Origin of the sequence: Streptomyces hokutonensis (genome assembly GCF_042751305.1) — a bacterium.
Lineage (GTDB): Bacteria > Actinomycetota > Actinomycetes > Streptomycetales > Streptomycetaceae > Streptomyces > Streptomyces hokutonensis_A.
In genome coordinates this window covers 56,447-112,718 of the sequence record NZ_JBHYWD010000019.1, presented here as the reverse complement: position 1 = coordinate 112,718, position 56,272 = coordinate 56,447, and the positions used below count along the sequence as shown (strand labels likewise).

Annotated in this window: 49 protein-coding genes and 4 pseudogenes (2 of these 53 cut by a window edge); 21 read left to right on the top strand and 32 right to left on the bottom strand. The window is 71.0% G+C overall.

The window, feature by feature from the left end; translation table 11 throughout:
- The 4 genes in view from ACFXC1_RS37560 to ACFXC1_RS37545 are tightly spaced (at most 20 nt apart) and all read right to left on the bottom strand, a layout consistent with a single transcriptional unit that may run on beyond the window.
- Nucleotides 1-358: the 5' portion of a MaoC family dehydratase gene (locus tag ACFXC1_RS37560; protein ID WP_381251487.1), read on the bottom strand. The gene continues 98 nt to the left of window position 1, outside the view; only the first 358 of its 456 coding nucleotides appear in the window; it begins with the start codon at nt 356-358; its stop codon lies off the left edge, out of view.
- A 14-nt stretch (nt 359-372) separates the two neighbouring features.
- Nucleotides 373-2,067 carry an acyl-CoA synthetase gene (locus tag ACFXC1_RS37555; protein WP_381251485.1) on the bottom strand — a complete coding sequence of 565 codons (1,695 nt, stop codon included), beginning with the start codon at nt 2,065-2,067 and terminating at the stop codon, nt 373-375.
- Between the two features lie 11 nt (nt 2,068-2,078).
- Nucleotides 2,079-2,948, bottom strand: coding sequence for an amidohydrolase family protein (locus tag ACFXC1_RS37550; protein ID WP_381251588.1), 870 nt, complete (start codon nt 2,946-2,948; stop codon nt 2,079-2,081).
- A 20-nt stretch (nt 2,949-2,968) separates the two neighbouring features.
- On the bottom strand, nt 2,969-3,886 hold the full coding sequence (locus ACFXC1_RS37545) for an SDR family NAD(P)-dependent oxidoreductase (protein ID WP_381251483.1): 918 nt from the start codon (nt 3,884-3,886) through the stop codon (nt 2,969-2,971).
- Nucleotides 3,887-4,117: 231 nt separating this feature from the next.
- Between ACFXC1_RS37545 and ACFXC1_RS37540 the strand changes: the two genes are divergently transcribed.
- Both ACFXC1_RS37540 and ACFXC1_RS37535 read left to right on the top strand, forming a co-directional pair.
- Complete coding sequence (locus ACFXC1_RS37540) at nt 4,118-4,543, top strand: MarR family winged helix-turn-helix transcriptional regulator (RefSeq protein WP_381251481.1); 426 nt, start codon at nt 4,118-4,120, stop codon at nt 4,541-4,543.
- 22 nt (nt 4,544-4,565) lie between these two features.
- A complete protein-coding gene (locus tag ACFXC1_RS37535; protein WP_381251479.1) occupies nt 4,566-5,372 on the top strand; it encodes an IclR family transcriptional regulator in 807 nt (268 codons plus the stop codon).
- A gap of 38 nt (nt 5,373-5,410) precedes the next feature.
- On the opposite strand, the gene ACFXC1_RS37530 is transcribed toward ACFXC1_RS37535, so the two are convergent.
- The gene (locus tag ACFXC1_RS37530; protein WP_381251478.1) at nt 5,411-5,596 is read right to left on the bottom strand and encodes a hypothetical protein; all 186 of its coding nucleotides are present in this window, start codon (nt 5,594-5,596) and stop codon (nt 5,411-5,413) included.
- Nucleotides 5,597-5,913: 317 nt separating this feature from the next.
- Nucleotides 5,914-6,336, bottom strand: a pseudogene (locus ACFXC1_RS37525) (FAD/NAD(P)-binding protein); the annotation flags it as partial.
- A 341-nt stretch (nt 6,337-6,677) separates the two neighbouring features.
- Between ACFXC1_RS37525 and ACFXC1_RS37520 the strand changes: the two are divergent.
- Nucleotides 6,678-7,922 carry a L,D-transpeptidase gene (locus tag ACFXC1_RS37520; RefSeq protein ID WP_381251476.1) on the top strand — a complete coding sequence of 415 codons (1,245 nt, stop codon included), beginning with the start codon at nt 6,678-6,680 and terminating at the stop codon, nt 7,920-7,922.
- A gap of 42 nt (nt 7,923-7,964) precedes the next feature.
- Here ACFXC1_RS37520 and ACFXC1_RS37515 read toward each other — a convergent pair whose 3' ends face one another.
- Nucleotides 7,965-8,156: a hypothetical protein gene (locus ACFXC1_RS37515; protein ID WP_381251474.1), complete on the bottom strand. Its 192-nt coding sequence runs from the start codon at nt 8,154-8,156 to the stop codon at nt 7,965-7,967.
- Nucleotides 8,157-8,471: 315 nt separating this feature from the next.
- Between ACFXC1_RS37515 and ACFXC1_RS37510 the strand changes: the two genes are divergently transcribed.
- Complete coding sequence (locus ACFXC1_RS37510) at nt 8,472-9,875, top strand: glycoside hydrolase family 16 protein (protein WP_381251472.1); 1,404 nt, start codon at nt 8,472-8,474, stop codon at nt 9,873-9,875.
- 69 nt (nt 9,876-9,944) lie between these two features.
- Here ACFXC1_RS37510 and ACFXC1_RS37505 read toward each other — a convergent pair whose 3' ends face one another.
- Complete coding sequence (locus ACFXC1_RS37505; RefSeq protein WP_381251471.1) at nt 9,945-10,844, bottom strand: helix-turn-helix domain-containing protein; 900 nt, start codon at nt 10,842-10,844, stop codon at nt 9,945-9,947.
- A 146-nt stretch (nt 10,845-10,990) separates the two neighbouring features.
- Between ACFXC1_RS37505 and tkt the strand changes: the two genes are divergently transcribed.
- The 9 genes from tkt to ACFXC1_RS37460 all read left to right on the top strand — a co-directional run bounded on the left by tkt (nt 10,991) and on the right by ACFXC1_RS37460 (nt 23,417).
- Nucleotides 10,991-13,066 carry a transketolase gene (tkt, locus tag ACFXC1_RS37500; protein ID WP_381251469.1) on the top strand — a complete coding sequence of 692 codons (2,076 nt, stop codon included), beginning with the start codon at nt 10,991-10,993 and terminating at the stop codon, nt 13,064-13,066.
- Between the two features lie 19 nt (nt 13,067-13,085).
- A complete protein-coding gene (gene tal / locus ACFXC1_RS37495) occupies nt 13,086-14,231 on the top strand; it encodes a transaldolase (RefSeq protein ID WP_381251467.1) in 1,146 nt (381 codons plus the stop codon).
- The gene (gene zwf / locus ACFXC1_RS37490; RefSeq protein WP_381251465.1) at nt 14,228-15,826 is read left to right on the top strand and encodes a glucose-6-phosphate dehydrogenase; all 1,599 of its coding nucleotides are present in this window, start codon (nt 14,228-14,230) and stop codon (nt 15,824-15,826) included. Before tal ends, zwf begins: the two co-directional genes overlap by 4 nt.
- Complete coding sequence (gene opcA, locus ACFXC1_RS37485) at nt 15,823-16,758, top strand: glucose-6-phosphate dehydrogenase assembly protein OpcA (RefSeq protein WP_381251463.1); 936 nt, start codon at nt 15,823-15,825, stop codon at nt 16,756-16,758. Before zwf ends, opcA begins: the two co-directional genes overlap by 4 nt.
- Nucleotides 16,751-18,409: a glucose-6-phosphate isomerase gene (gene pgi, locus ACFXC1_RS37480; protein ID WP_381251462.1), complete on the top strand. Its 1,659-nt coding sequence runs from the start codon at nt 16,751-16,753 to the stop codon at nt 18,407-18,409. Before opcA ends, pgi begins: the two co-directional genes overlap by 8 nt.
- 1 nt (nt 18,410) lies before the next feature.
- The gene (gnd, locus tag ACFXC1_RS37475; RefSeq protein ID WP_381251460.1) at nt 18,411-19,286 is read left to right on the top strand and encodes a phosphogluconate dehydrogenase (NAD(+)-dependent, decarboxylating); all 876 of its coding nucleotides are present in this window, start codon (nt 18,411-18,413) and stop codon (nt 19,284-19,286) included.
- A 7-nt stretch (nt 19,287-19,293) separates the two neighbouring features.
- Nucleotides 19,294-19,881: a histidine phosphatase family protein gene (locus ACFXC1_RS37470; protein ID WP_381251458.1), complete on the top strand. Its 588-nt coding sequence runs from the start codon at nt 19,294-19,296 to the stop codon at nt 19,879-19,881.
- Between the two features lie 97 nt (nt 19,882-19,978).
- Nucleotides 19,979-21,442, top strand: coding sequence for a membrane-associated oxidoreductase (locus tag ACFXC1_RS37465; protein ID WP_381251456.1), 1,464 nt, complete (start codon nt 19,979-19,981; stop codon nt 21,440-21,442).
- 208 nt (nt 21,443-21,650) lie between these two features.
- Nucleotides 21,651-23,417: a hypothetical protein gene (locus tag ACFXC1_RS37460; protein ID WP_381251454.1), complete on the top strand. Its 1,767-nt coding sequence runs from the start codon at nt 21,651-21,653 to the stop codon at nt 23,415-23,417.
- Here ACFXC1_RS37460 and ACFXC1_RS37455 read toward each other — a convergent pair.
- Entirely contained in the window at nt 23,414-25,498 is a 2,085-nt protein-coding gene (locus tag ACFXC1_RS37455) for a tetratricopeptide repeat protein (protein WP_381251452.1), read from the bottom strand. The two genes, ACFXC1_RS37460 and ACFXC1_RS37455, sit on opposite strands and share 4 nt — an antisense overlap.
- A 78-nt stretch (nt 25,499-25,576) precedes the next feature.
- Nucleotides 25,577-26,020: a PPOX class F420-dependent oxidoreductase gene (locus ACFXC1_RS37450; RefSeq protein WP_381251450.1), complete on the bottom strand. Its 444-nt coding sequence runs from the start codon at nt 26,018-26,020 to the stop codon at nt 25,577-25,579.
- 75 nt (nt 26,021-26,095) lie between these two features.
- Here ACFXC1_RS37450 and ACFXC1_RS37445 point away from each other — a divergent pair, with 75 nt between their 5' ends.
- The 3 genes and pseudogenes from ACFXC1_RS37445 to ACFXC1_RS37435 all read left to right on the top strand — a co-directional run bounded on the left by ACFXC1_RS37445 (nt 26,096) and on the right by ACFXC1_RS37435 (nt 29,334).
- Nucleotides 26,096-26,680, top strand: a complete 585-nt coding sequence (locus ACFXC1_RS37445) for a TetR/AcrR family transcriptional regulator (RefSeq protein ID WP_381251448.1) — start codon at nt 26,096-26,098, stop codon at nt 26,678-26,680.
- A pseudogene (locus ACFXC1_RS37440) lies at nt 26,677-28,039 on the top strand (MFS transporter). Before ACFXC1_RS37445 ends, ACFXC1_RS37440 begins: the two are co-directional and overlap by 4 nt.
- A gap of 65 nt (nt 28,040-28,104) precedes the next feature.
- A complete protein-coding gene (locus ACFXC1_RS37435; RefSeq protein ID WP_381251446.1) occupies nt 28,105-29,334 on the top strand; it encodes a serine hydrolase domain-containing protein in 1,230 nt (409 codons plus the stop codon).
- 15 nt (nt 29,335-29,349) lie between these two features.
- Here the strand turns inward: ACFXC1_RS37435 and ACFXC1_RS37430 are convergent, their stop codons facing one another.
- The 5 genes from ACFXC1_RS37430 to ribA are packed head-to-tail and all read right to left on the bottom strand — an operon-like array spanning nt 29,350 to nt 33,536.
- Complete coding sequence (locus ACFXC1_RS37430) at nt 29,350-30,504, bottom strand: saccharopine dehydrogenase family protein (RefSeq protein WP_381251444.1); 1,155 nt, start codon at nt 30,502-30,504, stop codon at nt 29,350-29,352.
- Complete coding sequence (locus tag ACFXC1_RS37425) at nt 30,497-31,564, bottom strand: saccharopine dehydrogenase (protein ID WP_381251442.1); 1,068 nt, start codon at nt 31,562-31,564, stop codon at nt 30,497-30,499. Before ACFXC1_RS37425 ends, ACFXC1_RS37430 begins: the two co-directional genes overlap by 8 nt.
- A complete protein-coding gene (locus tag ACFXC1_RS37420) occupies nt 31,561-32,706 on the bottom strand; it encodes an NAD(P)/FAD-dependent oxidoreductase (RefSeq protein ID WP_381251440.1) in 1,146 nt (381 codons plus the stop codon). The genes ACFXC1_RS37425 and ACFXC1_RS37420 overlap by 4 nt, the downstream gene beginning before the upstream one ends.
- Nucleotides 32,703-32,840: a hypothetical protein gene (locus ACFXC1_RS37415; protein ID WP_381251438.1), complete on the bottom strand. Its 138-nt coding sequence runs from the start codon at nt 32,838-32,840 to the stop codon at nt 32,703-32,705. The genes ACFXC1_RS37420 and ACFXC1_RS37415 overlap by 4 nt, the downstream gene beginning before the upstream one ends.
- Before the next feature lie 33 nt (nt 32,841-32,873).
- The gene (gene ribA, locus ACFXC1_RS37410; RefSeq protein ID WP_359609727.1) at nt 32,874-33,536 is read right to left on the bottom strand and encodes a GTP cyclohydrolase II; all 663 of its coding nucleotides are present in this window, start codon (nt 33,534-33,536) and stop codon (nt 32,874-32,876) included.
- Nucleotides 33,537-33,574: 38 nt separating this feature from the next.
- Here ribA and ACFXC1_RS37405 point away from each other — a divergent pair, with 38 nt between their 5' ends.
- A complete protein-coding gene (locus tag ACFXC1_RS37405) occupies nt 33,575-34,330 on the top strand; it encodes a creatininase family protein (protein WP_381251436.1) in 756 nt (251 codons plus the stop codon).
- A gap of 98 nt (nt 34,331-34,428) precedes the next feature.
- On the opposite strand, the pseudogene ACFXC1_RS37400 reads toward ACFXC1_RS37405, so the two are convergent.
- The 5 genes and pseudogenes from ACFXC1_RS37400 to ACFXC1_RS37380 form a co-directional block, all read right to left on the bottom strand.
- Nucleotides 34,429-35,544, bottom strand: a pseudogene (locus ACFXC1_RS37400) (lysylphosphatidylglycerol synthase transmembrane domain-containing protein); the annotation flags it as partial.
- A gap of 11 nt (nt 35,545-35,555) precedes the next feature.
- Nucleotides 35,556-36,632, bottom strand: a complete 1,077-nt coding sequence (locus ACFXC1_RS37395) for a trans-aconitate methyltransferase (RefSeq protein WP_381251434.1) — start codon at nt 36,630-36,632, stop codon at nt 35,556-35,558.
- Nucleotides 36,629-37,813: a glycosyltransferase family 4 protein gene (locus ACFXC1_RS37390; protein WP_381251432.1), complete on the bottom strand. Its 1,185-nt coding sequence runs from the start codon at nt 37,811-37,813 to the stop codon at nt 36,629-36,631. Before ACFXC1_RS37390 ends, ACFXC1_RS37395 begins: the two co-directional genes overlap by 4 nt.
- Nucleotides 37,810-38,208, bottom strand: a complete 399-nt coding sequence (locus ACFXC1_RS37385) for a 6-pyruvoyl trahydropterin synthase family protein (protein WP_019073017.1) — start codon at nt 38,206-38,208, stop codon at nt 37,810-37,812. The genes ACFXC1_RS37390 and ACFXC1_RS37385 overlap by 4 nt, the downstream gene beginning before the upstream one ends.
- Nucleotides 38,209-38,358: 150 nt before the next feature.
- The gene (locus ACFXC1_RS37380) at nt 38,359-39,339 is read right to left on the bottom strand and encodes a zinc-dependent alcohol dehydrogenase (RefSeq protein WP_381251430.1); all 981 of its coding nucleotides are present in this window, start codon (nt 39,337-39,339) and stop codon (nt 38,359-38,361) included.
- Between the two features lie 105 nt (nt 39,340-39,444).
- Between ACFXC1_RS37380 and ACFXC1_RS37375 the strand changes: the two genes are divergently transcribed.
- Nucleotides 39,445-40,215: a CDP-alcohol phosphatidyltransferase family protein gene (locus ACFXC1_RS37375; RefSeq protein ID WP_381251428.1), complete on the top strand. Its 771-nt coding sequence runs from the start codon at nt 39,445-39,447 to the stop codon at nt 40,213-40,215.
- A 96-nt stretch (nt 40,216-40,311) separates the two neighbouring features.
- On the opposite strand, the gene ACFXC1_RS37370 is transcribed toward ACFXC1_RS37375, so the two are convergent.
- The 6 genes from ACFXC1_RS37370 to ACFXC1_RS37345 all read right to left on the bottom strand — a co-directional run bounded on the left by ACFXC1_RS37370 (nt 40,312) and on the right by ACFXC1_RS37345 (nt 46,890).
- Nucleotides 40,312-41,052, bottom strand: a complete 741-nt coding sequence (locus ACFXC1_RS37370) for a YcnI family copper-binding membrane protein (RefSeq protein ID WP_381251426.1) — start codon at nt 41,050-41,052, stop codon at nt 40,312-40,314.
- A gap of 39 nt (nt 41,053-41,091) precedes the next feature.
- Nucleotides 41,092-41,688, bottom strand: coding sequence for a hypothetical protein (locus tag ACFXC1_RS37365; protein WP_381251424.1), 597 nt, complete (start codon nt 41,686-41,688; stop codon nt 41,092-41,094).
- Between the two features lie 146 nt (nt 41,689-41,834).
- The gene (locus ACFXC1_RS37360) at nt 41,835-43,064 is read right to left on the bottom strand and encodes an MDR family MFS transporter (RefSeq protein WP_381251422.1); all 1,230 of its coding nucleotides are present in this window, start codon (nt 43,062-43,064) and stop codon (nt 41,835-41,837) included.
- A complete protein-coding gene (locus ACFXC1_RS37355; protein WP_381251420.1) occupies nt 43,061-44,827 on the bottom strand; it encodes an ABC transporter permease subunit in 1,767 nt (588 codons plus the stop codon). Before ACFXC1_RS37355 ends, ACFXC1_RS37360 begins: the two co-directional genes overlap by 4 nt.
- 3 nt (nt 44,828-44,830) lie before the next feature.
- Entirely contained in the window at nt 44,831-46,357 is a 1,527-nt protein-coding gene (locus tag ACFXC1_RS37350; protein ID WP_381251418.1) for an ABC transporter substrate-binding protein, read from the bottom strand.
- Nucleotides 46,354-46,890 carry a GNAT family N-acetyltransferase gene (locus ACFXC1_RS37345; RefSeq protein ID WP_381251416.1) on the bottom strand — a complete coding sequence of 179 codons (537 nt, stop codon included), beginning with the start codon at nt 46,888-46,890 and terminating at the stop codon, nt 46,354-46,356. The genes ACFXC1_RS37350 and ACFXC1_RS37345 overlap by 4 nt, the downstream gene beginning before the upstream one ends.
- Nucleotides 46,891-47,026: 136 nt before the next feature.
- On the opposite strand from ACFXC1_RS37345, the gene ACFXC1_RS37340 reads away from it, so the two are divergent.
- A complete protein-coding gene (locus ACFXC1_RS37340; protein WP_381251414.1) occupies nt 47,027-47,974 on the top strand; it encodes an ATP-binding protein in 948 nt (315 codons plus the stop codon).
- A 45-nt stretch (nt 47,975-48,019) separates the two neighbouring features.
- Entirely contained in the window at nt 48,020-48,412 is a 393-nt protein-coding gene (locus ACFXC1_RS37335) for an SCO5389 family protein (RefSeq protein ID WP_381251412.1), read from the top strand.
- On the opposite strand, the gene ACFXC1_RS37330 is transcribed toward ACFXC1_RS37335, so the two are convergent.
- From ACFXC1_RS37330 to ACFXC1_RS37305, 6 genes and pseudogenes are all read right to left on the bottom strand, one after another.
- The gene (locus tag ACFXC1_RS37330) at nt 48,399-49,241 is read right to left on the bottom strand and encodes an alpha/beta fold hydrolase (protein ID WP_381251410.1); all 843 of its coding nucleotides are present in this window, start codon (nt 49,239-49,241) and stop codon (nt 48,399-48,401) included. The two genes, ACFXC1_RS37335 and ACFXC1_RS37330, sit on opposite strands and share 14 nt — an antisense overlap.
- A 125-nt stretch (nt 49,242-49,366) precedes the next feature.
- Nucleotides 49,367-50,008, bottom strand: a pseudogene (locus ACFXC1_RS37325) (glycoside hydrolase family 16 protein); the annotation flags it as partial.
- Between the two features lie 130 nt (nt 50,009-50,138).
- Nucleotides 50,139-51,497, bottom strand: coding sequence for a GH1 family beta-glucosidase (locus ACFXC1_RS37320; protein WP_381251408.1), 1,359 nt, complete (start codon nt 51,495-51,497; stop codon nt 50,139-50,141).
- A 38-nt stretch (nt 51,498-51,535) separates the two neighbouring features.
- Nucleotides 51,536-52,396, bottom strand: a complete 861-nt coding sequence (locus ACFXC1_RS37315; RefSeq protein WP_381251406.1) for a carbohydrate ABC transporter permease — start codon at nt 52,394-52,396, stop codon at nt 51,536-51,538.
- Complete coding sequence (locus ACFXC1_RS37310) at nt 52,389-53,384, bottom strand: carbohydrate ABC transporter permease (RefSeq protein WP_200716027.1); 996 nt, start codon at nt 53,382-53,384, stop codon at nt 52,389-52,391. The genes ACFXC1_RS37315 and ACFXC1_RS37310 overlap by 8 nt, the downstream gene beginning before the upstream one ends.
- 8 nt (nt 53,385-53,392) lie before the next feature.
- The gene (locus ACFXC1_RS37305; protein WP_381251404.1) at nt 53,393-54,709 is read right to left on the bottom strand and encodes an ABC transporter substrate-binding protein; all 1,317 of its coding nucleotides are present in this window, start codon (nt 54,707-54,709) and stop codon (nt 53,393-53,395) included.
- A 210-nt stretch (nt 54,710-54,919) separates the two neighbouring features.
- Here ACFXC1_RS37305 and ACFXC1_RS37300 point away from each other — a divergent pair, with 210 nt between their 5' ends.
- On the top strand, nt 54,920-56,272 hold the 5' portion of the coding sequence (locus tag ACFXC1_RS37300) for a coagulation factor 5/8 type domain-containing protein (protein ID WP_381251402.1). 414 nt of this gene lie beyond the right edge of the window; the window shows 1,353 of its 1,767 coding nt (coding positions 1-1,353); its start codon is at nt 54,920-54,922; its stop codon lies off the right edge, out of view.

The window sequence follows — 56,272 nt, the reverse complement described above, 5'->3', positions numbered from 1 at the left end:
GCACGTCTTCGACCGAGGAGAGCGTCGCGGCGAGCCGGATCCGTGAACCGACCTTGACCGGTGCGGGGAAGCGCACCTTGTTCAGGCCGTAGTTGACCTTCGTGGACACGCCCTCGACGTCCAGCAGTTCGGTGAAGAGCGGGATGAAGAGGGAGAGGGTCAGATAGCCGTGCGCGATGGGCGCGCCGAAGGGGCCCGCCGCGGCCTTCTCCGGGTCGACGTGGATCCACTGGTGGTCGCCCGTCGCGTCGGCGAAGGTGTCGATGCGTTCCTGGGTGACCTCGATCCACTCGCTGGTGCCGAGGTCGCTGCCCGCGAGCTTCTTGAGTTCGTCGAGGCCGTTGACTGTGATGCTCATATCGCGTTCCCTGCCTAGGAGTTGCCGCCGAAGCGCTTGCGCACCCGGGACTTGAGGAGCTTTCCGGAGGCGGTGCGCGGGAGTTCGTCCGCGACCACCACCGACTTGGGGATCTTGTACTTGGCCAGGCGGCCGGCCAGCGAGGCCAGTACCTCGTCGGGATCCAGCGAGGCGCCTTCGCGCGGCACGACGACCGCCCGCGGCACCTCGCCCCACTTGTCGTCCGCGATCCCGATGACCGCGCACTCGACGACGTCGGGATGGGTCAGGAGCAGGTCCTCGATCTCGGCGGGGTAGATGTTCTCCCCACCGGAGATGATCATGTCCTTCATACGGTCGACGATGTACACGTAGCCGTCGTCGTCGGTCCGGGCCGCGTCCCCGCTGCGGAACCAGCCGTCGGCGAAGACCGCGGCCGTCTCCTCGGGCAGCCCCCAGTAGCCGGGCATGACATGCGGGCCGCGCACCACGACCTCGCCGGTCTCGCCGACGCCGGTGGGCGTGAGGTCCGGCCGTACGACCCGTACGTCGCTGAAGAAGTGCGGCACGCCCGCCGAACCCGCCTTGCTCACCGCGTGTTCGGCGTCCAGGAACAGGGTTCCGGGCGAGGCCTCGGTCATGCCGTAGCCCTGGAGGAAGGTCAGTCCGCGCTCCTGGTAGGCGGCGATCAGCGGGGACGGGACCGGGGATCCGCCGCAGGTCAGGATGCGCAGCGAGGACAGGTCGGCGGCGGCCCAGCGGGGATGCCGGGCGATCTGGTCGAACATCGTCGGCACCCCGAACATGAAGGTGATCCGGTGCCGTTCGACCAGGTCGAAGGTGGCGTCCGGGTCGAAGGACTCGACCAGGACACAGGTGCCGCCCTTGAGCAGCACCGGCAGGGTGAGCATGTTGAGGCCGGCCGTGTGGAACAACGGGGCGGAGACCAGGGCGCGTTCGTCGGCGATCAGGTCGGTGTCGACGAGGACGTTGAGCGCGTTCCAGGTCAGGTTGCCGTGCGTGAGCATGGCGCCCTTGGGGCGGCCGGTCGTGCCCGAGGTGTACATGATGATGCAGGTGTCGTCGCCGGTGACCGGCTCGTCGATCGGCTCGGCGGACGCCGCTGCGAGCAACTCCTCGTATTCGGGGCCGACTTCGACGTAGATGCGTACGTCGGTGCTGCCCGGCAGTCCGGCGACGAGGGCGGTGTGCGTCGGGCCGTAGACGAGGATCTTGGCGCCGGAGTCGGCGAGTTGGTAGGCGATCTCGGGGGCGGTGAGGCGGGTGTTGAGGGGGACGAAGACCGCCCCGAGGATGCCGGCCGCGAACAGGGTCTCCAGGTAGGAGGGGTGGTTGGGGCCGAGGTAGGCGATGCGGTCGCCGCGGCGGACGCCCCGGGCGCGGAGGGCATGGGCGAGGCGGGTGGTTCGTGTATGCAGTGTGCTGTAGTCCATCGACGAGCTGCTGCCGACCGTCGACAATCCGCTGTTGACCGTCAATGGTCCGCTGTCGGCTGTCGACGAAATGTCGTGGCCGGACGACAGTCCTCCGGCGACCGTCGACGAACCGCCGGAGCCGGTCGGCGAACCACCGTGGCCCGCAGACGGTCCGCCGCCGACCGCAGACGATCGACCACCGACCGTAGACAGTCCGCCGTAGACCAAAGCCACGCGATGCGGGGTCTTGCGGGCCCGGCGTGCGGGCCATGAGCCCAGTCCCTCGTTGCGCATCCGGTGCCCCTTTACGTCAGCCCGAGCAGGCGGGCGGCGTTGTCCTTGAGGATCTTCGGTCTGACCTCGTCCTTGATGGGCAGCTTCTCGAAGTCGGCGAGCCAGCGGTCCGGGGTGAGGACGGGGTAGTCGGAGCCGAAGAGGACCTTGTCCTTGAGCAGCGTGTTCGCGTACTGGACGAGCTGCGGAGGGAAGTACTTCGGCGACCAGCCGGAGAGGTCGATGTGGACGCCGGGCTTGTGGGTGGCGACGGCGAGGGCCTCGTCCTGCCAGGGGAAGGACGGATGCGCCAGGATGATCTTGAGGTGGGGGAAGTCGGCGGCGACGTCGTCCACGTGAAGGGGGTTGGAGTACTTGAGGCGGATGCCGCCGCCTCCCGGTACCCCCGCGCCGATGCCCGTCTGGCCGGTGTGGAAGAGGGCGATGGTGCCCGTCTCCTCGATGACCTCGTACAGGTCGTAGGCCACGGCCCGGTCGTTGGGGAAGAAGCCCTGGATGTTGGGGTGGAACTTGAAGCCCTTGACGCCGTACTCCTCGACCAGCCGCCGCGCCTGCTTCACGCCCGCCCGGCCCCGGAACGGGTCGATGGACGCGAAGGGGATGAGGACGTCGGCGTTGGCGGCGGCGGCCTCGGCGACCTCCTCGTTCGGGACGGGTTCGGTGCCGGTCGCGGACTCGGCGTCGACCGTGAAGATCACGGCGGCCATCTTCCGCTCGCGGTAGTACGCGGCGGTCTCCTCCAGGGTCGGCTTCCGCTTGCCCTCGACCTTGAAGTAGGCGGAGGAGGCGTCGTGGAGGTCGTCGTCCAGCGAGGAGTGGCCCTTGGAGGACACCTCCGCGTGGGTGTGGACGTCGATGGCGACGAGGTCGCCGATGTCCATGGGGGCCTTGGGGGGTGCCATCACGCCTCCGGCAGCTTCGGTGCGGGGATGCCGACCGACTGGAGTTCGGCGCCGACCGAGGTGGGGAAGGCGACGGCCAGGCTGTCGGGGGTCCAGCCGCCGTCGGCGTAGGCCGTGCTGATCTCCTGCGGGTGGGACCAGAGTGCCACCTTGTCGCCGCCGATGCCGATGGCCTGGCCGGTGATGGAGCGCGCGGCCTCGGAGGCGAGGAAGGGGACGAGGGCGGCGCAGTCCTCGGGGGTGCCGAAGCCCTCACCCTTGCGGAGGAAGTCGGGCAGCGGATCGCCGTTCTTCATGGCCTCGATGTACGGGGCGAACGCGGGGATCGTCTCGGTCATCGCGGTCGCGGCGACCGGCACGATCGCGTTGACGGTGATGCCGGCGCGGCCCAGTTCCATCGACCAGGTGCGGGCGAAGGCGGCGATGCCGGCCTTGGCGGCGGAGTAGTTGGTCTGGCCGAAGTTGCCGCGCTGGCCGGCGGGCGAGCCGACCAGGATCAGGCTGCCGCCCTCGCCCTGTTCGCGCATCCGTACGGCGGCGGCGCGGGCGCAGGTGAAGGTGCCCTTGAGATGGGTGGTGATCACCGCGTCGAAGTCCTCGTCGGTCATCTTCCACAGCACCTTGTCGCGCAGGATGCCCGCGTTGGTGACCAGGACGTCGATCCGCCCGAACTCCTCGACCGCGCGGTTGACCAGCCGTTCCGCGGCCTCGGTCGTGCCGACCGGGACGACCTCGGCGACGGCGGTGCCGCCCGCCTCGGTGATCGACTTCACGGCCTGGTCGGCCACCGCCTCGTCGATGTCGTTGACGACCACGGACGCGCCGTGGGCGGCCAGGGCGTGCGCGTAGGCGAGACCGAGGCCCCGGCCACTGCCGGTGACGACGGCGACCTTGCCGGTCAGATCGATGCTGGGCACGAGCGAGTCCCTTCACAAGGCGATGCGGCTGCCAGCCCCACCGGAGTACGGCTGCGAGATCGAAGCTAAGAGCAATAATTGTTGACGTCAATAGTTGTTGCCGACGGACCAGGTGCGTCACACTGACCACGAACCACCGCACGCCCCACCCCGGGGCCTCGACCCAGGGAGCCCGCCATCGCCCGCCAGCAGCACGCCGCGAACCCCCCGATCGACGCGCACGAGCCGTGGATGCGCGGGCTGCACGCGGACACCGGTTACCTCCTGTACCGGCTGGGCCTGCGCTCCGGCCAGCTCTTCAACACGTTCCTCCAGGAGTCGGGCCTGCGCCTGCGCCACTACGCGCTGCTCCGCTTCCTGGCCACGTCCGAGGGCGCCCTCCAGCGCGAGCTGAGCACGCGGCTGGGCTACGACCCGAGCGCGATCGTCGGCCTGGTCGACGACCTGGAGAAGCTGGGATTCGCCGAGCGGCGCCCTTCCCCCGACGACCGGCGAAGCCGCATCGTGGTCCTGACGGAAAATGGCCGCGGCTTCCTGCGCGACACCGACGAGGCCGGCCTGCGGGTGACGAACGAACTGCTCGGCCCGCTGGACGCGGCCCAGCGGGAGACCCTGCACACGCTGCTGCAACAGGTCGCCGAGGACGGACTCGCCTGACGCCCGACAAGGAGGTACGGCGATGACCACCACCCGGCCGGAGACCAGCACCGGGTCCGCGCCCACCACCGGATCCGGGACGACCGCCCGCTCCGCTCCCGACCGGCTGCTCGCCGTGCTCGCCGCCTTCGACCACGAGCACACGGCCCTGTCGCTGTCCGACATCGCCCGCCGGGCCGGACTCACCCTGACCACCGCACACCGGCTCGCGGGCGCCCTCACCGAGTGGGGCGCGCTGGAGCGGGACGCGTCCGGCGTCTACCACGTGGGACTGCGGCTGTGGGAGATCGCGGCACTCGCGCCTCGCGGCCTCGCCCTGCGCCAACTTGCCCTGCCCTACCTGGAGGACCTGTACGAATCGACGCACGAGAACGTGCAGTTGGCGGTGCGGGACGGCACGGAGGTCGTCTACACCGAGTGGCTCTCGGGCCGTTCGGCGGTCGGCGTGCACATCCGGGTGGGCGCCCGCTGGCCGCTGCACGCCACGGGGGTGGGCCTCGCCCTGCTGGCCCACGACCAACCGGACCTCCAAGAGGCCTACTGCGCGGGCGAGTTGGCATCCTTCACGCCGTACACGATCACCGATCCGGTACGGCTGCGGCGGGTGCTGGCCGAAGTGCGGCGCGCCGGCGTGGCGGTGAGCGACCGTCAGGTCACGGACGACGCGCTGTCGGTGGCGGCTCCGGTGCGCGGGCCGGGCGGTGCGGTGGTGGCGGCCGTGTCGGTGGTGGTACCCCAAGTCGACGCCCAGGTACCGGTGTTGATCCCGGCGGTGCGGCTCGCGGCACGCGGGATCTCGCGGGCGCTGGGGTGGCGACCGGAGCCGTGACGGGGCCGGCGGTGGAGTGAACTCGGGTTCGGCGGGGGCTACTTGTTGTCGCCGGGCTTTCCTGCGTGGTCGCCTTCGCCCCGGGTGTCGTCCCCCGGTTTCGCTGAGGCGGTGGCGGTGGCAGTGACATTGGCTGCGGACGGCATGTGGTCGCCGCCGTCGCTGGACCTGTCGGTCGTCGCGCCGGGGGCGTTGAGCTGGAAGGCGAGGAGAAGGGCGGCCACGGCGAGGGTAGCGGTGGGCCAGGGGCGATGCGTCGTATGTGTGGCGTGCCGCTGCGGGAGGCGGCGTGCACGGTGCGTTCGGGGCGGTCGAGGGTGAGGGCGAGGTCGACGGCGGTGAGGCCGGTGCCGACGAGGAGGATGTCGGCGGTGTCCTCGCGTACGGCGTCCAACGCGCCTGGTGTCCAGGGCGAGTTGACGAAGCGGGGCGAGGCGCGCAGCGCCGGCGGGGCCCATGCTGCGGTGGGGGCGGCGAGGACGGTGGCGAGGACGGCGCTGTCTGCGGTGAGGAGTCCCCCGTCGGCGAGGTGGAGTTCCACCGGGCCCGTGGGGGTGCCGGTACAGCTCTCCGCGCGGGTTCGCAGGCGGCGTACGGAGACGGTGCCGTGGGAGCGGACGACGGCCTGGGCGAGGGCGTCGGCCAGGTATGCGCCGTAGCGGTAGCGGGTGGCGAAGTCGCCGCCGCCGACGGTGGGTTCGCCGTGGCGGCAGAGCCAGCGGGTGAAGTGGCCGGGGTCGTCGGGGTAGCAACTCATGCCCCCTGCGGGGACGTTGAGGCGGTGGCGCGGGTCGGGGGTGGCGTAGGCGGTGCCGCGGCCGGCCTCCGGGGCCGGGTCGACCAGCACCAGGTCGAGCGGGGTCCGGCGGCGGGTGGCGGTCTCGCAGAGTTGGACGGCGGTCAGGGTGCCTGCCGCGCCCGCTCCGACGATCGCCGTGGTGGGCCGCTTGCGGACTTCGGTCACGAATGCCTCCGGCGTGGTCTGCCGCGGAGCCGCCGAAGCGGAACTCCGCCTTCAGTTCCTTCCTCACTATTCCGACCGGATTGGTGGGGAAGCCATGGCGGGACGGGGATCTCACCGGATACTCAGGACGCCGGTCGGCGCGTTCAAACTCTGTTCACACTCGTGGAGCCTCCGACAACCGTGGTTTCAGGCCTTCTTTCAGGTTCTCTTCAGAGGAATCTCAGGTTGGGGCCCTGGGATTCAAAGATTCAACCCAGGGAAGTGACGCAGGATGCAACGGCACTGGTGATCTCGTCGCGTACGGCCAGGGGATGTGCGCGACATATGGAGGAAGGCCTGCCGTGGGCGTGTCGCACATATCCAACCGGTCCGAGAAGCCGTCGGAGAGGTGGTCCCGGCGTGGGATCCTCACCGTGCTCGGGGTGGTGCCGGCGGCCGTGCTGACCGGTTGCAGCGGATCGGCGGGCGCCGCGGAGAGCGCCTCGTCCGGCGGCGCGTCGGCGACGGCTTCGGTGAAGGCAGCGAAGACGCCGACCGTCACGGTCTCGCCTGCCGACGGTACGAAGAAGGCCGATTTCACAACCCCGGTCACGGTGACGGTGACCGACGGCACGTTCGCCACGGTGAAGGTGACCGGCAACGACGGCTCCACGCTCGCCGGGACCTTCAACGCCGCCAGGACGAAGTGGACGTCCACGAAGAACCCGTACTCGGGCACGAAGTACACGGTCGCCGCGCAAGCGCAGGGCGGCGCCGCGAAGACCGCGACCTTCACCACCAAGTCGCCCGGCGAGACCTTCGTCGGCTACTTCACCCCGGAGGCGAACTCCACCTCCGGCGTCGGCATGCCCGTGTCCATCAACTTCACGCACGCCGTCAAGGACCGGGCCGCCGTCCAGAAGGCGATCACGGTCACCGCCGAGCCCGCCGTCGAGGTCGTCGGCCACTGGTTCAGCGACACCCGTCTCGACTTCCGCCCCGAGACGTACTGGGCGGCCGACACGAAGATCACGCTCAGTCTGCGGCTGAAGGACGTCGAGGGCCAGGACGGTGTCTACGGTATCCAGTCCAAGGACGTCACGTTCGACATCGGACGCGAGCAGATCAGTACGGTCGACCTGTCCAGCAAGGAGATGGTGGTCAAGCGGGACGGCAAGACCCTCGCCACCTATCCGGTCAGCGGCGGCAACGCCCAGCACACCACCTGGTCCGGGATCATGGTGATCAGCGAGCGGTTCAAGCAGACCCGCATGGAGTCCTCGACGGTCGGGCTCGGCGACGAGTACGACATCTCCGACGTCCCGCACGCCCAGCGCCTGACCACCTCCGGCACCTTCGTGCACGGCAACTACTGGGCGTCCACAGCGGTGTTCGGCCACGAGAACACCAGCCACGGCTGCGTCGGCCTGCACGACGCCAAGGGGGCCAACGACAGTTCGGTGGCGGGCTACAAGTTCTACGACAGCTCGATGCTCGGCGACGTCGTCATCGTGAAGAACTCCGGCGAGAAGACGGTCGCGGCGGACAACGGCCTCAACGGCTGGAACCTTTCCTGGGCGGACTGGAAGGCGGGCAGCGCGGTCTGAGGCCGTGCCGCGGGTGAACACGCGCCCCGTGGGGGTGCGGCCTCAGCTGCCGCCGGAACGGATCCACGGCCACTTGGCGAAGCAGACCACCACAGGTGCGACGAGCATGGCCAGCATCCACAGGCCCACACTGGCCGGCGAGTAGACGTAGTACTGCCAGTGCTCGGGCAGGACCGCAGGCGCGAGCAGGAGCACGATCAGCGCGGTCCACGTGGCCAGCACCGATGCCGCCATGCGCACCGCCACCATCGTCGTCGACCCTCCCCGCTACCGCCCGGTTCCCGTGGTCGAACAATACGACGCGTGCCCCGTCCGCCCACGGCGCCCCTGATGACCCGCCCGTCGGAGAGGCCGCTCGGAAACCTCCTCTTTCACCCGCATTCATCGCCTTCATCACCTGAACTCCCGCACAGCGAAAGGACTTTCACGGCTTCACCTCTTGACGGCCGGAGTGGCGGAGAGCACATTGACCGCGCACCCGCTGCGTGAGAGCGCTCTCAGGCAGCAGGTGCGGCACCCGCACCCCCACTCCGTATCCGAGAGGCACCCATGAGTGAAACCTCCGGCACGCAGCGCAGACCCCGTCCCCTCCGGCGCGTTCTGATCGCCGCCCTCAGCACCCTCGGCCTCGCGATCGCCACCGCCACGGCCTTCACCCTGCCCGCGGACGCCTCCGCGCCCACGCCCCCCACGGGCTGGACGCAGGTCTTCCTCGACGACTTCAACGGCACCGCGGGCACCGGCGTCTCCACCACCAACTGGCAGTACGACACCGGGACTTCGTACCCGGGCGGCGCCGCCAACTGGGGCACCGGCGAGGTCGAGTCGATGACCTCCTCCACCAACAACGTGGCACTCGACGGCAACGGCAACCTGTTGATCACCCCGCGCCGGGACGCTTCCGGCAACTGGACCTCGGGCCGTATCGAGACCAACCGCACCGACTTCCAGCCGCCGGCCGGCGGGAAGCTGCGCGTCGAGGCCCGCATCCAGATGCCCAACGTCACGGGCTCGTCGGCGCTCGGCTACTGGCCCGCGTTCTGGATGCTGGGCGCGCCCTACCGGGGCAACTACCAGAACTGGCCCAGCGTGGGCGAGTTGGACATCATGGAGAACGTCCAGGGTCTCAACACCGACTGGGCGACCATGCACTGCGGCACCAGCCCGGGCGGCCCCTGCAACGAGACGACCGGCATCGGCGGCAACACCGCCTGCACCGGCACCACTTGCCAGGCCGGCTTCCACACCTACGCCATGGAGTGGGACCGGTCCACCAGCCCCGAGCAGATCCGCTTCTACCTCGACGGCGTCAACTTCCACACGGTCAACGCCAGTCAGGTCGACGCGACGACCTGGGCCAATGCGACGAACCACGGCTTCTTCATCATCCTGAACGTGGCGATGGGCGGCGGCTTCCCGGCGGCGTACGGCGGCGGCCCCACCAGCGCCACCGACCCCAACCACCCGATGACGGTGGACTACGTCCAGGTGCTCCAGTCCACGGGCAGTGGGAGCGGTACCACGACCCCACCGACCGGCAACCGGGACGCCTACGGCGCCATCCAGGCCGAGTCCTACGACAGCCAGTCCGGCACGATCGCCGAAACCACCACGGACACCGGCGGCGGCCAGGACCTCGGCTCGATAGCCAACGGCGACTGGGCACTCTACAAGGGCGTCAACTTCGGCTCCACGGCGGCCACCCAGTTCTACGGCCGGGTCGCGAGCGGCGCGGCGAGCGGGGTCAGCGGTCTGGTCCAGGTACGCCTGGACAGCCCGACCGCGACCCCGATCGGCAGCTTCGCGCTGGCCAACACCGGGGGCTGGCAGTCGTGGAAGACGGTGCCGGCCAACATCAGCTCGGTCACCGGCACCCATGACGTCTATCTGACGTTCAGCAGCGGGCAGTCGGCGGACTTCGTGAACGTGAACTGGTTCGACTTCGGGCATTGATCCCAACTCGCCACGGAGGCAAGGGGCTTCACGCGTGTGCGTGGGGCCCCTTTCGGTGTGCCCTCGCCCTCACCGCAACTCCGCCCGAAACCCCGCCGGCGTCACATCCGTGTGCTGCTGGAAGAACTTCGAGAAGTTCGCCGCGTCGGGGAAGCCAACTGCCGCCCCCACCCGCCCGATCGGCAGATCCGTGTGGGCCAACAGCCGTTTCGCCTCCAGGACGACCCGTTTGTCGATGAAGCCCTTCGGGGTCTCGCCGGTGGCGGCGCGGACCGCGCGGACGAGGGTGCGGCGGGAGTAGCCGAGGGCGTCGGCGTAGGCGCTGACGCTGTGGTTGGTGGCGAAGCCCTTCTCGACGGCGTCACGGAAGAGCGTGAACGTCGTGTCGGCCTGCTGCCGGGCCGCCTCCGCCGAGCTGGCCGCGAGATGCGCGAGCCGTAGCAGGAAGGCCGTCAGGGAGTGTCGTAGGACCGAGGTGTGCAGGCTCAGCGGGAGCGTGGTCGAGTCCTCGTACTCGCGTTGGAGTTGGCCCAACGAGGCACGGAGGGCCGCCAGACGGGGCTCGTCGGGGTGCAGGAGGGGCGGGAGGTCGTAGCGGTAGAGGCCGGTCGCCTCGACCGTGGCGCGGGGGAGGAAGCCGGGCTGCATGGTCAGGACCGTGCCTCGGTACTCGTCCATGCGTGAGAAGCGGTGGACCTGGCCGGGGCGGATCCACAGGATGTCGCCGGCCGCCGCCTCGTACCCGGCGAAGTCGATCATGTGGCGGACCGGGCCCTCGTCGAAGAGCATCACCACATGGAAGTCGATGCGGTGGACGCGGTGCAGGGGCGCGTCCGCGTGCCAGGTGCGCCCGGTGCCCATCGGGCCGACCTGCATGCCGACGCCGCAGACGCTCAGATCGACAGGGAAGGGAAACGTTCTGATCACGTCGCCGTCACCGGCTGCGCCTTGGATGGTTCTGTCCGCCATGTCCTTCTCGTGCCGCCTCAGTACGGGTTCCGGTGTCCCACTTTCACCACAGGCTGGCACACCGACACCTTCCCTCGTAAAAGTCAGACTTTTAGATTTGAAGGCGTCCGAGCAGTTCTACCGCTCTTACCGAGGACTTCTTGAAGATGAACGCGCACACACCTGACAGCTTCGAGTGGACCGATCTCGACCGTCGTGCCGTCGACACCGCCCGCGTTCTGGCCGCTGACGCGGTGCAGAAGGTCGGCAACGGGCACCCGGGCACGGCGATGAGCCTGGCCCCCGCCGCGTACACGATCTTTCAGAAGGTGATGCGTCACGACCCCGCGGATCCCGAGTGGACCGGTCGCGACCGCTTCGTCCTCTCCCCCGGCCACACCTCGCTGACGCTGTACACACAGCTGTATCTCGCCGGGTACGAGCTGGAGCTCGACGACCTGAAGGCGTTCCGGACGCACGGGTCGAAGACGCCTGGTCACCCCGAGTACGGGCACACGGCCGGTGTGGAGACCACGACCGGGCCGCTCGGACAGGGTGTCGCGAACGCTGTGGGCATGGCCATGGCCGCCCGCTACGAGCGCGGCCTGTTCGACCCCGAGGCCCCCGAGGGCGAGTCGCCCTTCGACCACACGGTCTGGGCGATCGTCTCCGACGGCGACCTGGAGGAGGGCATCTCCGCCGAGGCCTCCTCCCTCGCGGGACACCAGAAGCTCGGCAACCTCGTCTTCGTCTACGACGACAACCACATCTCCATCGAGGGCGACACCGCGACCGCCTTCTCCGAGGACGTGCTGAAGCGGTACGAGGCCTACGGCTGGCACACCCAGCGCATCGAGCCCGGCGCCGACGGCGACATCGACCCGCACGCGCTGTACACGGCGCTCAGGGCGGCGCAGGCCGAGACCGCGCGCCCCTCGATCATCGCCATGCGCACGATCATCGCCTGGCCCGCCCCCAACGCCCAGAACACCGAGGCCGCCCACGGCTCCGCGCTCGGCGCCGACGAGGTCGCCGCCACCAAGCGCGTCCTCGGCTTCGACCCCGAGCAGTCCTTCGAGGTCGCCGACGAGGTTCTCGCGCACAGCCGCCGGGCCCTGGACCGGGGCGCCGAGGCGCACTCCGCGTGGGACAAGCAGCTCGACAAGTGGCGCGGCGCCCAACCCGAGCGCGCGAAGCTCTTCGACCGGGTCCTCGCGGGTCAGCTCCCCGAGGACTGGGAGCAGTCCCTGCCGGTGTTCGAGGAGGGCTCCTCCGTCGCCACCCGCGCCGCGTCCGGCAAGGTCCTCCAGGCACTTGGAACGGTCCTGCCCGAGCTGTGGGGCGGCTCCGCCGACCTGGCCGGCTCGAACAACACCACCATCGACAAGACCTCGTCGTTCCTCCCGAAGGGCAACCCGCTTGCGGAGGCCGACCCGTACGGCCGTACGATCCACTTCGGTATCCGCGAGCACTCGATGGCGGCCGAGATGAACGGCATCGCCCTGCACGGCAACACCCGCGTCTACGGCGGCACCTTCCTGGTGTTCTCCGACTACATGCGCAACGCCGTCCGCCTCTCCGCACTGATGCAGCTCCCGGTGACGTACGTCTGGACGCACGACTCCATCGGTCTCGGCGAGGACGGCCCCACGCACCAGCCGGTCGAGCACCTGGCCTCGCTGCGCGCGATCCCGGGCCTGAACATCGTGCGCCCCGCCGACGCCAACGAGACCGCGATCGCCTGGGCCGAGATCCTCAAGCGGCACGCCACCAAGCCCGCCCCGCACGGCCTCGCGCTGACCCGTCAGGGTGTGCCGACGTACGCGCCCAACTCCGATGCGGCGCGCGGCGGTTACGTCCTCGAGGACTCCTCCACCGAGACCCCCGACGTCGTGCTGATCGCGACCGGTTCCGAGGTGCACCTCGCCGTCGAGGCGCGGGAGCAGCTGGAGGCCGAGGGCGTGGGCACGCGGGTGGTGTCGATGCCGTCCGTGGAGTGGTTCGAGGAGCAGTCGCGCGAGTACCGCGACAGCGTCCTTCCGCCGTCCGTGAAGGCCCGCGTTGCGGTCGAGGCCGGGATCGGTCTCACGTGGTACCGGTTCGTGGGTGACGCAGGACGCATCGTCTCCCTCGAACACTTCGGCGCCTCCGCCGATGCCAAGACCCTGTTCGCCGAGTTCGGTTTCACGGCCGAGAACGTCGCCGCGACAGCCAGGGAATCCCTTGCCGCCGCGCGCGGTTGATCCGATCGCCAGAAAGAAGATGATCACAGTGACCGAAGTGACCGCCACCGCGGGAACACTCAAGCGCCTGTCCGACGAGGGCGTCTCCATCTGGCTGGACGACCTGTCGCGCAAGCGGATCGAGTCCGGCAACCTCGCCGAACTCGTCGACACGAAGAACGTCGTCGGCGTCACCACCAACCCGTCCATCTTCCAGGCCGCCATCGGCTCCGGAGAGGGTTACGAGGAGCAGCTCGCCGACCTGGCCGTGCGCAAGGTGACGGTCGAGGAAGCCGTACGGATGATGACCACGGCCGACGTCCGCGCCGCCGCCGACATCCTTCGCCCGGTCCACGAGGCGACCGGCGGCCGGGACGGCCGGGTCTCCATCGAGGTCGACCCGCGCCTCGCCCACCACACGGCGGCGACCGTCGCCGAGGCCAAGCAGCTGTCCTGGCTGGTGGACCGTTCCAACGTGATGATCAAGATCCCGGCGACGAAGGCCGGTCTCCCGGCCATCACCGAGGTCATCGGCGAGGGCATCAGCGTCAACGTCACGCTGATCTTCTCCCTGGAGCGCTACCGCGAGGTCATGGACGCCTACCTGGCCGGCCTGGAGAAGGCCCGCGCCGCGGGCATCGACCTGTCGACCATCCACTCCGTGGCCTCCTTCTTCGTCTCGCGTGTCGACTCCGAGATCGACAAGCGCCTGACCGCGCTCGCCACGGACGAGGCCCTCGCCCTCAAGGGGAAGGCCGCCCTCGCCAACGCGCGGCTCGCCTACCAGGCCTACGAGGAGGTCTTCGCGGGTGACCGTTGGACCGCTCTCGCCGGTGCCGGCGCCAACAAGCAGCGCCCCCTGTGGGCCTCGACCGGTGTGAAGGACCCGTCCTACAAGGACACCCTGTACGTCGACGAGCTGGTCGCGCCCGGCACGGTCAACACCATGCCGGAGGCCACCCTCAACGCCACCGCCGACCACGGTGACATCCACGGCGACACGGTGACCGGCGGCTACGCGCAGGCGCGCGCCGACCTGGACGCCGTAGAACGCCTCGGGATCTCGTACGACGTCGTCGTCAAGCAGTTGGAGGACGAGGGCGTCGCCAAGTTCGAGGTGGCCTGGCAGGACCTGCTGGACGCCGTCGCGAAGTCGCTGAGCGGGAAGGGGGTCGACGGGGAATGAGCGCGGAACTTCCCACAACGGCAACGGCCGGGCAGGGACTCACCGTCGAGGACGTCGAGGACGCCCTCACCACCCACTGGGACAACCCGCTGCGCGACGAGCGCGACCGCCGGCTCCCCCGTATCGCGGGCCCGTCCGGGCTGGTCATCTTCGGTGTCACCGGTGACCTCTCCCGCAAGAAGCTCATGCCGGCCGTCTACGACCTGGCCAACCGGGGCATGCTGCCGCCGGGCTTCTCCCTCGTCGGGTTCGCCCGGCGGGACTGGGAGGACCAGGACTTCGCGCAGGTGGTGCACGACTCGGTCCGCGAGCACTCCCGGACGGAGTTCCGCGAGGAGGTCTGGCAGCAGCTCGCCGAGGGCATGCGGTTCATCCCGGGCGACTTCGACGACGACACCGCGTTCAAGCAACTGCGCGCGGCCGTCGACGAGTTGGACACCTCGCGCGGTACGAGCGGCAACTACGCGTTCTACCTCTCCGTACCGCCGAAGTTCTTCCCGAAGGTCGTCCAGCAGCTCAAGAAGCACGGTCTCGCGACGGCCGGCGAGGGTTCCTGGCGGCGGGCGGTCATCGAGAAGCCGTTCGGGCGCGATCTGAAGAGCGCGCGTGAGCTGAACAAGATCGTGCACGAGGTGTTCGACCCGGACCAGGTGTTCCGGATCGACCACTACCTCGGCAAGGAGACCGTCCAGAACATCCTGGCGCTGCGCTTCGCCAACCAGATGTACGAGCCCATCTGGAACCGGTCCTACGTCGACCACATCCAGATCACCATGGCCGAGGACATCGGCATCGGCGGGCGTGCCGGCTACTACGACGGCATCGGTTCGGCGCGTGACGTCATCCAGAACCACCTGCTCCAACTCATGGCGCTGACCGCCATGGAGGAGCCGATCGCCTTCGACGAGGAGGCGCTGCTCACCGAGAAGCTCAAGGTGCTCAAGTCGGTGCGGCTGCCGAAGGAGTTGGGCGAGCACACGGTGTTCGGGCAGTACGCGGAGGGCTGGCAGGGCGGCGAGAAGGTCGTCGGCTACCTCCAGGAGGACGGCATCGACCCGCAGTCGAAGACCGACACCTACGCGGCCGTCAAGTTGGAGGTGGACAACCGCCGTTGGGCGGGCATCCCCTTCTATCTGCGCACCGGCAAGCGGCTCGGGCGGCGCGTCACGGAGATCGCGGTCGTCTTCAAGCGCGCGCCGCACTCCCCCTTCGACTCCAGCGCCACCGAGGAGCTGGGCCAGAACGCGATCGTCATCCGCGTCCAGCCCGACGAGGGCATGACCGTCCGCTTCGGTTCGAAGGTGCCGGGCACCTCGATGGAGATCCGGGACGTGTCCATGGACTTCGCCTACGGCGAGTCGTTCACGGAGTCGAGCCCGGAGGCGTACGAGCGGCTCATCCTGGACGTACTGCTCGGCGACGCCAACCTGTTCCCGCGCCACCAGGAAGTGGAAGAGTCCTGGAAGATCCTCGACCCGATCGAGGAGTACTGGGCACAGAACGGCAAGCCCGCGCAGTACTCCTCGGGCAGTTGGGGTCCCGAGGAGGCGGACGAGATGCTCGCACGAGACGGACGGAGCTGGCGCAGGCCATGAAGATCGACCTGAGCGACACCACGGCAAGCAAGATCAACAAGGCGCTGGTGCAGGGTCGCCGCGACATCGGCACCCCTGCCGTGGGCATGGTCCTGACGATGGTCATCGTCACGGACGAGGAGAACGCCTACGACTCGATCAAGGCGGCCGAGGAGGCCTCGCACGAGCACCCCTCGCGCACCCTGGTCGTCATCAAGCGGCACGCCCGCACCCCGCGGGACCGTACCAACTCGCACCTCGACGCCGAGGTCCGGGTGGGCGCCGACGCGGGCACCGGCGAGACGGTCGTACTGCGGACCTACGGCGAGGTGTCCGACCACGCCGACTCCGTGGTGCTGCCGCTGCTGCTGCCGGACGCGCCGGTCGTCGTGTGGTGGCCGGTGGAGGCGCCCGAGGTCCCCTCGAAGGACCCGCTGGGCGCCCTGGCACAGCGCCGGATCACCGACCTGTACGCGGCGGAGAACCCCCTGGAGGCGCTGGACGCCCGCGCCCGTGCCTACGCGCCCGGCGACACCGACCTCGCCTGGACCCGCCTGACCCCGTGGCGCTCGATGCTGGCGGCGGCCCTCGACCAGGCCAAGGCCAGGATCACCTCGGGTGCCGTGGAGGCCGAGGCCGACAACCCGGCCGCGGAGCTGCTGGCGCGCTGGCTGGAGGCCCGGCTGAAGGTGAAGATCGACCGTGTGGTCACCGCCGGACCGGTCGTCACCGCCGTACGCCTGGGTACCGCCGCCGGCGAGGTCGTCATCGACCGCCCCGACGGGCCGCTGGCCACGCTGTCCCTGCCCGGGCAGCCCTCCCGCACCCTCGCGCTGAAGGTCCGCACCACCTCCGAACTCATCGCCGAGGAGCTGCGGCGCCTCGACGCCGACGAGATGTACGCCATCGCCCTGCGGGCCGAGGGCACCAAGGAGACCCCTTCTCATGTCTGACTCCCCCAAGCTCGTGCGGCGGCCCGAGTGGGTCGCACTGGAGGACCACCGCGCGGGTCAACTGCACCCGCAGTTGCGTGAGTTGTTCGAGGCGGACCCGGAGCGCGCGGAGCGGTACGTGGTCACCGTCGGCGATCTGCGCATCGACTACTCCAAGCACCTGATCACGGACGAGACCCTCGCCCTCCTCCAGGAACTCGCCACCGCCACCGGCGTGTTCGACCTGCGGGACGCCATGTTCCGCGGCGAGAAGATCAACGTCACCGAGGACCGCGCGGTCCTGCACACCGCGCTGCGCGCCCCGCGCGACGCGGTGATCGAGGTCGACGGCGAGAACGTCGTCCCCGCCGTGCACGCCGTGCTCGACAAGATGGCGAACTTCGCCGAGCGCGTCCGCTCCGGCGAGTGGACCGGCCACACCGGCCGCCGTATCCGCAATGTCGTCAACATCGGCATCGGCGGCTCGGACCTCGGTCCGGCCATGGCGTACGAGGCCCTCCGCGCCTTCACCGACCGCGAGTTGACGGTCCGCTTCGTGTCGAACGTGGACGGCGCCGACCTGCACGAGGCCACCCGCGACCTCGACCCGGCCGAGACGCTGTTCATCGTCGCCTCCAAGACCTTCACGACGATCGAGACGATCACCAACGCAACATCCGCCCGGACGTGGCTCCTTGAGGGTCTCGGCGGTGACGACAAGGCGGTCGCGAAGCACTTCGTGGCGCTGTCGACCAACGCCGGGAAGGTGTCGGACTTCGGCATCGACACGGACAACATGTTCGAGTTCTGGGACTGGGTCGGCGGGCGCTACTCGTACGACTCGGCCATCGGGCTGTCGCTGATGATCGCCATCGGTCCCGACCGCTTCCGCGAGATGCTCGACGGTTTCCACCTCGTCGACGAGCACTTCCGCACCGCGCCCGCCGAGTCCAACGCACCTTTGCTGCTTGGCCTGTTGGGCGTCTGGTACGGCAACTTCTTCGACGCGCAGTCGCACGCGGTGCTGCCGTACTCGCACTATCTCTCCAAGTTCACCGCCTACTTGCAGCAGCTGGACATGGAGTCCAACGGCAAGTCGGTCGACCGGGACGGGAACCCGGTGGAGTGGGGCACCGGGCCGGTGGTGTGGGGCACACCCGGCACCAACGGGCAGCACGCCTACTACCAACTCATCCACCAGGGCACCAAGTTGATCCCGGCGGACTTCATCGGCTTCGTCAACCCGGTCGCCGAGCTGAGCGACGGCCTCAAGGCACAGCACGACCTCCTGATGGCCAACTTCTTCGCGCAGACACAGGCGTTGGCGTTCGGCAAGACGCCCGACGAGGTGCGCGCGGAGGGTGTGGCGGAGGAACTGGTCCCGCACAAGACGTTCAAGGGCAACCACCCCACGACCACCATCCTGGCCCGCGAGCTGACCCCCTCCGTGCTCGGACAGCTCATCGCGCTCTACGAGCACAAGGTGTTCGTGCAGGGCGCCATCTGGAACATCGACTCCTTCGACCAGTGGGGCGTCGAACTGGGCAAGGTCCTCGCCAAGCGCGTCGAACCCGCCCTGACCGAAGGCGCGGACGTGCCCGGTCTCGACTCCTCCACCGCCGCTCTCGTGGCCACCTACCGGACGCTCCGCGATTCCCAGGAAGTGAACTGACATGCAGCTCGGACTGATCGGCCTCGGCAAGATGGGCGGCAACATGCGCGAGCGCATCCGCCGCGCGGGCCACACCGTCATCGGCTACGACCGCAATCCCGAGATCTCCGACGTGAGCGACCTGGCCGAACTGGTCGCCAAGCTCGAAGCGCCGCGCACGGTCTGGGTGATGGTCCCGGCCGGCGCCCCGACCCAGTCGGTCGTCGACGAGCTGGGCGGGCTGCTCCAGCCCGGTGACACGGTGGTCGACGGCGGCAACTCCCGTTGGACGGACGACGAGAAGCACGCCGAGGAGCTGGGCGCCAAGGGCATCGGTTTCGTCGACGCGGGTGTCTCCGGTGGGGTGTGGGGCCTGAAGAACGGCTACGCGCTGATGGTCGGCGGCGATGCCGAGAACATCGCCAAGGTGCAGCCGGTCTTCGACGCGCTCAAGCCCGAGGGCGAGTTCGGCTTCGTGCACGCCGGCAAGGTCGGCGCCGGGCACTTCTCCAAGATGGTCCACAACGGCATCGAGTACGCCATGATGCAGGCCTATGCCGAAGGCTGGGAGCTCCTGGAGAAGGTCCACTCGGTGACGGATGTGCGCGAGGTGTTCCGGTCCTGGCAGGAGGGCACGGTCATCCGTTCCTGGCTCCTCGACCTCGCCGTCAACGCCCTTGACAGCGACGAGCACCTGGACAAGCTCAAGGGCTACGCGGAGGACTCCGGCGAGGGCCGCTGGACCGTGGAAGCGGCCATCGACAACGCCGTGCCGCTGCCCGCGATCACCGCTTCCCTCTTCGCCCGGTTCGCCTCCCGCCAGGAGGACTCGCCGCAGATGAAGATGGTCGCGGCCCTGCGCAACCAGTTCGGCGGCCACGCCGTCGAGACCAAGTAGGCGCGCCGTGGGGGATCTTCTGCTGGTCCGCCACGGTGAGACGGAGTGGAGCGTGTCGGGACAGCACACCAGCTGGACCGACCTGCCCCTCACCCGGCACGGCGAGGAAGAGGCCAAGACCCTCGCCCCGCTCCTGGCCGGCCGGACCTTCGCACTCGCCCTGACCAGCCCGTTGGACCGGGCCATACGCACCGCCGAACTCGCGGGCATCACCGGGGCCGTACCCGACCCCGACCTGCACGAGTGGGACTACGGCGGCTACGAGGGCGTCACCACCGTCGACATCCACCGCACCCGCCCCGACTGGTACCTGTGGACCGACGGCGTGCCGCCGGGCCCCGCCGGACACCCGGGCGAGTCCCCGGACGAGATCGGCGCACGCGCCGACCAGGTGCTGAAGCGGGTGGACTCCGCGCTCGTCGACGGTGACGTGGTCCTGGTGGCGCACGCCCACTTCCTGCGCGTCCTCACGGCACGCAGGCTGGGCCTGCCGGCGGCGGACGGCCGGCTGTTCCAGCTGGCCACCGGCACCGTCAGCCGCCTCTCCACCGAGCACGACCGCCCCGTCATCGCCGAGTGGAACACCCGGCCGTAACGGCACAACTCCCCGGCCCGGACCACGCGTTGAAGCGCGGTCCGGGCCGCGCTCGTCCCCTGTGCCCACGACAGCCGCCGGGCTAGAGTCGCCCTCGATGGAGATCAACGATCTGACACCGGCCGAGGAACAGGTGTGGCGGGCCTTCCCGCTGGGCGAGTCCGTGGACTTCCGTACGGCGGAGGACGAGGACATCGCCCTCGGCGGCGACTGGGGGCCCGAACGAACCGTGCGCGCCGCGGTGTTGCGGGCGCTGCTGCTCAACGGGCCGCAGGAAGCAGGGGAGATACCGTCCCTCAGCCTGGCGGGCGCCCGGATCACCGGTCGGCTCGACCTGCAGTACGCGACGGTCGACCACCCCGTGCGGCTGCGCTACTGCCACTTCGACGAGGTGCCCCGCTGCTACGCCGCCCGGTTGCGCGAACTCAACCTCGGCGACTCCTTCCTGCCCGGGCTGACGGCGCACGCGATGCGGGTGGACGGCGTGCTGCGGCTGACCCGGGCCAGGTTCCGGGGTGTGGTGCGGCTCGCGGAGGTCAAGGTCGCCGGGAGTCTCTTCATGGAGGGCTCGGAGATCATCGTCCCGGACGCCGAGGAGCCGGTCCTCCAGCTCAACCAGGCCTCGGTCGGCGACGACCTCCGGGCCGCCGGACTGCGCACCCAGGGGCAGATCCGGCTCAGCGGCGCGAGTGTCGCCGGGTCGGTCAACCTCAACACCGCGCAGCTCTCCCACCCCGGACACTCCGCCATCGACGCCGAGGTGCTGGTCGTCGCCGGCAACATCCTGTTCCGGTACGCCAACGTCGAGGGCTGGGTCGGACTGCGCGGTGCCCGGATCGCGGGCCGGCTCGACCTGTCGTACAGCACCCTGTCGAACCCCGGCAGCTCCGCGCTGCTGGCCAGCAGCGCCAGCATCGGGGAACTCTGGCTGCGGGAGAGCCCGCCCGTCGAGGGCGGTGTGGTGCTGAGCAGTGCCCAGATCGACGTCCTGCTGCTGGAGCCGCAGGTGGTGCCGGGCCGGGTCCACCTGAACAGTCTCGTCTACACCTCACTCATCCCCCACGAGCCCGCCGAGCGCCGCCTGACCATGCTGGAGCAGGACGGCGACGGCTATGTCCCGCACGCCTACGAGCAGTTGGCCCTCGCCTACCGCCGCACCGGCGACGACTACGCCGCCCGCAGCGTCCAGCTCGCCAAGCAGCGCCGGCTGCGCGGCACCCTCCCGCGCTACGGCCGGATCTGGGGCTACGTCCAGGACGTCACCGTCGGCTACGGCTTCCGCCCGCTGCGCGCCTTCGCCTGGCTGCTGTCGCTGCTGGCCATAGGCTCGATCGCCTACGGCCTGCATCACCCGGCCGCCCTCAAGCCGTCCGAGGCCCCGCACTTCAACCCGGTGTTCTACACCCTCGACCTGCTGCTGCCGGTGATCTCCTTCGGCCAGGAGGAGGCGTTCGCGCCGACCGGCTGGTACCAGTACCTCGGCTACGCCCTCATCGTCACCGGCTGGATCCTGGCCACGACGGTCGTCACCGGTGTGACCCGGACGGTCAGCCGCCAGTGAGGCGCCGAGCCGTTCACCCATGACGTTCCGGGACATTCGTCCCCCGGCGAGGACGTGGTACGACGCCAACCGGGGTAGGACGGTGAAGAGGCCGGCGACACCGGCCTCCGCGCGCCCGCGCCGCCCGCAGGGGCCCCCGCGTGTACCGGCCGATTTCAGGGGCGGCCGGTGCATGCGGGCCCGGGGCTGACTATCGTTGCCCGATCACATGCGCGAAAGGTGGTCGAGGGGCGTGGCGGGGGCCGAGTGGATACGGGTGCCGGTCGGCGACGACGCCGTGCGGTGGGCCACGCGGGGGCGCAGCCGCAGGGTGCTGTTCGTCGTGCACAACGTGACCTCCGCGACCCGGCTCCTCGACATACTGCCTCTCTTCCACGACGACTTCCGGGTCCAGCTGCTCGTCACGTGCACGGGATCGTCCGCGTTCCGGGCGGGGGTCGCCGAGTTGCTCGCGGAAACGGGGGTGCCGGTGCTGCCCTGGGAACAGGCGACGGCAACACCGGTCGACTTGGCCGTCTCCGCGAGCTTCGGCGGTCAACTCCGGTCACTTTCAGGCGTATTGGCCGTGATGTCCCATGGTGTCGGATACACTAAGAGGCTGGGGACACCCAACACCCAACACCCAACACCCGGCAGCGAGGTGGCGGAGGTCGAGGTTCCGGTGTTCGGGCTGTCGCCCGAGTGGTTGCTCGACGAAACCGGACGGCCCGTCGCCGACGCGCTGGTGCTGTCGCACCCGGAGCAGATGAAGCGGCTGCGTGCCGTATGCCCCGAGGCCGCGCCCACGGCCGTACTGGCCGGTGATCCCTGCTGGGACCGCATGCTCGCGGCGCGCGCCCACCGGGAGCGCTACCGTCGGGCGCTCGGCGTCGGCCGGGCACAGCGCCTCGTGGTCCTCAACTCCACCTGGAACCCGGAGTCCCTGTTCGGCGACGGCCCGGCCTCCGGCGACGACGTACTGCCGTCCCTGCTCCCCCGCTTGACCTCCGAACTCCCCGTCGACGAGTACCGTCTCGCCGCCGTCCTGCACCCCAACATCTGGTACGGCCACGGCCCGGGCCAGATCCGCGCCTGGCTGGACCGGTCCCGCCGCGCCGGACTCACCCTGATCGACCCGCTGCACGGCTGGCGCCAGGCGCTGCTCGCCGCCGACGCCGTCATCGGCGACCACGGCTCGGTGACCTACTACGCCGCCGCGCTCGGCACCCCCGTACTCCTCGGCGCCGCACCCCTCGCGGGCCTCGCCCCCGACGCCCCGGTGCACGCCTTCGTCCGTACGGCACCCCGCCTGGACCCCGCGCTACCGCTGCGCCCCCAACTGACCCAACTCATAGACAGCCACCGCCCGTTGCCCACCCCGGCCGCCTTCACCAGCTCCGTACCCGGCGAGTCGGCCACCCGCCTCCGGCGCCTCTTCTACGGCATGATCGGCATCCCCGAACCGGACGCGCCCGCGCTGCTCGAACCGCTCCCGCTCCCGCCGTTCGAACCCGCCGCGCACACGGTCCCGTTGCGGGTGCTCACCCGGCTGCTGGGCAGCGCCGAGGTCTCGGTCGTCCGGTACGCGGGCCCGCATCCGGCGCCCGACGGCACCGGCGAGTCCCACACGGCGGTGCACGAGGACACCCGCGAGCAGGACCAACTCTCCCTGGCCGACGTGGTGTTCAGGCACGGCGCGGCGGACGACCCGCGCTTCGGGTCGCCCGCGCTCTGGACGACCGAGGTCCTGGCCCGGCACCCGCGATGCGCTCTCGCCGTCTACGTCACCGGCCCCGGCGCGTGCACGGCCCGCACCGCGGACGGCACCCTGCTGTTCCTGCGGGCCGAACCGCCGTCGGACGCCGACCCGGTCGCCTGCGCCTCGGCCCTGCACGCCTGGCTGGCCTCCGGCAAGTCGCTGCACGAGGCCGTGGCGCAAGGGCTGACCGTGCACACGGGCGGAGCCGTGCACCGGGTGCGGGTCGTCCCGGGTTAGCCTTCGCAGCGCTCGCGCAGCAGGCGCAGATACGACAGGTGCTGTTCCGCCTTCTCGTCGCGCAGGGCGTAGGCCGCCTCGTCGATCAGGGCGCGGGCGGCTGTGAACCCGCCCTCGGTCAGGCGGGTTTCGGCGAGGTCGGTGAGGGTGCGGGCCGTGTTGTAGGCCTCGCCGCTCGCGCGGAAGAAGGCCAGCGCGTGTTCCAGGCGTGCGACGGCCTCGGCGGGGCGGCCCATCCCGCGCAGCGCCCGGCCCCGGTGCCGTTCCAACAGGGCGCGGGCACGCGGCAGATCGGCGGCGCCCTCGTCGTCGGGGCCGATGCCGTCCAGGATGCCGTAGGCCTCGTCGAAGGCCGAGTACGCCTCGGCGAACCGCCATTGGCGCAGCCGGAGCAGGCCGAGGAACTCGACGGCGGAGGCGTGTCCGCGCACATGCCCGGCCGCCCTCTCGTCGCGCGCGGCGGCAAGCGCCTCGGGTTCCGCCTCGTCCCAGCGGCGCAACTCCATGAGGCTGTGGGCGAGTTGGGCGTGGAGGGCGCCGGCGCCACGGGTACCGGGGAAGTGGGTGTCCGCCGTACGCGCCCCGGTGCGCAGCGCGGGCAGCAGGACGTCGTGGTGGCCGGCCTTGAGCTGGAGCGGCCACAGGGTCTGGCCCAGCAGGACGACGGTGTCCCAGTCGCCGAACTCCTCGGCGGCGCGTACCGCTTGGACCAGGCTGGGGGCTTCGGCGGCCAGTGCGGCTACGCCCGCTCCCCGGTTCTCGTACGACAGCGGGGTGGCCGTGGACGGGACGCGCCAGCTCTCCGGCAGTGCCGCCTGCGCGGCGGCGAGGCCGAGGTGCACGTAGTGCTGGACGGTGCGGGACACGGCGGCGGAGGACGCGGCGATGCCGTCCGTGGCGGCGGCGGTCCGTTCGGCGTGGGCGCGGACGGCGGGCCGGTAGCGGTGGCGGCCGTCGTCGGTGCGCTCGACGAGCAGGGCGTCGGCCAGTTCGCCGAGGAGCCGGGCGGCCTCGGGTTCGTCGGTGTCCGCCGCGCGCGCAGCCGCGGCGGCGTCGAGGGCGGGCCAGTCGTAGAGGCCGGTCAGGCGGTAGAGGCGGGCCGCGTCGGGGGCCAGCAGGCGGTAGGAGTCCTCGACGGCGGACGTCACCGGGTCGGTGTCCGGCCCGGCGGCCGGCTGCGTCGGTGCGGTGAGCCGGGGTGCGGCGGCGCGCAGGGCGTAGGGCGAGCCGGCGCAGCGGTCCAGTACGGCGGGCAGCGTGGCGCGGGCGGCGGTGACCGCGGGTCTGCCGACGAGTTCGGTGAGGAGTCGTCTCGCGTCCCGGCGGGTCAGGGGGCCGACGGGGATGCGTAACGCGTCGAGGCCGGCGAGAGGACTCCGTGCCACGACGAGAGTGACGACGTCGGCGGCCGAGGCGAGCAACGGCTGTACCTGGGCGGCGGATTGGGCGTGGTCGAGGACCACGAGGGCGCGCCGGTCGGTGAGGGAGGCCCGGAAAAGGGTCGCCCGGTCGGCGGCCGAGGGCGGGATCTCCTCGTCGGGCAGGCCGAGTTGGCGCAGCAGGGTGGTCAGGACCGGTTCGGGGCCGAGGGTGCGCAGGTCGGCGTAGAGCTGTCCGTCGGCGAAGCGGGCCGTCTGCCGTGCGCCCCAGTGGTGGGCGAGGGTGCTGGTGCCGATGCCCTCGGGTCCGTGCAGGAGCACCAGCCGCGGGCGGCCGCCGAAGGGGCGCATGGCCTCCTTGTCCAGGAGTTTCAGGGCTTCCTGACGGTCCGTGAAGGAACGCGGCGCCGGCGGGAGGCAGTGCCGTCCCGGCCCCGTGATCCGGCCCGGGGTGCGCACGCCGCGCGCGAACCGGGTCCAGATCAGGGCGAGTTCGGGGTCGTCATGGACGCGGTCGTGAACCATGCGGGCGACGGCGTCGAGTTCGTCGGGGGTGGCCGGTGCGGGCACCTCCCGGCCGGCCAGGCGGCGGACCAGTCCCCCGGCCGATTCCCAGGCCAGTTTGCCGGCCTCGCTCGCCATGCCGGAGCCGACGGCCCCGAACACCGCGGCGATGGCGCTCATGGACACCGGATCGATCACCTCGTGCACTCCCCCGTCGTCCGCACGCCGCCGTGTTGCGGATCAACCTTAGCGCCGGGGACGGGAGGTGACGATCGGTCACCCCGGGTTGGCGCCCTTCGGGATCCCGTACGCCCGCTCCACCCGCAGCCGCAGCACCAGCCGCCGGTCCCGGACCATGGCCGCCCGGTAGTCGTCCCAGTCCGGGTGCTCACCGAGGACGTCGCGGTAGAGCTGGATGAGTTCCTCGACCGTGTCGTCGTGCGGGTCCGCCGCCACCGGCGTGAGATCGGCCGTGCCCTCGGCGACCGTGTACGCCCACCGGTCGGCGCTGGTCACGTGGTACGAGGCGCGGGGGTCGCGGCGCAGGTTGCGGGTCTTGGCGCGGTCGTCGGTGATCGAGACGCGGATGGTGCGCTCGTCGGGGTAATAGGCGTGGCTGACGTTCGAGAGCTGGGGCCGGCCGTCGCCCTTGAGGGTGACCAGCACCCCGGCGTGGCCGTCGGACAGCAGCTGAAGGAGTGGGGCGTCGTCCTGTGTCATATGAGCGACAACGAGTACCGCGCGCCCACCATTCCCCGGTAGACACTGTCTACGACCGCCTGGTAGACAGTGTCTATGAGTGATGCGGAGGCAGCGGGACTGCGGGACCGGCTCGTCGATGTCGGCGTGGAGCTGGTGGCTAGCGAAGGCGCGCAGGCCCTCACCCTGCGGGAGATCGCACGGCGGGCCGGTGTCTCGCACGGAGCGCCGCGCCGCTACTTCCCCACCCACCTGGAGTTGCTGTCCGCGATCGCGCGGCGCGGTTTCGCCGATCTGGGCGAACGGGCGTCCGCGGTGATCGGGGACGGTTCGGCGAGTCCACGCGCGCAGGTGACGACGCTGAGCCGCACCTATCTGGAGTTCGCGCTCGACAACCCCGGTATGTACGAGTTGATGTTCCGTCACGATCTGCTGGAGAGCGGGCACTTGGGGCTGCGGGACACCAGCCTGCCGTTGTTCGGCGTGCTGGTGGAGCTGGTCGGGCGGGCCCGTCCCGAGGTGGACGCCCGCCGGGTCGCGGGCGCGTTGTGGGCGAACCTGCACGGTCTCGCCCAGCTCTGGCGCTGGGGCAGTCTCCAACTCGCCACGGGCGCCGACGACTTCGTACCCCTGCTGCGGTCCGTCCTCGACGCGCACCTCGGTCCGGAGGCCGCCCTGTGACAGCGCGTCGGCGGCTCGTGCCGGCGAGCAGTGTGGCAGGCGCCGCGATCGTCGCCCTGGACGGGTCCGTGCTGACCGTCGTACAGCCCACGCTGCAACGGGAGTTGGGGGCCTCGCCGGCGCAGGTCCAGTGGACGAGCACCGCCTATCTGGTCGCCGTGGCGAGCCTCTTGGTGTCGGCCGGGCGGATCGGGACCGGTACGGACATCAGCGGGTGTTCGCGCTGGGCATGCTCGGTTTCGGGGTCGCCTCGGCCGGGGTCGGGCTGGCGCCCGGGGTCCCGGCTGGGTGATCGGACTCCGGTCCGCGCAGGGGGTGTTCGGGGCGCTGCTCCAGCCGGCCACGCTCGGCATGCTGCGCGCCGCGTTCCCGCCCGACCGCCTCGCCATGCCGATCGCCGTACGGACCAGTGTGATCGGGGTGGCCGCGGCGGCCGGACCGCTGGTGGGCGGGGTGTCGGTGAGCGCGGTCGGCTGGCGGGCGGTGTTCTTCCTCCATGTCGTGCCCTCGCTGGTGTGCGGCGTGCTCGCCCTCACCGCGCGGGGGCCGGAGCGGCCGGAGTCGCAGGACGACGTGAGGTTCGATCTGCCGGGCGCCCTGCTGCTCGCGCTGTCCCTCGCCGCCCTCGTCAAGGCGCTGGCGGATCCGCGCGGTTCGGCCGCGGGACTGGTGGTGTCCGCGCTCGCCGGCTTCGCCTTCGTACGCCATGAGCGGCGTACGGCGCAGCCGCTGCTGCCGCCGGACGTCGCCCGGTCGGCGGCGATCCGTGGCACGCTCGGCATGCTGCTGGCGGCCTCGGCCGCGTTCTCCGGAACGCTGTTCGTGGTCACCTATGTCCTCCAGGACTCGATGGGACTGAGCCCCTTCCAAAGCGCCCTGCGCGGGCTGCCGTTGGCCGCCGCGATGGTCCTGTCCGCACCCGTGTGTCCGGTGTTGCTGCGCCGGGCCGGGGCGCGTCGTACGGCCGGAGCGGCGATGGTGGTCGTGGCGCTGGCCGTTCTGGTGATGTCGCGGGCCTCGGGCACGGTCGCGGTGTGCGGGGGATTCGCCCTGCTGGGGGCCGGGTTCGGGACGGTGATGGTGGCGGCCACGCAGGTCGTGGTGCGGGCGGCGGCGGTGGAGTCCGCCGGGGTGGCGGGCGGGCTCAAGCAGACCGCGGTGAACGTGGGGCCGACGCTCGGCGTCGCCGCGGGAAGCACGCTGACGGCCGCGAGCGGGTCCACGGCGGCCCTCTCCGTCCTCGCCGGGGTGGCCCTGACCGGTGCTCTCGCGTGTCTCGTACTGCCCGGCCGGACAGTCGCGTCGCTCACACATCAGGGCGTTACAGGAGACCGCGCAGGTGTTCCTGCGCGACGATGAGTTCCGAGGTGTCCGGGGCCGGGTATGCGGGACCCCACCTCGTGAACGCAATTCGGAGGAGAGCCATGGCACAGCTGCGACAAGAAGTCGACCCGGACGAGGTCGGACTGGATCACAAGGCACTGGACCGCCTGGACCAGCACTTCGCCCACTACGTCGACGTGGAGCGCCTGCCGGGCTTCCTGGTGTCCGTGGCCCGTCACGGCCGCGTCGCCCACCTCACCGCCCACGGGCACCGCGACGTGGCGGCCGGGCTGCCCGTCACGCCGGACACGTTGTACCGGATCTACTCCATGACCAAACCGGTCACCGCGGTCGCCGCGCTGCTCCTGGTGGAGGAGGGCAAGCTCTCCCTGGACGACCCGGTCGCCGACCACCTCCCGGCCTTCGCCGACATGCGGGTCTACGACAGCGGCTCCGGCGCCGACCTGAAGACCCGGCCGGTCGAGCAGCCGATGCTGGTCCGGCACCTGATGACCCACACCTCGGGCCTGACCTTCGCCTTCTACCACTCGCACCCCGTCGACGCCCTCTACCGGGAGGCGGGCCTGGAGTCGTCCGTGCCGGCCGGCGCCAACCTGGCCGAGACGATCGACGTGTACGCGAGCCTGCCGCTCCAGTTCGAGCCGGGCACGCAGTGGAACTACTCCGTCTCCTCGAACGTACTGGGCCGGATCGTCGAGGTGGTGTCCGGGCAGCGGCTCGACGAGTTCTACGCCGAGCGCATCTTCCGCCCGCTCGGCATGCCGGACGCCGGCTTCCAGGTCCCGGACGAGAAGGCGGGCCGGCTGGCCGAGCTGTACGGCGACGCCGAGGGCGGCGGGATCGAGCCGATCCTCGGGCTGCCGCTGCGGGGCGGTCGGCCGCGGTTCCTGTCGGGCAGCGGCGGGCTGGCGGCGAGCCCGTACGACGTGCACCGGTTCGCGGAGTTCCTGCGGCGCCGGGGCGAACTCGACGGCGTCCGGCTGCTCGCCCCCGAGACCGTCGACCTGATGGCCAGCAACCACCTTCCCGGCGGCGCCGACATGCGCGCCTTCGGCAGCCCCGCCCACCAGGAGCCGGGCAACGACGGCATCGGTTTCGGCCTCAGTGTCTCCGTGGTCGTCGACCCCGAGCGCACCCAGGCCCCGGCGGGGCTGGGCACGTTCGGGTGGAGCGGGGTCGCGACGACGACGTTCTGGGTGGACCCGAGCCGGGACCTGACCGTGCAGTTCATGACCCAGCTGCGGCCGAAGTCCTCCTTGAAGATCATGCCCGAGCTGAAGCAGCTGCTGCACGAGGCGGTCACGGACTGATCCGCGACCGTCCGCTCACTGATCCACCCGCAGGGTGAACTCCAGCCCCTCCCCCGCCAGTTCACTGAGCCACTCCCGGGACCGGGGTGCCGTCTCGGCCGCCCGGTTCAGGCCGGACGGCAGGTCGTCGCCGAGGATGTGCCGGACGGCGAGGGACAGGGGGCGCGAGACACAGCGGGCCATCGCGCTCTCCTCCTCGTCGCCCACCAGGTCGAGGAGGTAACTCCCGGACCAGGTACGGCCCGTGTCGCCGCGGACGTCCAGGGACACGGCGAGGACGACCCGGTCGTGGTCGGCTTCCGTGGTGGGGTAGGTGGCCGCCAACTCCCTTGCCAGTGCGGCGATCCGGGTGTCGTCGCCCGCCTTCAGCTCCTCGAACACCGGCTCCCAGGCTTGCAGCCAGCCCTCGAGCCGCAGCGTGCCCCGCACGAAGGTGCGCGGCCGCCAGGCCGCGGGCAGCCCGTACTGCTCGATGAACGGCACGCTGTCCCGGTTGGGATAGACCTCGAAGGTCTCGCCGTCGACGACGTGCGGCCGGGTCACCTCCCAGGGCCGCTCGGCGACGGTCTCCGTCCCGTCCTCCAGATAGCGCGCCGGTGACCGCAGCGCGCCCAGGACTCCGGCGGGCGCCCAACTGAAGCGGTAACGGAAGTCGTTCGGCACCGCCGGGACACCGCCGCAGTACGAGGTGAGGCTGTAGGAGGCCGCCGTGTCCGCGCCGATCGCCTCCCGGGCGCGGGCGACGAGACTGTGGGCGAAGAGGTGGTCGATGCCGGGGTCGAGTCCGGCCTCGGTGAGGACGACGATGCCCGCCTTCTCGGCCGCCGGTACCTGTTCGAGGACGGCGTCCGACACATAGCTGGAGCAGGCGAAGTGGGCCCGCCGCCGGACACAGGCGGCCAGCAGGGCCGCGTGTTCGGGCGCGGGCAGCATGGAGACGACGACGTCTCCGGGTACCAGTTCGGCGGAGAACGCTGCGAGGTCGAACGCGCGCGGTTCCGCGCGTCCCGTCAGCCCCAGCTGGTCGAGGGCCCGCGCCGCACGGTCCTCGGTGCGGTGCCACAGCCTCACCCGGTCGGCCGCGTCGCACAGCAGGGCGAGCCCGCTGCCCGTGGACAGCCCGGCACCGATCCAGTGCACGGTGCCGCTCGCGCGCACCACGTCAGACATGGCCCAACTCCCCTTCCGCCACGGCGATTCCGAGTTCCCGGGCCTTCGTGCGGAACAGGTCCAGGGAGCGCCCCCATGCCCCGCCGGTCCCGAAGTCCAGGAGCTGGGGCAGCAGGGCGGCCGAGAAGTCGGTGCTGGACTCCCTGGGCAGGAGGGACGGCAGGTTGTCGATGGCGATGAGGTCGAGCGGGGGTTGTGCGTGCAACTGCCGTACCGGGGCGTCCCATTCGGTCGTGCGGTCGTAGACCGGCAGGACGTTGAGGGGCGAGCCGACGTCGCAGGTGACGTCGGAGACCGTGCGGAGGCGGCGCGAAGGGTCGTCGAGGTCCTGGGCGCGGAGGAAGGGCGGGACGGGGGTGGTCGCCAGGACGCAGTTGACCAGGACGTCGTGGGCCAACAGGGCCGGGCGGTCCAGGTTCCGGGTCTCCGCCAGGTCCCAACTCGTGGGTTCGATCCCGGCCGTGCCGAACGCGGCCCGCGCTCCCCGGCCGCTGCGGCCCAGTGCGCCGATCACCAGCGCGGTGAACTCGGCGTCCCCGGCGGCGGGCTGGAGTGTGCCGTCCAGCTCCTCCTTCGAGGTGGGCGTGAGGGGCGCGACCAGTCGGCCGCGGTGCCGGAGGACGGCGAGGGCCGCGCCCAGGTAGCCGGCCCAGTAGCCGAACGCGGCGAGGCGGCGGCCGGTGTCGTCCACCAGGTATTCGAGGTCGAGCAGCGCGCCGCCCCCGGCGCCGAAGCGGCTCAGCAGGTCCTTCGCGCCCGGCTGGCCCTTGTAGGCGTGCCCGAAGAAGATGTGACGGTTCGTCAACTCGGTCGGTTCGTCCGGGAGTTCCTTCAGGCCGAGGATCACCGCGTCCTTCGGCGCCGACACCCAGGAGCCCGCGGGTGCCACTTCGGCGCCGACCGCCTCGTACTCCTCGACGGGGAAGATCCGCTGCGGGGACTCCTCGACCGTGAGGGTCACGCCGCTCTCGACGAGCCGGCGGGCGTCCGCGGGGACGACCGGGGTGCGGCGTTCGGTCGTGCGGGTCTCGTGGCGCAGCCACAGATGCAGCTCGGTCATACCAGGTTGTCCTCCGGGCGCGGGGCGTCGGCCGCGAACCGGCCGGCGCTCAGGGGGCTGACGTCCACGAAGGGTACGCGGCCGAGGTACAGGTCGCGGATCACCTCGCCGACGGCCGGGCCCTGGAGGAAACCGTGGCCGGAGAAGCCCGTCGCGTAGAGGAAGCGGGAGACCGAAGTCGCCTCGCCGATCAGGGCGTTGTGGTCCGGCGTGTTCTCGTACAGGCCCGCCCAGCCGCCGGTGCGCCGCAGGTCGAGGAGGCCGGGGGCGCGCCGTCGCATGGCCTCGGCGAGGCGCGGGATCCAGCGGTCGTGGGTGTCGGTGGCGAAGCCGGGACGCTCGTCGGGGTCGGACATGCCGACGAGGAGGCCGGGGCCCTCGGTGTGGAAGTAGAGGCTCGTCGTGAAGTCGATCGTCATGGGGAGCGTGGGTGGCAGCCCGGGGACGGGTTCCGTGACGGCGATCTGGCGGCGCAGCGGCTGCACGGGCAGGTCCACGCCCACCATCGCGCCGACGGCCTTCGACCAGGCGCCGGCCGCGCAGATCACCGTGTTGGTGTCGATACGGCCGAGGGTCGTGGTCACCGCGGTGATGTACTCGCCCTGTGTCTCGATGCCGGTGACGTCGGTGTGGCGCAGGATCGTCGCGCCGTGCGCGCGGGCGGCGGAGGCGTAGCCGTGGACGACGGCCTCGGGGGTGCAGTGGCCGTCGTCGGGCGAGTAGGCGGCGGCGATGAGGCCCTCGGTGTCGATCAGCGGGGAGAGGCGGCGGGCCTCGGCGGGGTCGATCAGGCGGCTGGGGACACCGAGGGAGTTCTGCAGCCGGACGCCGGCCTCGAAGGAGGCGACGTCCTCGGGGCGCGACAGCAGGAACAGGTAGCCGACGCGATGTAACCCGATGTCGTACCCGGTGTCCTCCTCGAAGCGGTCGAAGGCCTCCAGGCTGCGCGCGCCGAGCTGCACGTTGAGCCCGTCGGAGAACTGCGCCCGTACCCCGCCGGCCGCCTTCGAGGTGGACCCGGCGGCGAGTTCGTCCCGTTCGACCAGGACCACGTCTCTGACGCCCGCGCGGGCCAGGTGGTAGGCGACGCTGGTACCGATGACTCCGCCGCCGATGACGACAACCTCGGCCTGACGCTTCACGGGCGCTCCTTCGGTGGCGCGCCGGTGACGGCCCGGGCCGCGGCAGGGTCCTGGATGCCGGGTCCGGCGCTGTTGTGGGGGACGTGCGGTTCAGCGACCCGGTCGCCGGAGAGGAAGAGGACGTCTTCGGTCATTCCCTCTTCCTGTCCGGCATCCGCTCACCGGAATCAGGACCAGTGCGCCACCGCGTCCAGATGGGGCAGGTGGTGGTCGAGACGCTCCCGCTTGGTCCGCAGGTAGGTGATGTTGTTCTCGCAGGGCGGGATCAACAGCGGTACCTCTTCGGTGACTTTGATGCCGTGTTCCAGCAACGCCTCGCGTTTGCGCGGGTTGTTGGAGAGCAGGCGGACGCTCGCCACCCCGAGGTCGTGCAGGATCTCGGCGGCGACGCCGTAGTCGCGGGCGTCGACCGGCAGGCCGAGGGCGAGGTTCGCCTCGACGGTGTCGAGGCCCTCCGCCTGCAGCGCCATCGCGCGCAGCTTGGCCAGGAGGCCTATGCCGCGGCCCTCGTGGCCCCTCAAGTAGACGACTATGCCCCGGCCTTCGGCGACCACGGCCCGCATCGCCGCGTCCAGCTGGTCGCCGCACTCGCAGTGCTGCGAGCCGAAGGCGTCGCCCGTCAGGCACTCCGAGTGCAGCCGGGTGAGTACGTCGTCCGTGCCGATGTCGCCGTAGACCAGGGCCACTTGCTCGTCACCGCGGTCGTGGTCCAGGTAACCGATCGCCTGGAATTTGCCGTACACGGTGGGCAACGGAGCATTCACGACGCGTTCCGCGCCCCTGGGCTGCGCGGACTTCTGCTTGCCGAGTACGCCAATGTTTTCTGTCATGATCTGGTTCCTAAGCAGAGACGAAAGGCCGTGAAACAATGAATGGTTCGGGCTCACGGACGGCGGCATACGGACTGGTGCCGGCGGACACCACGGAGGACGTACGGGCTAGGGGGGCAGGTGTCTCGGCACAGGTCGCGGTCCTTCCGGTCGGCAGTTTCGAGCAGCACGGCCCGTATCTTCCCCTGGCGACCGACACCCTCGTCGCCTGTGCCGTGGCCCGGGAGATCGCCGCGGCGTACCCGGTGCACCTGCTGCCGCCGGTGACGATCGCCTGCTCGCAGGAGCACGCGGCCTGGCCGGGGACCGTCAGCATCTCTTCCGTGACCCTTCATGCGGTGGTGCGGGACATCGCGGACTCGCTCCGCCGCTCGGGGGTGAAGGCCCTGGTGGTGGTCAACGGTCACGGCGGAAACTACGTACTGGGCAACGTCGTTCAGGAGTCCTCCGCGCGCGGTGAGCGGATGGCGCTGTTCCCGGCCGCGGAGGACTGGGAGGCGGCGCGGGAGCGGGCCGGGGTGCTGACCTCGCTGCTCACCGATATGCACGCGGGGGAAATCGAGACCTCCATTCTTCTGCACGCTCATCCCGAATTGATCCGTCCCGGTTATGAGACCTCCGATTTCGTCGCCGACGACCGTCGCCATCTTCTGACGCTCGGTATGGCCGGTTATACCGAGTCGGGCGTCATCGGGCGCCCGTCGCTCGGCTCGGCGGAAAAGGGGAAGGCACTGCTGGCGAGCCTCGCCGATTCCTTCGGCGCGTACTTCTCGGTGCTGACCGCGGAGGCCTGAGCGGGTGCCGGGTCCGGTACGGCGGTGCCGGGCCCGGTGGTGCGCAGGCCGGTGTACCAGCGGGCGACCAGGACGAACAGGCCGGGCAGGGCGGCGGCGAAGCTGAGCACGCCGTAGATCACGGCGACGGACAGGCCGCTGCTGGCGCCGAGGCCCGCGGCGCCGAACGCCCAGGCGGTGACACCCTCGCGGGGTCCCCAGCCGCCGACGTTCAGCGGCAGGCCCATGGCGACCAGCGCGAGGACCGCGATGGGGAGGAGCTGGCCTACGGTGGCGGCGGACCCGGCGGCGTGCGCGGCGACCACGAACATCGCGAGGTGGCCGGCCAGGATGACCAGCGAGGAGAGGGCTACGCCGGGCCAGTTGGCGCGGGAGAAGAGTCCGGCGCGCGCCTCGTCGAGGGTGGTGCGCAGGGCGCGGCCCCGGCGGGTGGCGGTGGGCGGGCGGTTCATCCGCAGGGCGGCCACGACCGCCAACGACCCGATGGCGCCGAGGAGTACGAGCGGGGCGATGCTGCGGGCGTCGGCCATCACCGGGGAGTCCAGGCCCAGCAGGACCGCGACCCCGACGACGGCCAGTGCGATCTGGCCGGCGACGCGTTCGAGGACGACGGCGCGGACGGCGCGGCCCATGTCGCCGGCGCTCTGTCCGTGGCGTACCGCGCGGTGCACGTCGCCGAGGATGCCGCCGGGCAGGGCCGCGTTGAGGAACAGGGCGCGGTAGTAGTCGGCGACGGCCGGGCCGAGCGGCAGCTTGATGCGCAGCCCGCGCGCGACCAGGGCCCAGCGCCAGGCGCTGAACACGGTGGTGACCACGCCGATGCCGAGCCCGATGAGCAGGGTCGGTACGTCGATGCGGCTCAGGCCGTCCACGAAGACGCCGGTGCCCAGCCGCCACAGCAGGACGCCGAGGATGGCGATGCCGGCGACCGAGCCGAAGTGGGTGCGTACCGCGCGGGAGTTCACCCGGTTCAGGATCGCGCGCAGGACGCGGCGGGCGCCCCGGGCGCGGTCGGTGCCGGGCCGGGGTGCGGCGACGATCACTCCGATACGGTCGCCGGAGACGGCCGAGCTGTGCAGCGGCGGGGTGTGCGCGGGCCGCCTGCGCACCTCCTCGACGGTGGCCGGGGCGCGCAGTTCGAGCGCGACCGGCGCGGGCCGCTCGACACGTACCCGGCGCCTGGTGGTGCCCGGCCGCGGTGCGACCGTCCTCATCGTCTCGACGCTCATGATGTTCCCCCTGTGGGCCGGGCCAGCGCCAGCAGGTCGCTGTGGTGGACCAGCACGGTCAACTCCCCCGCCGCGCAGGCCGCGAGACGGTCGCGCAGATAGCGGTCGGCGCGTTCCTTCAGCTCCGGGCGTTCCTCGACGGCCGCACCGACCCAGCCGCGCAGCCACTCGGCGGTCAGCGCGAGGTCGTCGGGGCCCAGGCGCCAGGCGCTCGGGTGGACGCGGACCGTGGCGCCGTGCGCGGCGAAGGCCTCGCAGGTGACGGTGACGGCGTCCGGGCCGAGGAGTCCGTCGCGCCGCTGGTGGGCGTTGAACGCGTCGGCGATCTCGGCGTCCATCGGGTGGGCCGGGGTGAGTTCGACCCGTCCGGCGACGGAGAGGGTGAGCAGCGCGGGGCAGCCGGCGCCGACGCAGGCGGTGACGAGCGCGTCGACCTCCTCGCGGGTGAGGACGTCCAGGAGCGCGGAGGCGGTCACCAGGGAGGCGCCGACGAGCGCGTCCGGGGTCAGCCGGGCCACGTCGCCGCGCCGGGTCTCGACCGTGACGCGGCTGCCGTCGGCGGCTGCACGGGGGGAGGCGACTGCGGCGAAGTGCAGGAGGTAGGGGTCGCGGTCGTGCAGGATCCAGTGCTGGGCGCCGTCGAGACGCGGGGCGAGCCAGCGTCCCATCGAGCCGGTGCCGCAGCCCAGGTCGTGGATGACGACCCCGGACTTGCCGGGCAGGTTGGCGAGCCGGATGCGCAGCGGGTCGAGGAGTTCGGGTGCCCGCGCGACGGCGTCGGCGCCCTCCCGCAGCTCCAGCCACTCGGGCGCGTAGCGCGGCGGGTCGTCGGGGCCGACGTCCCGCAGCCGTACGGTGGCCCGCTCGCCGGGGCGGGTCGCGGGTCCGGCGCCGGGGATCACGGCACCGTGCCCGGCCTGCTCGCCGGTGTCCGCCGAAACGGTTCCCGCCATCACGTCCTCCACTGCGGTCTGTGCCGGGGGCACGAGCATCCCCAGCGGTACGCCCCGGGGGCCCGGCTGCGCGGGGATGCGCTGTCCGGTGGCCGGCGGGGTGGTCGCCGTCTTCCTCATGCCGCCCTCCGGGATTCGCTGGGGAGCCGGGTGAGTACACCGGCGAGGCTGCGGGCCGTGGTGGCCCACCCGTCCAGGGCCGCGCGGCGACCACGCGCCGCCGCCTTCAGCCGGCGCCGCACATCCGCCTCGCCGAACCAGCCGCGCAGTTCGGCGGCGAGGGCGGCGGGGTCCTCCGGCGGGACGAGGATGCCGGGCACCCCGCCGTCGGGGGCGCGGCCGACCGCCTCGGGCAGCCCGCCGACGTCCGTGGCCAGCACGGGGATACCGCGGGCGAGCGCCTCGGTGACGGCCATGCCGTAGGTCTCGGCGTACGACATGAGGACCATGAGGTCGGCGCCGGCGTAGCTGGCGTCGAGTTCGGCGCCGGCCTGCGGGCCCGCGAGGTGCAGGCGGTCCTGGAGGCCGTACTGCTTGATGAGGCCGCGCAGGTGGTCGACGTACTCGGGGTCGTGGCCGAGGCCGCCGACGCAGGTGCAGGTCCAGGGCAGGTCGGCCGCGGCTGCGAGGGCCTCGATCAGCCGGTGCTGGCCCTTGCGCGGGGTGACGGCGGCGACGCACAGGAGGCGGGAGACGCCGTCGGTGCCGGAGGCGAGGGGGGCGATGTCGGCGCCGGGGGTGGCGACATGGACCCGCTCGGGCGCCAGGCCGTGGTGGGAGACGAGGCGGCGGACCGCCCAGTCGCTGGTGCCGATGACGGCGGACACCGCCCGCAGGACCGTGCGCTCCTTGGCGTCCAGGTCGGCGGCGACGGCGGCTTCGAGGCCGGTCTCGTCGCCGAGCGGGAGGTGGACGAGGACGGCCAGGCCGAGCCGGTCGGCCTCCGGGACGACGATCTCGGGGACTCCGCAGGCAACGAGCCCGTCGAGGAGTACGGCGGCGCCGTCCGGCAACTCGCGCAGCACCCGGGCGAGTTCCGCGCGGGCAGCCGCTCCGGGCCGGGGCCATTCACCGTCGACGGCGTGCTTGTGGACCTGCCAGCCGAAGCCGGGGAGGTCCAGGCTGACCCGCCGGTCGTAGGCGTTGCCGCCGCTCGGCGCGGCCGGGTCGTCGACGCCGCCCGGCATCACGAAGTGCACGGTGCGCAGGGACATGGGGATGATCTCGGCATTCCGGGAGGCCGCGCGCTGTGCGGGCAGGAATCCCAGCGAGGGGGCGCGGTCGATGGTCACGTCGCTCACAGGGCACGCTCGTAACTCGCCCAGGCGACGTGCGACTCGTGCAGGGTGACCTGGAGTGCGGCAAGGCCCCGGGCGCCCTCGCCCAGCGCGCCCTTCTCGATCCGCTCGGCGAGCCGGTCGGCGATGACCTTCGCCAGGAACTCCGTGGAGGTGTTGACGCCCGCGAAGTCGGGCTCGTTGTCCAGGTTTCTGTAGTTCAGCTCGCTGACGACGGCGCCCAGTTCCTGGGTGGCCAGTCCGATGTCGACAACGATGTTGTCGTCGTCCAGCTCTGCGCGCCGGAAGGTGGCGTCCACCAGGAACGTGGCTCCGTGCAAACGCTGCGCGGGGCCGAACACTTCGCCGTGGAAGCTGTGGGCGATCATGATGTGATCGCGGACGGTGATGCTGAACAACGGACGACCCTCCAGGTGCGGCGCGTCTGGTCCCCCGGCTGATCCCTGCCGGGGGATGCCGTGTAGTACGGCTGCACGCCTCCCCCTGTTCAGCCGACTCTCACTCTTTTCTCAGGTCAGACGCTCTTGTCGTACGGAATTGAACGGTTCTCAGCCGAAGTCGGTGTAGCGGACCCGGTGGCAGAGGGCCGGAATCTCCCCGGAGGCGAGCCTGGGCAGCAGGTCCGGCAACTCTTCGAAGTCGCTCTCCCCGGTGACCAACGCGTCCAGGGCGGGGTCGGCAAGCAGTTCGAGGGCGAGGGCGAGGCGGTCGGCGTAGCTGCGGTCGGCCCGGTTCGGGGAGACGGTGCCGACCTGGCTGCTGCGGATGACCAGGCGGCGGGAGTGGAAGGCCTCGCCGAGCGGGAGGCTCACCTTGCGGTCGCCGTACCAGCTCAGTTCGAGGACGGTGCCCTCGGGAGTGAGGAGGTCCAGCGCGCGGGCCAGGCCCTGTTCGGTGGCGCTGGCGTGCACGACGAGGTCGCAGTCGCCGAGTGCGTCCGCCGGGAGCGCGAATCCGACGCCGAGGGCCTCGGCGGTCTTGGCGCGCGCCGGGTCGGCGTCCACCAACTGGACGCGTACGCCCGGGAAGCGGGCCAGCAGCGCGGCCACCGAACACCCGACCATGCCGCCGCCGACCACCGCGATCCGGTCGCCGATCAGCGGCCTCGCGTCCCAGAGGGCGTTGACGGCGGTCTCCACGGTCCCGGCGAGGACGGCCCGCCCGGCCGGCACCGAGTCCGGTACGGGTGTCACGGCGCTCGCGGGGACGACGTAGCGCGTCTGGTGCGGGTAGAGGCAGAAGACGGTACGGCCGAGCAGCGCGGCCGGGCCCTCCTCCACCACGCCGACGTTGAGGTAGCCGTACTTGACCGGACCTGGGAAGTCGCCCTCTTGGAACGGTCCACGCATGGTCGCGTGCTGGCTCTCGGGGACGCCCCCGCGGAAGACCAGGGTCTCGGTTCCGCGGCTCACGCCCGACCACAGGGAACGGACCACCACCTCGTCCTCGGCGGGGTCCGGCAGAACGACGTCGCGTATCTCGCCGTGACCCGGTGCACCGATCCAAAACGCCCTGGCGGTGCGTTTCATCGGACTCCTCCTGAACGATCGGGAAGCTGTTCACGTACGGGTAACCACAGGCCGCGCACAGTACGCGGCGTTGATCGACTCTGTCATATGGCCGGAGGGTGTGCGGTGGCCCTGAACAACACATACGAAGCAAGGCTGGTCCAGCAGGAGACCGCTGTGGGAGCGGGCGTGCAGATCCTGTTGCTGGCGTTGCTCGGTACGGCGATCGGGATGGGCCCGGCGGGCTGGCTGACCGGACTGGCGTTCGCGATCGCCACCTGGGCGGTGCTCTCCCAGGCCCTGCACAAGACCCGGACGCGTAATTTCGGCCCGGCCAACCGGGTCACGCTGGGCCGCGCCATCCTGGTCGGCGGGGTGACCGCGCTGGTCGCGGACTCCTTCGAGAGCTCGCCCCCCGTCACCCTGCTGGTCGGCCTGACGGCGGTGGCCCTGATCCTGGACGGCGTCGACGGCAAGGTCGCCCGGCGCACGGGGACTTCGACCGCGCTGGGCGCGCGCTTCGACATGGAGGTCGACGCGTTCCTGATCCTCGTCCTCAGCGTGTACGTCTCGACGCAGCTCGGCCCGTGGGTCCTGCTGATCGGCGCCATGCGCTACGGGTTCGTGGCCGCCGCCCGCGTCTGGCTGTGGCTGAACGCCCCGCTGCCGCCCAGCACCGCCCGCAAGACGGTCGCCGCCACCCAGGGCATCCTCCTGCTGCTGGCCGGCTCGGACCTGCTCCCGCACACGGCCAACCTCGCCGTGGTGGCGCTCGCGCTCGGCACGCTGGTGTGGTCCTTCGGCCGCGACATCCTGTGGCTGTGGCGCACCTCCCGCACCGCCCTCGTCGAGGAGGCCCCGGCCGAGGAGAAAGTCCTCGAACTGGTTTCGCAGTAGCAGTAGCAGCAGCACCGGCCATACCGAAAGGGCCCGGACCACCAGGTGGTGGATCCGGGCCCTTCGGCGTTCCGTACTACCCGTAGTACTTCGGCGCTACGACCGCGGCGAGCGGCTGCGGACGACGGCGAAGGCGCCGGCCGCGAGGCCGAGCACGCCCACGATAAGCCCGGCGATACCGAGCCCGCGGGCGGTCGAGTCGCTGCTCGAACTCGACGAGGAGGCGGACGTCGTCTTCGTGGCGGTGGCCGCCGTGGAGGCCGAGGCGGCCGGGGTCCCGTCGCCGTCCGCGCTCTCCTTGGCGGTGAGCTTGAGGACGGGCGCCGGGTTCTCCGGCTCGTCGCCGCCGGTGCTCTCCTCGATCCAGCGCACCACATTGCCGTCCGAGTAGGTCTGGAGCGTCTTGAACGTCAACTGGTCGGCGTCCTCGGGCAGTTGACCGAAGGCGACGTTGAAGTCCTCGAACTGTCCGGCGCCGATCTTCCCGCCGGTCCAGGTGATCTCGGAGACGGCGTCGGTGATGGTGCCGTCGTCGGTCTTGACCGGTGTCTTGAGCTTGCTGGTGGTGACCTTCGCGGTCCAGCCGTTCTGCGGGGTGACCAGCACGCCGAGGACGGGGTGGTCAGTGGGCAGGAACACCTGGACCTTGGTGGTGCTGGCCTTGTCCTCCTCGTTGGGGACCCGGAAGGTGATGACCCCGTCCGTGGCTCCCTTGGCGTAGCTCTCGGGGTGGACGGTGACATGCGCGGAGGCGACGCCCGCGGCGGCCAGGACTCCGGCGGTGGCGAGCGCGGCGACGGTGCCTGCGCGGCGCAGGGTGGTGCGGTATGCGGACATGGTGAGGCGATCTCCGTACGGGAAAAGGAAGTTGGCTGTTCAGACCGGGTACGGGATCGGGGGCGGTGGCCCTCGGCGGCTGACCGCGTGCCGCAGGAGGAGCTGACGGAAGGGGGCCGCGTCGGCGCCGGTGCGGCCGGGGCCCACCGTGCGTGCGGGCAGGGGTGCGGCCCGCCACCAGGCCACCAGGCCGGGTACGAAGGCGACGGCCCAGCGCAGCAGCGACCACAGCGCGGCCTCCCCGCGCCGCAGCCACCAGGCCGCGACGAGGGCGGCGACGACGTGCGCGGCCAGGGCGTGCGGGGTCATGGCCTGCGCCTGCCGCATCGGGGCCATGGTGTCCCCCGACATGTGCGCCATCCCCGCCATCGCCATCCCGGCGCGGGGCCGCGCGAGGTCGAAGCCGAGGTGCAGCCCCGCCTGGGTGGCGAGCATGGCGGCACCGATACCGGGCATGGACCGTTCCCGCCCGCCCAGCAGGAACCCCATGCCGAACACGGCGAGGAACCCGGCGCCGTCCGCCCACAGCGGGGGCGTCGCACCGGTGGCGAGCCCGTGCCCGGCGGCAGCCAGCAGCACACACACCGCGGCGAACACCGCGGCGCGCAGGCTCCGTACCGCCGGGGATGCGCTCACGATGACGGATCCTCCCACGGGCCGCTGCCGCCGTTGCCGTCGATGGCTGTTTAGGGGGCAGCTCATATCTGGTTCATGGCTTGGTACGGCGGTGACGGGTGGGGCGTTCAGTGCGGGTGGGCGGACTCGTGCGCGGATTCGTCGATTTACCGGCATACGGCGGCCGGGGCGCCCGTGCGTGGCAACAGCGTGATCGCGGCGATCGGTACGGCGGCCAGCACCAGCCACGGAACGGCCGCGGGCAGTCCCGTGTCGAGGAGCGTGCCGGTGGCCGCGCCGCCGAGGAGGACGATCAGCCCGGAGACGGAGAACAGGGCCCCGGTGTAGAGACCGAGGCGCCGGGGCTCGGCGAGATCCGGGACCCAGGCGCGGGCGACGGGCGCGATGAGCATCTGGCCGAGGGTGAGCAGCACGACGAAGACGGTGGCGGGCAACAGCCCTGTCGTGCCGGTGAGTTGGGCGGGACGGGCCACCGCGACGGCCGCGAATCCTACGGCGATCAGCAGCAGCCCGGCCGCCATGGACCGGCGCGGGTCGAGCCGCTCCCCCGCCCACCGCGTGACCGGCAACTGCGCGGTCACCACCAGCAGCGAGGACAGCGCGAACAGCCAGGCCAGCGGCGCCTGCGAGCCCGCCGCCCGCTCGACCTCCTCGGGGAGGGCCAGATAGAGCTGGTTGTAGGCGAGGAGATAGGCGCCGTAGGCACAACACAGCGCCAGGAAGGGCCGGTTGCGCACGAGCGCCCGCACACCGCCCCTCTCCGTGACGCGCGTCCGCCCGGGGATGTGCTGGGGCAGCAGCCGGGCGTGCCCCGCGAGGACGAGCACGAAGATCCCGGCCCCGGCGAGACAGGTCGCCCGGAAGTCCACCGCGAGCAGCAGCGCACCCAGCAACGGTCCGACGAACGCGCCGACTTGACCCGCGACGGTGAACAGCGCGAGCACCCGCGCCCGTTGGCCGCCGCCCGCCTCCTCCCACGCGACGGCCTGCCGCGCGACCTCCGACTCCACAGCCGGTGAGAACAGCGCGGCGGCGAACCCGATGAGCAGTACGGCCCCGACGACCGCCCAGGTCCGTTCGGCATACCCGAGCCAGCCGAACCCGGCGATCCGCAGCACACACCCCGCGAGTACCACGGGCCGTACCCCGTACCGGTCGGCCAGCGCCCCGCCGACCACGAACAGCCCCTGCTGGCTGAAGGTCCGCAGCCCCAGCACCAGCCCGACGAGCCAGCCGGCCATGCCGATCACGTCCGCCAAGTGCTCGGCGAGAAACGGCAGCACGGCGAAGAAGCCGAGGTTGAAAGCGAGTTGGGTGAGGATCAGCAGCCGGAGCAGGGGCGGGAGCGGAGTCCGTACGACGGTCGCCGTGCTCACCGGACCGCCAACTTCCCTTGCCCCACGGCTCGTAGGCTGCCCGCCGCCGTCACCGCGAGGGCGCCGAGCAGGGCGAGTACGGCGGCGGGGGCGAGGACGGCCCAGGGGGCGCGCTCGGCGTAGGGCTGGTTCTCGGCTAGGAGCAATCCCCATTCCGGGGAGGGCGGTTGGACGCCGAGACCGAGGAACCCGAGCGAGGCGAGGGCCAGGGCGACACCGGGCAGACGGAGCAGCGCGTGCCGGGTGACGGGCGGCAGGACGGCGGGCAGCAGCGAACGGCGCAGGAGGTACCAACGGCCCGCGCCCAGGCCCCTGGTGGCGGTCACATGGAGAGTCGCGCGCTCCTGCCGCAGCAGTGCGGAGGTGTGCGCGGCGAGGGGAGTCCAGGCCAGGAGGGCGACGGCGAGTGCGGGCGTACCGCTCCCACTGCCGGCCACGGCGGTGACCAACAGGGCGGCGAGGACGGGCGGTACGGCGTTCACAGTGTCGGCGAGGGGTCCCGACAGCCGGGGCAGCAGTCCGAGCAGAACCCCGGTGACGAGTGCGGCGGCACTGATCCCGAGGGCGAGCAGCAGGGTGTCGACGGCTCCGTGGGCGATCCGCGCGAGGAGATCACGGCCGAGCGCGTCGGTGCCGAACGGGTGTGCCCAGGTGGGGTGTTGGAGACGCAGGCGGGTGTTGAGGGCGAGGGGATCGCGGGGCAGGCCGAGCGCGAGGACACCGAGGAGTAGGGCGCCGTACACAAGTGGCAGGATCCGCCGGGGTGTTGGGGCAGGTCCGTGGAGGGAGGGCAGGGCCCCGGCTCGCAGTGCCGGTCCGGCGAGGAGGCGGGTGGCGAGTTGGCTGACTCCGGCGGCGAGGGCGGCGAGCAGGAGGAGGGCGAGGGTGCCGGCCTGGAGGACGGGCAGGTCCTGAGCCAGGGCGGCCTGGAGGGTGGTGCGGCCGAGGCCGGGGATGTCGAAGACCTGCTCGACGGCGACGGCCCCGCCGGTCAGCCCGACGGCGAACAGTCCCAGGTTCGGCAGCAGTCCGGGCAGGCACCGTCGCACGGCGTGCCGGGCGATCCGCCGCCCGGACAGCCCGCGCGCGACGGCGGCCCGCGCCCACGGCTCGGCGAAGGCACCGGGCAGCAGATCGTCGAGCAGCCGCCCGAGCACGGCCCCGGCGGGCAGGCCGAGCGCGAGCGCGGGCAACACGGTCCACCGGGGCCCGTACCACCCGAGCGCGGGCAGCCAGCCCAACTGCACGCCTACGACGGTGGCGAGCACCGACGCGGTGAGGAACTCGGGGAGCGCGGCGAGGGCGGCGGAGCCGGTGCCGCCACCGGGACGATCGCCGCACTGCCGGCTGCCGCCGCCGGAGGGCCCCACCGCACGCCCGCCGCGCCGCAACGTGCCCGCGCACACCGCCCCGGCGGTCACCACGGCCACCGCGAGTGCTGAGGTCATCAACAGCAGGGACGCGCCCAGGGCTTGGAGCACTCCAGGCATGACTTCGGTGCCGGAGATCCACGAGCGGCCCGCGTCGCCGCGTGAGAGGCCGCCGAGCCACTGGGTGAGCAGGCGCAACGGGCCTTCGTCCAGGCCGAGTTGGGTGCGGATGGCGGTGAGGACCTCGGGGTCGGGGTCGCGTTCCGCCGAGCGTGCCTTGAGTAGGGTGAGCGCCGGGTCGGTGTGCGAGAGCCAGGGCAACAGGCCCACGGCGCAGACGAGTCCGGCCGCGAGAAGGGCGCGCCACAGCAGCGCGGTCGTGCGGTGCGGCATGGTTCAGCGCCGGGTTCCGGTGCCGACGAGGGTGCGCTCGTACGGGTCGAGGAGGACACCCTCCACGGAGCCGCCGACGCCGGTGACGACCCGCTGATGGACCAGCGGCACGACCGCGTCGGTGGCGAGGATCTCGGCCTCGGCGGCCATCGCGGCGCTCTGCCGCGCGGAGGTGTCGGCGGCCCCCTCGGCCTTCGCCACGGCCCGGTCGACGTCCTTGTCGCACAGCAGGGCCAGGTTGTAGCCGCCGTCGCAGGTGTAGTCGCCGGCGAGTACGGCGACCGGATCCCCGGTGTCCACCAGGGTGTTGCGGGCCGCGACGAACGCGTCGAACTTCCCGGCCAGCGCGTCGCTCTCGATCCGCGAGTACTCGCGCACCTCCAACTCGACCCGGAATCCGGCTCTTTCCAGCTGTTGCTTCAACACCTGGGCCGCTTCGGGCAGTTCGGGCCGGTTGTCGTACGTGGCGAGGGTGATCGACGTTCCGCCGGGCACCGCCGCCTTCGCCCGCCCGACCGGTTGTTGGCGCTTACCGGCGGCCCAGGTGACGGCGGGGCCGTAGATGCCCGTGCCCGCATCGGCGTGACCTTCGTAGACGTCCTTGGCCAGCGCGCCGGTGTCGACGGCCTCGCGGGCGGTGGCCCGGAGCTTCGGATCCTTGAACGGGCCTGTCCTGGTGTTGAGTTGGAGGCTCGTTGTGCGGGTCGTCGCGGTCTCGCGGCGAGTGGCCGTCCCGAGGGTCGCGGCCTGGGCGACGGGTATCGCCTCGGCCATGTCCACCTGCCCGGTGCGCAGCGCGTTGGTGCGGGCCGTGCCGTCGGCGATGAAGCGCGCGTCGATGCCGGAGGCGTGGGCGAGACCGCCCCAGTAGTCGTCGTAGCGGTCGAGGGTGGCGGCCGTGGAGCCGGTGACCTTCGTCAGTTCGAAGGGACCGGTGGCGGTGCCGACCGGGTCGACGCGGCCCTTCGCGTTCTCGTACGCCTTCGGGGAGAGGACCGCCAGGGCGGGACCGGCGAGCCGCAACGGCAGTACCGGATCAGGGGAGTCGGTGGTGACGCGTACCCGGTCGGCGCCCGCGGGCTCGGCGGTGAGGGTGACGCCGGAGAGCGCCGCGGGGGCGGGCTTCGCCTCGGTGGCGTGGGTGAGGGCGGCGGCCACGCGGGCCGGGGTGACGTCGGTGCCGTCCTGGAAGGTGGCCTCGCGCAGGGTGAACAGCCAGCTGCGGTCGCTCTCCCGCTGCCAGGACCGGGCCAGCGCGGGGGCGGCGGAGCCGTTGGCGTCCAGGGAGGTCAGGCCCTCGGTGACACCGAGCCGGCTGAGGATGGTGGCGTCGGCGCCGTACGGGGAGAGGTTCTCGGCGGGCGGGAACGCGAGGGCGACGCGCAGCCGGGAACCGGACTTCCCGGTCGGCTCCCCGCTCTCCTCACCGGCGGAGGCGAAGCAGCCGGTGAGCAGCGGGGCGAGGGCGAGCCCAACAAGCAGTCGGGCAGGGCGGGTTCGTCGGAATCGTCGGAATCGCATCGCGGTCATCGCTCCATCGCCAGTTCGAAGTGCACGATTCCCTGCCCGCCGGCCGGGTCGTCGCGCTCGTCGTGCACGACCTTGCCGAGCGACCGCCAGAAGGCCTCGGCGCCGGGCACGGCGGGGTCGGTGTGCAGATATGCGGCGCGGTAGCCGCCGTCGGCCGCGGCGAACGCGAGGAGTTCGGCGACGAGGTGCCGGGCGAGGCCGCGGCGGCGGTGCGCGGGACGGACGTAGACGCGGCGCAGTTGCGCGGTCGCGCCGGAGGGGTAGCGCTCGGCGAGGCCGCGCGGGTTCGGCGGGTGGACCGGTCCACGGGAGTCGAGCGCGGCGGTCGCGACGACCTGGCCGTCGGCCGGGTCGAGCGCCACGAGGAGGGTGTGGCGGGCCGGGGCCAGGTAGGCGGCGGCCGGGTCGACGATGTCGGCGTGCCAGCGGGGCACATAGCCGGTGGCGAAGTCTCGGTAGACGGTGTCGAGCATCACGGCACGCGCACCGTCGAGGTCGTCCGGGCCCGCCGCCCTGATGCAATAGTAAAGCACTTGCACATCATATGCATTAAGACTCCCATCCTTGATCACTCTCGTGATCGCTCTCGATTTGACAGCCCGGCGACCGACCCCTAAAACCTAGCCACATGACATTCATTTTCAAAACCGCGAAAGCGGCGGACCGGTAGTGCGCGTCGCGTTCGTCGGCAAGGGCGGCAGCGGAAAGACCACGCTCTCGGCCCTCTTCGCCCGCCAGCTGGCGCGCTCCGGCGCTCCCGTGCTCGCCATCGACGGCGACATCAACCAGCACCTGGCCGAGGCCCTGGCCCCCGGCACCGAGCCGGTCACCGCCCCGCCCCTGGCCGGCCGCCTGACCGAGCTCAAGGACTTCCTGCGCGGCAGCAACCCGCGCATCGCCTCCTCCGAAGCCATGATCAAGACCACCCCGCCGGGGCGCGGCTCACGCCTGCTACGGCTGCTCGGCGACGACGAGGTGCACGCCCGGCACGTGGTCCGGGCGGGTGACGTACCGCTGATGGCGACGGGCGAGTTCGCGGAGAGCGACCTCGGGGTGGCCTGCTACCACTCCAAACTCGGCGCGGTGGAGCTGTACTTGAACCACCTCGTCGACACCACTGGCGAGTACGTCGTGGTGGACATGACGGCGGGCGCCGACGCCTTCGCCTCGGGCCTGTTCACACGATTCGACCTCACCTTCCTGGTGGCCGAACCCACCCGCAAGGGCGTCTCCGTCTACCGCCAGTACCGGGACCACGCGCGGGAGTTCGGGATCCGGCTCGCCGTGATCGGCAACAAGGTGACCGGCGAGGACGACCTGCTCTTCCTCAAACAGGAGGTGGGCGACGACCTGTTGACCCACCTGGTCCACTCCCCCGCTGTCCGCGCCACCGAACAGGGCCGGTCGGAAGGCGAGTTGGAGCCGCACAACGCACACGCACTACGTCTGCTCCGGGAGGCCGTGGACTCCTGCCCCCGGGACTGGCCGACCCTGCACCGCCACGCCGTCGAGTTCCATCTGCGCAACGCGCGGGCCTGGGCGGACCGGGCGACGGGCCTGGACCTGGCCGCCCAGGTGGACCCGGGCTACGTACCGGGCCCGCCCGCACTCACCTGACGACCACCCCACCACACCCAACTACCCGACAGGACACCCCTTTTCATGTCTCTCGACGTCTCCCCGAAGCTCCTCGCCGAAGCCGAGCACGGTGACATCCGCGAGGCGGACTTCGTGGACACGGTCCGCGCGTCCCTGCCGTACGCCTACGACCTCGTCGCCGGCCTCGCCGCCGAACTCCACGACGGCACGGCCGACTTCACCGACAACCAGACCCCGCCGCCGTCCGAGAAGGAACGCGGCCAACTCCTGCGGGCGTTGGCCAGCGACGCGATCCGGGGCAGCCTGGAGCGCCACTTCGGGGTGGCCCTGGCCTTCCAGAACTGCCACCGGGTGGCGGCGTTCCGGCCGGCGGCGCGGGACGGCGAGACGTACGCCAGGTTCACTTCCCTGCGGTCCCAAGTGCTGAACCAGTCACCGGAGTTCAGGGACTGCTGACCGGCAGCACCAGCGCGACGAACCGCTCGGCGTCGTCCAGCCACGGCATGTGCCCGGCACCCGGCTGGATCAAGAACTCGGCGTTCGGGAACAGTTCCGCGTACCGGGCCATCACCTGCGGCGGCGCGGAGATGTCGAACTCCCCGGCGAGAACGCGCACCGGGGAGGCGAAGCCGGCCAGCGCCGCGCGGGTGTCGGCCGGACTGAAGGCGCCTTCGGCGGCGTAGAGGGCCGCGGCCTCCGCGTTCTTCTCCTTCGCGTCGGCCTCCTCGAAGGCTCGTGCCGTCTCGTCCCAACGGGCGTGGGCGAAGGGCGAGATGGCCTCCCAGGAGTCGGGCGTGGCCCGCCCGGCGGTGATCGCCTCCAGGGCGGCGAACGCGGGTCCGAACCACGGTTCGGACCCGCGCAGCCGCGCGACCCGCAGCCGGTCCTCGGCCGAGATCTGGATGCCGACCGCGTAGACACTGGGGGCGACCAGGGTCAGCCGGGCCACCCGGTCGGGGTGGCGGGCCGTGTACAGCGCGGCCAGATTCGCGCCGGCGGAGTGCGCGAGCAGGTCGATCCGCTCCAGGCCGAGGTGTTCGCGCAGGGCCTCGACGTCGTCCACGAGCCGGTCGCAGCGGTACGACGCCGGGTCCCGCGGCACCTCCGACGCGCCCGTGCCACGGAGGTCCAGCCGGATCAGCCGCCGATGGGCGGTCAGGCCGCCCAGGGTGCCGAGGTAGGCCGAGTCCCGCATCGGCCCACCGGGCAGGCAGACCAGGGGCGGGCCGTCGCCGGAGACATGCGCGGCGAGGCGGGTTCCGTCGGGTGCGGTGAAGGTCGGCATGGGCGTGAGCGTGTCAGGGGGCGGGATGTGCGGCAACTTGATTCCGGGGGGCGACTCATCCGGCCACCGGATTGCCGTGGGGCGAACGGGCCGGTCCGGTTCCGCGCTCCGGACCGGCCCAGCTCTCACTTCTTCTGTTCGACCCGCACCCAGTCCACCTCCGCCTGCACTCCCCCGGCCGCGACCTTGTCGACGCTCGACTGCGGCAAACCCCAGTACGGCGTGGTCACCTGGTTCCAGCCGGCCGGATACGCGCCGCCCAGGGCGTGGTTGAGGATGACGTACTGGTTGTGGTCGACGACCCATTGGCCGCGGGTCGATTCGAGTTTGTTGCGGGTGGTCTCCTGGACGAGGTTGTCGTCGACGTAGAAGCGCATCGCGGTCGGGGTCCATTCGGCGGCGTAGGTGTGCCCCTGGTCGATCGTGCCGGCGTTCGGGAAGGTCCGGCGGGCGCCGATGTTGCCGTCCGCCGAGTAACCGGGGCCATGCAGCGAGGTGCTGGTCCAGTTCGGGTAGCCGATGTTCTCCATGATGTCGGTCTCGCCGGAGGCCGGCCAGGACACCGACGGGTTGTCGACGTTGCTGCCGAGCAGCCAGAAGGCGGGCCAGAATCCCTCGCCGACCGGGAGTTTCATGCGGGCGCTGACCTTGCCGTACGTGAAGTCGAAGTGGGCGTTGGTGTCGATTCGGCCCGAGGTGAAGTCGTAGGTGCCGCCACCCGCCTGGGTGCAGCCCTTGCAGTACTTCGCCGCGAGGATCAACTCACCGCATGCGGGTCTCCTTGAGGGGCGGAACTCCTTCTTGGGGTGATCGAGATGACGTGCTCATGACATGCATGGGGTTGCTGTGCCCCGGTAGGCGCGGGCTCCCCGCCCGCACCCACCGGAGCGGTCTCGGTCAGGCCGCGCGCCGCGCCCGGCTGCGGTGGTCGCGGATGATCTCCGCGTACCGGTGGCCGGTGCCCTTGATCGTGCGGACCTGGGTGTCGTAGTCGACGTGGACCAGTCCAAAGCGCTTCTCGTAGCCGTAGGCCCACTCGAAGTTGTCGAGCAGCGACCAGGCGAAGTAGCCGGCCAGCGGGGCGCCCTTGCGGGCCGCCGAGGCGCAGGCGGCGAGGTGCTGGACCAGGTAGTCCTGGCGCTCCGGGTCGTCGACGGTGCCGTCGGGGCGTACGACGTCGGGGAACGCGGAGCCGTTCTCGGTGACGTAGATCCGGCGCGGGTCGTACTCCTCGGTGAGGCGCAGCAGCAGGGTCTCGATGCCGGAGGCGTCGATCTCCCAGTCCATGCCGGTGCGCGGGACGCCGAGGCGGCGGACGGCGCGGGTGTAGGGGGCGGGGCCGGTGGGGTCGTCCGCGACGGTCGCCGGGAAGTAGTAGTTCAGGCCCAGCCAGTCCAGCGGGGCGGCGATGGTCGCCAAGTCGCCCGGCTGTTCCGGGAGTTCGACGCCGTACGTCTCCACCATGTCGGCCGGGAAGCCGCGGCCGTGGACCGGGTCGAGCCACCAGCGGTTGACGTGGCCGTCTTGCCGGCGGGCGGCCTGGACGTCCTCGTCGCGGTCGCTGGCCGGGTACACCGTGGAGAGGTTGTTGACGATGCCGACCTGGGCGTTCGGGGCGGCGGCGCGGATCGCCCGGGCGGCGAGGCCGTGGCCGAGCAGCAGGTGGTACGAGGCGCGGACGGCAGCCGTTAGATCGGTCCAACCCGGGGCCATCTTGCCTTCGAGGTGGCCGATCCAGGCCGAGCAGGAGGGCTCGTTGAGGGTCGTCCAGTGGGTGACGCGGTCGCCGAGGCGTTCGGCGACGACCGAGGCGTACGCGGCGAAGTGCTCGGCGGTGGCGCGCTCGGGCCAGCCGCCGCGGTCCTGGAGCGCCTGGGGCAGGTCCCAGTGGTAGAGGGTGACGGACGGCGTGATGCCCGCCGCGAGCAGTCCGTCGACCAACTCGTCGTAGAACGCGAGGCCCTTGGGGTTCACCGGGCCGTCACCGCCGGGGAGCACCCGCGGCCAGGCGATCGACAACCGGTAGGCGTTGGCGCCGAGTTGGCGCATCAGGCCGATGTCCTCGCGCCAGCGGTGGTAGTGGTCGCAGGCGACGTCGCCGTTGTCGTCGTTGTCGATCTTGCCGGGGGTGTGCGAGAAGGTGTCCCAGATCGACGGCGAACGCCCGTCCTCGGCGACGGCTCCCTCGATCTGGTACGCCGCGGTGGCCGTGCCCCACAGGAAGTCGTGCGGGAGTGCGGCGAAGTCGATGGTCACTGAAGTCCCTTTACGGTCAGCGGAGTTGGTCGGGTCGGTCACTTGACGGCGCCCGCCGTCAGGCCGGCGACGAGGTAGCGCTGGAGCAGCAGGAAGCCGGCGACCACGGGCACGCTGACGACCAGCGATGCGGCCATGATCTGGTTCCAGTACACGTCGTTGAGCGTGGAGTAGCCCTGGAGTCCGACGGCCAGCGTGCGGGTGGCGTCGTTGGTCATGACGGAGGCGAAGAGGACCTCGCCCCACGCGGTCATGAAGGCGTAGACGGCGACCGCGACGATGCCGGGGATCGCGGCCGGTACGACGACCCGCAGCAGCGCGCCGAGCGGACCGCAGCCGTCCACCAGCGCCGCCTCGTCCAGGTCCTTCGGGACGGAGTCGAAGTAGCCGATCAGCATCCAGATGGAGAAGGGCAGCGAGAAGGTCAGATACGTCAGGATCAGGCCGCCGCGCGAGCCGAACAGGGCGATGCCCGTGGCGTTGCCGATGTTGACGTAGAGGAGGAACAGCGGGAGCAGGAACAGGATGCCCGGGAACATCTGGGTCGACAGGACGGTGACCGTGAAGACGCGCTTGCCGCGGAACTCGTAGCGGCTCACCGCGTACGCGGCGAAGACCGCGATGACCACCGAGCAGACCGTCGCGGCGACGGACACGATCAGCGAGTTCATGAAGTACTTCGCGAGCGGGACCGTCGACCAGATGTCGATGTACGGGCGGATCGTGAGCCCGCTCGGCAGCCAGCGGAACTTGCCCGTGACGTCCGAGAGCGGTTTCAGGGAGCTGGAGAGCATGACGTACACCGGCACCAGGACGAAGCCGGCGAGCAGGGTGAGGAAGATCCGCCGCGACCAGATGAAGGAGCGGGGCGGGGCCATGGGCGAGGTGGGGCTAGACATCGGCGGTTTTCCGTCCGCGTGAGGTGAACACGAGATACACGCCGGTGACGACGAGCAGGAACAGCAGCAGCAGGACCGACATCGCCGAGCCGGTGCCGAAGTTCCAGGTGACGAACGACGCCTGGTAGATGTGCACCGAGATGAGGTCCGCGGCCTCGGGGGCCGACCTGCCGAACAGGACGTACGGCGTGTTGAAGTCGTTGAACGTCCACAGGAACAGCACCAGGACCAGCACCTGGTTGACCGGGCGCAGTGACGGCAGGGTGATGCGGCGGATCTGCTGCAGGAGGCCGGCGCCGTCGATGGAGGCGGCCTCGTACAGCTCCTTGGGGATGTTCTGCAGGCCCGCCATCACGATGAGGAAGGCGAACGGCCAGCCCTTCCACACCGACACGATCAGCAGCGCGTAGAAGCTGTTGTCGCCGATCAGCCAGAACGACGGCTTGTCGGTGAGGTGCAGCTGGTCGTGCAGGACGTGGTTCACCAGGCCGTTGTCGTGCTGGAACATGAACACCCAGGTGATGACGGCCGCGTAGACGGGGAGCGCGTACGGGATGAGAAAGAGCGCTCTCAGAAAGCCGCGGCCGCGGAAGTTGTCCTGCATGTAGATCGCGGTGACCGTGCCGATCAGCCAGCAGAAGGCGACCGACAGCAGGGTGAAGCCGACGGTGACGAAGAAGGAGTGCAGGAGCGCCTTGCCGACGGGGGCGCTGAAGTCCACCGACACCTTGTAGTTGTCGAAGCCGGACCAGGGCGCGGTGCCCCAGTCGCGGATGTAGAACTGGGTGAGCTCCTTGAAGCTCATGACGATGCCGATGACCATCGGCACCAGGTGGACCAGGAGTTCGAGGATCAGCGCGGGCAGAAGCAGCAGGTAGGGCAGTCCGATACGGCGGATCCGTTCGCCGCGCCGCCGGCGCGGGCCGGGGGCCGCCGGGTCGGAAGGGTTCTTCCGCACGGCGGCCTCCGGGGTGACAGTGCTCGTCACAGTCGCACTCACTTCGCCGGCATCTGCTGCTGGGCCTTTTCGAGCTCCGCCTTGACGGAGGCGGTGGTGACCGCGCGTCCGGCGGCGGCGTCGGCGAACAGGTTCTTGACGGCCGTGCCGACCGCCGTCTCGAACTGCGATTCGTCCGCGACCTGCGGCAGCGCGGCGGCGCTGGTGGCAAGGGTGTTCTTCAGGACGGAGTTCGCCGGGGTGTTGAACGCCGTGTCCTCCTGCGCGGCCTTCACCGGCGGGATGGAGCTGTAGGCGGTGTTGAGGATCTTCTGCTCGGCGTCGCTCGTCATGAACTTCACGAACTTGGTGGAACCGTCCAGGTTGTTCGTGTTCTTGAAGACGGCGAGGTTGATGCCGGCCACCATCGAGTTCACCTGCGCGCCGGTGCCGGGGGTGCCGGACTGCACGGGTATCGGGGCGATGCCGTACGCGCTGTCGCTCATGCCCTGGGACTTGAGGTTGGCGGATGCGGACTGCCACATCAGCATCGCGGTCCTGCCCTTGGCGAAATCGCTGACGGACTGGTTCTGCGCGTACTCGGCGTTGCCGACCGGGATGACCTTGTCCTTGGCCATCAGGTCGACGTACTGCTTGACGGCGGCCACGACACCGTCGTTGGTGAAGTCGGCCTTGCCGTCGGCGGTGAAGAAGTCGGCGCCGTGCTGCTTGGCGAAGACGAAGGTGTGGTGGATGTTCTCGGAGACGTTGGCGCCCTCGGCACCGAGGACCTGCTTGCCCTTTGCCTCGATCTTCTTCCCGTCGGCGACCAACTCGGCCCAGGTGGCCGGGGGTTGGGCGATGCCTGCGTCGGCGAAGATCTGCTTGTTGTAGTAGAGCGCGTACGCCATCGAGTACAGCGGGACGGCGGCCGGGTCCTTGCCCACGGCGCCGGTGGAGCCGAGCGCGGAGTCGACGAAGCGGTCCTTGCCGCCGATCTTCGCGAAGTTGGCCGCGTTCCAGGGGAGGAAGGCACCGGTGGCCTGGAGGGAGGCGCTCCAGGTGTTGCCGATGTTCAGGACGTCGGGGCCCTGGCCTGAAGTCGTCGCGGTCAGGATGCGGTTGAGCAGGTCGGACCAGGGCACGACCTCCAGCTTCACCGTGATGCCGGTCTGCTTCTTGAACTTGTCGAGCTCGGGCTGCAGGACCTTCTTGTCGATCGCGATGCTGGCGCCCTGGTTGGAGGCCCAGTAGGTGAGCGTCTTGGGCGAGTCGTTGGATCCCCCACCCGTGGACGAACCGCCTCCGCAGGCCGTGGCCGCAAGGGCGAGTGACATGGTGACGGCGCCTACGGCCGCGGCTCGGATGCTGCGCATACTCCGGGTGTCCCTTCAGGGAATGCACTCACGACTTAATTTAGGACGTGAGTTAAACCTCGGAAGGCAGAGGCGTCAAGAGTTTGGACGCCACTCGTCGAACTCGGTCGTACCTCTTGACGACCGCGTTCACGGCCCTGAAGCATTCCCCCGCGAGAGAGCGCTCCCAACCCCACCGGCGTTCATTTCATGAACAAGGAGAGCCGCGACATGTCCTCAGTTCGACGCAGAACCGTTCTCGGTGCGGCCGCCGCTGTGTCCGCCCTGGCCGGGCTGCCCGCAACCGCCTCCGCCGCCCCCGCAACTCCCTCCGCGAACAAGCCACTTGCACTGCCGGGGGGCGGCGATCTCGGCCCCAACGTGATCGTCTTCGACCCGTCGACGGCCGGTATCCAGGCCAAGCTGGACCAGGTCTTCGCCCAGCAGGAGACCGCCCAGTTCGGCACCGGACGCTACGCCTTCTTCTTCAAGCCCGGCACCTACTCCGGGCTCAACGCCCAACTCGGCTTCTACACCTCGATCGCGGGTCTCGGCCTCTCCCCCGACGACACCACCATCAACGGCGACGTCACCGTCGACGCGGGCTGGTTCAACGGCAACGCCACCCAGAACTTCTGGCGTTCGGCGGAGAACCTCGCGCTCGTCCCCGTCAGCGGAACCAACAGGTGGGCCGTGGCTCAGGCGGCCCCCTTCCGTCGGATGCATGTGCGCGGCAGCCTCAACCTCGCGCCCAACGGCTACGGTTGGGCCAGCGGCGGCTACATCGCCGACAGCCGGATCGACGGCCAGGTCCAGCCGTACTCGCAACAGCAGTGGTACACCCGGGACAGCGTGATCGGCAGCTGGCTCAACGGCGTCTGGAACATGGTGTTCTCGGGCGTGCAGGGCGCTCCCGCGCAGGGCTTCCCGAACCCGGTGTACACCACCCTCGCCACGACCCCCGTCTCCCGCGAGAAGCCCTTCCTCTACCTCAACGGCACCGAGTACCGCGTCTTCCTCCCCGAGAAGCGCACCAACGCCAACGGCGTGACCTGGGGCAACGGCACCCCGCGCGGCACCTCGCTGTCGCTGTCGCAGTTCTACGTCGCCAAGCCGGGCGTCACGGCCGCGACCCTCAACCAGGCGCTCACGCAGGGACTTCACCTCCTGCTGACGCCGGGCATCTATCACCTCGACCAGCCGATCCAGGTGAACCGCGCCAACACCGTTGTGCTGGGCCTGGGTTACGCAACTCTGGTCCCCGACAACGGAGTTACAGCCCTCAAGACCGCCGACGTCGACGGCGTACGGCTGGCCGGGTTCCTGATCGACGCGGGCACGGTCAACTCCAACACCCTGCTGGAAGTGGGCCCTTCGGGCACGACGACGGACCACTCCGCCAACCCGACCACCGTGCAGGACGTGTTCGTCCGCATCGGCGGCGCGGGCGCCGGTAAGGCCACCACCAGCATGGTCATCAACAACCGGCACACCATCGTCGACCACACCTGGCTCTGGCGCGCCGACCACGGCACGGGCATCGGCTGGGACACCAACCGGGCGAACTACGGCCTCGTCGTCAAC

What these genes read in the sequence shown, in the direction of transcription:
- ACFXC1_RS37555 (WP_381251485.1), bottom strand. Translation starts at nt 2,067, where the DNA reads ATGCGCAACGAGGGACTGGGCTCATGGCCCGCACGCCGGGCCCGCAAG.
- ACFXC1_RS37550 (WP_381251588.1), bottom strand. Translation starts at nt 2,948, where the DNA reads ATGGACATCGGCGACCTCGTCGCCATCGACGTCCACACCCACGCGGAG.
- ACFXC1_RS37540 (WP_381251481.1), top strand. Translation starts at nt 4,118, where the DNA reads ATGCGCGGGCTGCACGCGGACACCGGTTACCTCCTGTACCGGCTGGGC.
- ACFXC1_RS37535 (WP_381251479.1), top strand. Translation starts at nt 4,566, where the DNA reads ATGACCACCACCCGGCCGGAGACCAGCACCGGGTCCGCGCCCACCACC.
- ACFXC1_RS37515 (WP_381251474.1), bottom strand. Translation starts at nt 8,156, where the DNA reads ATGGCGGCATCGGTGCTGGCCACGTGGACCGCGCTGATCGTGCTCCTG.
- ACFXC1_RS37510 (WP_381251472.1), top strand. Translation starts at nt 8,472, where the DNA reads ATGAGTGAAACCTCCGGCACGCAGCGCAGACCCCGTCCCCTCCGGCGC.
- ACFXC1_RS37505 (WP_381251471.1), bottom strand. Translation starts at nt 10,844, where the DNA reads ATGGCGGACAGAACCATCCAAGGCGCAGCCGGTGACGGCGACGTGATC.
- tkt (WP_381251469.1), top strand. Translation starts at nt 10,991, where the DNA reads ATGAACGCGCACACACCTGACAGCTTCGAGTGGACCGATCTCGACCGT.
- tal (WP_381251467.1), top strand. Translation starts at nt 13,086, where the DNA reads ATGATCACAGTGACCGAAGTGACCGCCACCGCGGGAACACTCAAGCGC.
- zwf (WP_381251465.1), top strand. Translation starts at nt 14,228, where the DNA reads ATGAGCGCGGAACTTCCCACAACGGCAACGGCCGGGCAGGGACTCACC.
- opcA (WP_381251463.1), top strand. Translation starts at nt 15,823, where the DNA reads ATGAAGATCGACCTGAGCGACACCACGGCAAGCAAGATCAACAAGGCG.
- pgi (WP_381251462.1), top strand. Translation starts at nt 16,751, where the DNA reads ATGTCTGACTCCCCCAAGCTCGTGCGGCGGCCCGAGTGGGTCGCACTG.
- gnd (WP_381251460.1), top strand. Translation starts at nt 18,411, where the DNA reads ATGCAGCTCGGACTGATCGGCCTCGGCAAGATGGGCGGCAACATGCGC.
- ACFXC1_RS37465 (WP_381251456.1), top strand. Translation starts at nt 19,979, where the DNA reads ATGGAGATCAACGATCTGACACCGGCCGAGGAACAGGTGTGGCGGGCC.
- ACFXC1_RS37460 (WP_381251454.1), top strand. Translation starts at nt 21,651, where the DNA reads ATGCGCGAAAGGTGGTCGAGGGGCGTGGCGGGGGCCGAGTGGATACGG.
- ACFXC1_RS37450 (WP_381251450.1), bottom strand. Translation starts at nt 26,020, where the DNA reads ATGACACAGGACGACGCCCCACTCCTTCAGCTGCTGTCCGACGGCCAC.
- ACFXC1_RS37445 (WP_381251448.1), top strand. Translation starts at nt 26,096, where the DNA reads ATGAGTGATGCGGAGGCAGCGGGACTGCGGGACCGGCTCGTCGATGTC.
- ACFXC1_RS37435 (WP_381251446.1), top strand. Translation starts at nt 28,105, where the DNA reads ATGGCACAGCTGCGACAAGAAGTCGACCCGGACGAGGTCGGACTGGAT.
- ACFXC1_RS37430 (WP_381251444.1), bottom strand. Translation starts at nt 30,504, where the DNA reads ATGTCTGACGTGGTGCGCGCGAGCGGCACCGTGCACTGGATCGGTGCC.
- ACFXC1_RS37425 (WP_381251442.1), bottom strand. Translation starts at nt 31,564, where the DNA reads ATGACCGAGCTGCATCTGTGGCTGCGCCACGAGACCCGCACGACCGAA.
- ACFXC1_RS37415 (WP_381251438.1), bottom strand. Translation starts at nt 32,840, where the DNA reads ATGACCGAAGACGTCCTCTTCCTCTCCGGCGACCGGGTCGCTGAACCG.
- ribA (WP_359609727.1), bottom strand. Translation starts at nt 33,536, where the DNA reads ATGACAGAAAACATTGGCGTACTCGGCAAGCAGAAGTCCGCGCAGCCC.
- ACFXC1_RS37405 (WP_381251436.1), top strand. Translation starts at nt 33,575, where the DNA reads ATGAATGGTTCGGGCTCACGGACGGCGGCATACGGACTGGTGCCGGCG.
- ACFXC1_RS37395 (WP_381251434.1), bottom strand. Translation starts at nt 36,632, where the DNA reads ATGAGGAAGACGGCGACCACCCCGCCGGCCACCGGACAGCGCATCCCC.
- ACFXC1_RS37380 (WP_381251430.1), bottom strand. Translation starts at nt 39,339, where the DNA reads ATGAAACGCACCGCCAGGGCGTTTTGGATCGGTGCACCGGGTCACGGC.
- ACFXC1_RS37370 (WP_381251426.1), bottom strand. Translation starts at nt 41,052, where the DNA reads ATGTCCGCATACCGCACCACCCTGCGCCGCGCAGGCACCGTCGCCGCG.
- ACFXC1_RS37355 (WP_381251420.1), bottom strand. Translation starts at nt 44,827, where the DNA reads ATGCCGCACCGCACGACCGCGCTGCTGTGGCGCGCCCTTCTCGCGGCC.
- ACFXC1_RS37350 (WP_381251418.1), bottom strand. Translation starts at nt 46,357, where the DNA reads ATGACCGCGATGCGATTCCGACGATTCCGACGAACCCGCCCTGCCCGA.
- ACFXC1_RS37335 (WP_381251412.1), top strand. Translation starts at nt 48,020, where the DNA reads ATGTCTCTCGACGTCTCCCCGAAGCTCCTCGCCGAAGCCGAGCACGGT.
- ACFXC1_RS37330 (WP_381251410.1), bottom strand. Translation starts at nt 49,241, where the DNA reads ATGCCGACCTTCACCGCACCCGACGGAACCCGCCTCGCCGCGCATGTC.
- ACFXC1_RS37315 (WP_381251406.1), bottom strand. Translation starts at nt 52,396, where the DNA reads ATGTCTAGCCCCACCTCGCCCATGGCCCCGCCCCGCTCCTTCATCTGG.
- ACFXC1_RS37305 (WP_381251404.1), bottom strand. Translation starts at nt 54,709, where the DNA reads ATGCGCAGCATCCGAGCCGCGGCCGTAGGCGCCGTCACCATGTCACTC.